This is a genomic window from Mycobacterium sp. PS03-16 (assembly GCF_004570325.1).
In the GTDB taxonomy this organism is placed as follows: domain Bacteria; phylum Actinomycetota; class Actinomycetes; order Mycobacteriales; family Mycobacteriaceae; genus Mycobacterium.
Genome location: NZ_SPQO01000008.1, coordinates 1 through 57,507, shown reverse-complemented (window position 1 = coordinate 57,507; position 57,507 = coordinate 1). Strand labels below are relative to the sequence as shown.

Below are 57,507 nucleotides of genomic sequence, written 5' to 3'. Positions count from 1 at the left end.
AGCCCCAGCACGAAGCGGTTGGGGAACAGCGCATTCAGCGTGCGGCCCCCGGTCTCGGCCGCCGAGGGCAGGCGGATGTGGATGTTGGCGATGCCGGTGCCGACCACCAGCCGGTCGGTCGCCGACAGGAACGCCGCCGACTGGGTCAGGCACTCCTTGCCGGTGACCTCGGGGATGAACAGCGAGCCGAAGCCGAGTGCTTCGATCTCGCGGGCGACGTCCTGCGCGTCGGTGATCGACCAGGTCTCGCTGGCCCACCAGACGCCGATGCGGGAAGGGAACTCGATTGCGGGCTTACCGGAATCAGTCACCCGACCAACCTACTTAACGGGTGTCGAGTCGGGCGATCGGGTGCGCGGCGAACCACTCGAGCAGCAGGCCGGCCAGCTCGTCGGGCTTCTCCTCGGGGATCCAGTGCGACACCCCGGGCATCACCTCGAAGCGGTACTCCCCCGACACGTAGTGCTCGGTGTTGTAGGCCGCCTTGTCCAGCAGCGCGGCGTCGCCGTCGCTCCACACGTACATCGTCGGCACGGACACCTTGCCGCCGGACTGCGCGAAGTTGGACAGCGGCAGCCCGCGGTACCAGTTGATGCCCGCGCGCAGCGCGCCCGGCTCGAGCATCGCCGCGACGTCACGGTCGGCGGCCTGGGGCGAGAGCCCGATGTCGGTCAGCGCCTTCTTGGCGATCGCGCCGCCACGGGCGGTCAGCGCGAACTCCGGCAGGAACGGCAGCTGGAAGAAGTACATGTACCAGGACGCGATGCCCTGGCGGCTGGTCGGAATCGCCCGCAGGAACGCTCCGGGGTGCGGCACCGACACCGGCGTCACGGTCGCCAACCGGTCGGGCATCTCGCTCGCGACCGCCCACGCGACCGCGGCGCCCCAGTCGTGGCCGACCAGGTGGACGCGCTCGGCGCCGCTCGCGTCGATCAGCGCGCCGATGTCGGCGACCAGTTCGCTCATCACGTAGTCGCGGCGCCGGGTCGGCCGGGCACCGGGCGAATACCCCCGCTGGTTGGGTGCCAGGCATCGGTACCCCTGGGCGGTGAGCCGGTCGATGACGGGTGCCCACATGCTGTTGCGCTGCGGGAAGCCGTGCAGCAGCACGACGACGGGCCCGTCCGCGGGGCCCGCGTCACGAACGTCGAACACCAGGTGGTCGCGGCGGTACTGTTCCATACCGCTCAGCATGGCACCTGCGGTCGACGCGCGGTACCGGTCGAGTCGTCAGAGTTCGGCGAGCGCGTCGAACAACTCTTGCAGCCCGGACAGGGAATGGGCCGGGAGCAGGCGGTCGCAGTACGGCAGCGCGGCGGCCATCGAGGCCGCCAGCGGCTGGAATCCGGGCAGGGCGGCCCGGGGGTTGAGCCACAGCAGCCGGTGCGCCCGGCGGCGCACCCGTGCCAGGGCATGGTCGAGCGTTTCGGGGCCGTCGCTGTCCCAGCCGTCGGAGGCGATCACGACGACCGCACCCCGCAGGGTGCCGCCGTGCGGTCCGGACACCAGGTCGGCGATGCTGCGGCCGACATGGGTGCCGCCGAACCGGTCCGCCACCGTCGCGTTGGCCCGCGCCAGCGCCACCTCCGCTGAGCGATGGGACAGCACCGGCGTGAGCCGGGTCAGCGATGTCGAGAATGCGAACACCTCGGGCCGCAGCGGACCGGGCCGCATCAGCACCGCGCGCATCAGGTGCAGGTACACCGTCGCGTAGGCCTGCATGGAGCGGCTGACGTCGCAGACGAGCACGATGCGGCGGGCGCGCCGGCGGCGCCGGGTACGGGTCAGCCGCACCGTCTCGAAACCGGTACTGCGCGAGGCGCGGATGGTGCGGCGCAGGTCGATCCGGTCGCCGTGGTGGTGTGGGTGACGACGCAGCGTTCGTCGGCGCGGCCACTGCGTGGCCGCCGTTGATAACCACTCGCCCAACTGGCGCAGGTCGTCGGGGTCGAAGCGGTCGAACGGTTCGTCGGCGCGGGCGGCGATGCGGCTCGGCAGCACGTCGGGCAGCGTGACCGTGGCATCCGCGCTCTCGGCGGCGGTCATCGATGCGGGTCGGGTGACCCATGGCAACCCGTTGGCCTCCAGTGGCGGTCCGTGGCCCACCGTGACGCCTGCCGCGGGCGCCACGGGTTCGGCGGCTCGCTGCCTGCGTGCCGGCGGATCGAGCCCCAGCACCGCGTCGCCGAAGACCACGTTGAACACGGCGTCGAAGGTCTCGAGGTCGTCGGCGCGATCGATCAGCGTCAACCGGGCCGCCCAGTACAGCTCCGTGCGGCCGCGGGGTCGCAGCCGCTGGATCGCCTGCACGAACTGCGTTGGGCCGCTGGCCGACACCTGCGCACCGGACCGGCGCAGGCGCGCGACCAGCGCGACGGCGAACGCCGCGAGGTCGACGCCGCGCAGCAGCAGCGGTGTGGTCATCCCCGCCGTCGGCACAGCAGAACCGCCAGCACCACCAGGAGCAGCAGCACCGCGGCCGCGGGCGGACCGTACTTCTTCACCGCGCCGCCGCCGGCGAGTTCGAGCAGGTCGATCGGTGGCGGCTCCGCCTGCGGCTGTGCCGCGACCGGTCCGGGCGGTTCGGCGGCCGCGGTGGTCGCGGTGGTCGCGGTGGCCGTGGTGGCCGTGGTGGCCGGGACCGGGCTCGGCTCGGCGATCGCCGCGCTCTCGCCCGCCAGCTTGGCCTCGAGTGATTCGACGAACTGGCCCAGTAGTTTCTCCGACACCTGCTGCAGCATCCCGCTGCCGAACTGCGCGAGTTTGCCGACGATCTTCAGGTCGGTGTCGACGGTGACGCGGGTGTGGTCGCCGGCGTCGTGCAGTTGAGCGGTGACGGTCGCGGCGGCGTTACCGGTGCCGCGGGCCTCCTTGCCGCGGCCGTCGATGACGGCGCGGTGTTCGGCGCGATTCTGCTCGACGAAGTGCACCTTGCCGCTGAATTCGCTGGTGACCGGGCCGACCTTGACCTTGACCTTGCCCAGCACGTCGTCGCCGTCGTGTCCGGTCATCGACGCGCCGGGCATCAGCGGGATCACCTGGTCGAGGTCGGTCAGCACGTCCCAGGCGCGCTCGATCGGCACGCTGACGGTGAATTCGTTGGCGATCTTCATCGGTCCCCTTCTGTCCTGTTCAACGTCATGTCCAACGTCATGTCCAACTGTGCTCGGCGAGGGCGTCGCGCAGCAGGTCGCGGTCGTCGGGTGTCTTGGCCAGCGTGCCCAGCCCGGCGAGCAGGCTCTCGCCCGCCGTCACGAGCTCGCCGACACCGAGCGCGACCAGCGCGGCCACCCAGTCGATCGTCTCGGCGACGCCCGGCGGTTTGTCGAGGTCCAAGTGGCGGACCGCCGCAACGAAGTGGGCGGCCTGTTCGATCAGCGGCGCGGTGGCTCCCGGTACGGTGCGGCGCAGGATCGCGACGGCGCGTTCGGGTTGCGGGTAGTCGATCCAGTGATACACGCAGCGCCGCCGCAGTGCGTCGTGCAGATCCCGGCTGCGGTTGGAGGTCAGCACCACGACCGGCGGTCGCCGGGCGGTGAACGTGCCGATCTCGGGCACGGTGACGCTCGACTCGCCGAGGAACTCCAGCAGGAGCGCCTCGAATTCGTCGTCGGCACGGTCGATCTCGTCGATCAGCAACACCGGCGGGTGGGGTCCGGGGTGGCGGACGCAGTGCAGGACGGGCCGGTCCACGAGATAGGCGTCGGTGTAGAGGTCGGCTTCGGTGATGTGGTCACCGTGCGCCTCGGCCAATCGGATGGCCAGCAATTGGCGCTGGTAGTTCCAGTCGTAGAGCGCCTCCCCCGCGGTCAGACCCTCATAGCACTGCAGCCGGACCAGCGGCGTACCCAGCACGGCGGCAAGGGTTTTGGCGGCGGTGGTCTTGCCGACGCCCGGTTCGCCCTCCAGCAGCAGCGGCCGCTCGAGCGTCGTGGCGAGGAACACCGCCGCGGCGGTGCCGGTGTCGAGGAGGTAGTCGTATCGGTCGAATCGCGTCACGACGTCGGCGACGTCGGCGAAGGCCGGCTCAGTGGCCATGCGCCGCGCAGTGGTGCTCGGGCGGTGCGGCGGTCACCGGCTGCGGCCGGTCCCCGGAGCGGATCGCCGCGATGATCTCCGCCATGATCGACACCGCGATCTCGCCCGGGGTCCGGGCGCCGATCGGCAACCCGACCGGGGTGTGCACCCGCGCCCGCTCCGCACCGGACAGACCGATCCCGTCGAGCACGGCGCCGCCGCGGACCCGGCTGGCGACCAGGCCGATGTAGCCGACGCCGGCATCGAGTGCGGCACGGATCATCTCGCCCTCCGGACCGCCGTGGCTCGCGATCACGACCGCGGCGGCATCGGTGAGCGGGCCCTCGCGGGTCACCTCGTAGCCGAGCAGGCCGCACAGGTCACCCAGCGCGGCGGCGATCGGCGTCGTCCCGCAGATCCGGATCAACGGTGCGGGCACCTGCGGCACCAGGAAGATCTCCAACGCGCCCCCGGACAGGCAGGGGTTGACGACCACACACGCACCGGGGGCCTCGGGAAAGTGGACGTCACCGTCCGGCAGCACCCGCAGCAGCACGCTCTCGCCCGCCTGCAGGGCACCGAGCGCCGCCTTGCGCACCGAGTTCTGCGCACACTCGCCGCCCACGAAACCCTCGATGGTGCCGTCGGACAACAGAATCGCCTCGTCGCCGGGGTGCGCCGACGTCGGCGGTTGCGCGCGGACCACCGTCGCGTGGACGAACGGGGTCCTGGCGCGCAGCAATTGCTGCGCCCGGTCCTGCATCGCGGTCGCCGAACTCATGTCAGATCGGCGGAGTCGGCCGGCCCTGCATGGCTTCCCACACCCGCGAGGGGGTCAACGGCATGTCGGCGTGCCGGACACCGAACGGCGCCAGCGCGTCGACGACGGCGTTGACCACCGCAGGCGGCGAGCCGACCGTGGCCGATTCGCCGATGCCCTTGGCGCCGATGGGATGGTGCGGGGACGGAGTGACGGTGAATCCGGTCTCCAGATCGGGTACCTCGACCGCGGTCGGGATCAGATAATCCATCAGCGAGCCGCCCAGGCAGTTGCCCTCCTCATCGAACGCGATCATCTCCATCAGCGCCATACCGATGCCGTCGACGATGCCGCCGTGGACCTGACCCTCGATGATCATCGGGTTGATCCGGGTCCCGCAGTCGTCGACGGCGAGGAACCGGCGCACCTTCACCACCGCGGTGCCGGGATCGACGTCGACGACGCAGAAATAGGCGCCGTACGGATACGTCAGGTTGGACGGGTTGTAGCAGACCTGCGCGTCCAGACCGCCTTCCAGGCCCTCGGGCAGGTCACCGGCGCCGTGGGCGCGCATCGCGATGTCCTGGATCGTCACCGATGCCGACGGGTCGCCCTTGACGTGGAACGACCCCTTGTCCCACTCCAGGTCGGCGACCGACGCCTCGAGCATGCCGGACGCGATGATCTGCGCCTTGTCGCGCACCTTGCGCGCCACCAGCGCGGCGGCCGCACCCGACACCGGTGTGGAGCGGCTGCCGTAGGTGCCCAGTCCGAACGGCGTCTGGTCGGTGTCGCCGTGCACGACGTCGATGTCGTCGGGTGGGATGCCGAGCTCCTCGGCGACGATCTGGGCGAACGTCGTCTCGTGGCCCTGCCCCTGGGTCTGCACCGACAGCCGAACCACGGCTTTCCCGGTGGGGTGGATACGCAGTTCGCAGCCGTCGGCCATGCCAAGGCCGAGGATGTCCATGTCTTTGCGCGGGCCGGCTCCGACCGCCTCGGTGAAGAAGGCCATCCCGATGCCCATCAGCTCTCCGCGGGCCCGCTTCTCCTTCTGTTCGGCGCGCAGCTCGTCGTAGCCGATCATGTCCATGGCCTTGCGCATGGTGGTCTCGTAGTCGCCCGAGTCGTACATCCAGCCGGTCTTCGACATGTAGGGGAACTGACTGGAGCGCAGCAGGTTTCGCAACCGCAGCTCGGCGGGGTCCATCTTCAGCTCGTGCGCCAGGCAGTCCACCAGCCGCTCCACGAAGTACACGGCTTCGGTGATCCGGAACGAGCAGGCGTACGCCACCCCGCCGGGTGCCTTGTTGGTGTACACCGCGGTCATGTGGCAATAGGCCGCCTCGATGTCGTAGCTGCCGGTGAACACGCCGTAGAAGCCGGCCGGGTACTTCGACGGCGCCGCGGTGCCGTTGAACGCACCATGGTCGGCCAGCACGTTGGAGCGGATGGCCAGGATTTTGCCGTCGCGGGTGGCCGCGATCTCCCCGACCATGATGTAGTCGCGGGCGAATCCGGTGCTGGTCAGGTTCTCGCTGCGGTCCTCCATCCATTTGACCGGCTTTCCGAGCAGCAGCGACCCGACGATCGCGCACACGTAACCGGGATAGATCGGCACCTTGTTGCCGAACCCTCCGCCGATGTCCGGGGAGATGACCCGGATCTTGTGCTCGGGCAGACCGGCGACGAGGGCGTAGAGGGTGCGGTGCGCGTGCGGCGCCTGCGTCGTCGACCAGAGCGTGAGCTTGCCGCTGACCGGGTCGAGGTCGGCGACCGCACCACAGGTCTCCATCGGCGCGGGATGCACACGGGGATAGACGATCTCCTGCTTGACGACGACGTCGGCGTGCGCGAACGCGGCCTCGGTGGCCGCGGCGTCGCCGGTCTCCCAGTCGAAGCAGTGGTTGTCGGTCTTGCCGTCGAGGTCGGTGCGGATCACCTCCGCGTCGGGCGCCAGGGCCCGGCGGACGTCGATGACGGGGTCCAGCGGTTCGTAGTCGACGTCGATGAGCTCGACACCGTCGCGCGCGGAGTAACGGTCCTCGGCGACGACGAACGCCACCTCCTGACCCTGGAAGCGCACCTTGTCGGTGGCCAGGACCGCCTGTACGTCGTTGGACAGGGTCGGCATCCATGCCAGGCCCTTCTCGGCCAGGTCGGCGCCGGTGACGACGGCCTTGACCTTGGGATGGGCCTGCGCGGCGGAGACGTCGATGCTGCTGATCCGGGCGTGCGCGTACGGCGACCGGAGGATCGCCAGGTGCAGCATGCCCGGCAGTTGCACGTCGTCGACGTAATTGCCGCGGCCGCGGATGAACCGGGGATCCTCCTTGCGGAGCATCCGGCCGTAGCCGCACGGCTTCTTGTCGTTGTCCTCGAGGGCTTCCGGGCGTTCGTCGACCGCGGTCATGATGCGCCTCCCGTCTCGACGAGGTGCTCGCCCGCAACCGGGCCGAGGGTGTCGTCGGTCTGCGCCTGCGGCGCGAAATCGTCAGCGTCCGGGCCCGGTTCGACGGTCCGGCCGCCATTGGCGTGTCTGGCGGCCCACTGCACCGACCGCACGATCGTGGTGTAGCCGGTGCACCGGCAGATCTGTCCGGAGATCGCCTCGCGGATCTCGGCTTCGGTGGGGTCGGGGTTGCGGTCCAGCAGGGCACGGGCGGTGATCATCATCCCCGGCGTGCAGAAGCCGCACTGCAGGCCGTGGCACTGCATGAACCCCTCCTGCACCGGGTCGAGCGTGCCGTCGACCTCGAGCCCCTCGACGGTGCGGACGCTGTGACCGCCCGCCATGACGGCCAGCATCGTGCACGATTTGACCGGCTCGCCGTCGACCTCCACGACGCAGGTACCGCAGTTGCTGGTGTCGCAGCCCCAGTGGGTTCCGGTGAGCCGCAACTGGTCTCGCAGGAAGTGCACGAGCAGCATACGGGGCTCGATGTCGGCGCTGACCGATTCGCCGTTGACGGACATGGTCACGTGCATGTGCTCAGGCTCCTTCTCGGACGCGCGCCACCGCGGTGCGCAGGGTGCGGACGGTCAGTTCCGACGCCAGGTGGCGCTTGTAGTCAGCGCTGCCGCGCATGTCGGAGACCGGGTCACAGGCCTCGGCGGCGCGGCGCCCCGCGTTGGCGAAGGTGTCCTCGGTGGCGGCCCGCCCGGTGAGCGCCGCGCCGACGGCGGCCAGCGCCTGGGCGTCGGGGTTGACGGCGGTGAGGCCGACGCGGGCGGCGACGATCGTGTCGCCGTCGAGGGTCACCGCCGCACCCGCCGCCGCGACCGCCCAGTCACCGACCCGCCGCTCGACCTTCGCGTAGGCGCTCGACGTCCGCGGGCGCACGGGGATGCGAACCTCGACGAGGATCTCGTTGTGCGCCAGTGACGTCTCGTACGGTCCCTCGAGGAAGTCGTCGATGGGTATCTCGCGCCGGCCCGACGGTCCGCGGGCCACGCAGACCGCGCCGAGCACGGTGCACACCGTGGTCAGGTCCTCGGCCGGGTCGGCCTGGCACAGCGACCCGCCCAGGGTGCCGCGGTTGCGGACCACCGGGTCGGCGATCACCCGTTCGGCGTCGGCGAAGATCGGGCATGTCGCGGCGAGGTCGGACGATTCGAGCACCGTGCGGTGGCGGGTCATCGCGCCGATCCGGATCTGCGTCGCGTCGCGCGCGATGTAGTCGAGGTCGGTCAGGTCGTTGATGTCGACCAGGTATTCGGGGTTGGCGATCCGCAGTTTCATCATCGGCAGCAGGCTGTGCCCGCCGGCGACGATCAGGGCGCCGTCGCCGAGGCGATCGAGGAGACCGATCGCGTGGTCGACACTGGTGGCGCGTTCGTATTCGAATGGCCCGGGAACCTGCATGTGATGGCCCTCACAATCGTCGAGGCCTCAGTGTCGGTCGTGCTGACAGCGCCGTCAATAGCGACTTAAGTGATCACTGAACTCGCTGCCGGCGCCCTGTTCGTGGTGGATGCGGCCATCCGTCTCGGACAGCCGGCGGCCGGTGCCGCCCCATCGCCCCGCGATGATCTCGGCGGCGATCGACACCGCGGTCTCCTCGGGGGTCCGCGCGCCGAGGTCCAGTCCGATCGGGCTTGACAGCCGCGCGAGTTCGTCGTCGGTGAGTCCCGCCTCGCGCAGCCGGGCCATGCGGTCGTCGTGGGTGCGGCGCGACCCCATCGCCCCGATGTAGCCGAGTGCGGGCAGTCGCAGCGCCACCTCGAGCAGCGGGACGTCGAACTTCGGGTCGTGGGTCAGCACGCAGACCACGGTGCGGGCGTCGAGCAGCCCGGCGTCGGCCTGGGCGGCCAGGTAGCGGTGCGGCCAGTCGACGACGACCTCGTCGGCGGTCGGGAACCGGGCCGGCGTCGCGAACACCGCACGCGCGTCGCACACGGTCACCCGGTAGCCGAGGAAGGAGCCCTGCTGGGCGACGGCGGCGGCGAAGTCGATCGCCCCGAACACCAGCATTCGTGGGCGCGGCGCGTAGGCCGCGACGAACACCTCCATCCCGACGCCGCGGCGCTGCCCGTCCGGCCCGAAGGTGAGCACCTCACTGCGGCCCGAGGCCAGCAGGCCCCGCGCGTCGTCGGTGACCGCGGCGTCCGCGCGCGGCGAGCCGAGGGTGCCGGCCACCGGCTCCGGGTGGTCGTCCGGGCGGACCACCAGCCGCCGCCCCAGCCACTGCGGGTCCGGATGTGCGATCACGGTCGCGAGCGCGACCGGACGGTGCTCGTCGATGTCGGCGGCGACGGCGGCGAGAGCGGGAAACGCCGTGCGGGATACCGGTTCGACGAAGACGTCGAGGATGCCGCCGCAGGTCAGCCCGACCGCGAAGGCGTCATCGTCGCTGACGCCGTAGCGCTGCAGCACCGGGCTGCCGGAGGCGACCACCTCGCCGGCCAGCTCGTAGACCGCACCCTCCACGCAGCCGCCCGACACCGATCCGCTGACCGTGCCGTCGGGGGCCACCACCATGGCGGCACCCGGCTGGCGCGGTGCCGAGCGGAAGGTGCGCACCACCGTCGCCAGGCCCGCGGTCCCGCCGGCGCGCCACACTGCCAACACGTCGCCCAGCACATCTCTCATGCCGCCCAATCTATGCCGCCCGCCGTAGGCTGCCCCCGTGACACCGGCTCAGCTTCGGGCCTACTCCGCGGTGGTGCGGCTGGGTTCCGTCCACGCCGCCGCGGAGGAACTCGGCATGTCCGATGCGGGCATCTCGATGCATGTCGCACAGCTCCGCAAAGAACTCGACGATCCGCTGTTCAGCCGCACCGCGGCGGGGTTGGCGTTCACGCCGGGCGGTCTGCGGCTGGCCAGCCGGGCCATCGAGATCCTGGGCCTGCAGCAGCAGACGGCGATCGAGGTGACCGAGGCCGCGCACGGCCGACGACTGCTGCGCATCGCCGCCTCCGCGTCGTTCGCCGAGCACGCGGCTCCCGGCCTGATCGAGCTGTTCTCGTCACGCGCCGACGACCTGTCGGTCGAGCTGTCGGTGCATCCGGCCAGCCGCTTCCGTGACCTGATCGAGTCCCGGGCGGTCGACATCACGCTCGGCCCGGCCCCCAACGACCCCGGTCCCGCGGTGGTGATCCGCCCCTTCCTCAAGTACCAGATCATCGCCGTCGCCGCTGCGGGACAGCGGATTCCGACCCCCGCGCAGCTGCGCGACGCACACTGGTTCCTGGGTCCGTCGGCGGGCAGCGCCGACGGCGAGGTCGCGACCATGCTGCGTGCGTTGCAGGTGCCGGAGACCCGGCAGCGGATCTTCCAGAGCGACGCGGCGGCGCTGGAAGAGGTGCAGCGCGCCGACGGTGTGACGCTGACCATCGGTTTCGCGGTCTCGAAGGACCTCGCGTCCGGGCGGCTGGTCCAGATCAAGGGACCGGGGCTGCAGGCCGACGGGGACTGGTACGCCTCGACACTGTCGCCGTCCGCGCGGCAACCGGCCGCCTCGGAGCTCGTCCGGTTCATCACCACGCCGCGCTGCACCCAGGCGATGATCCGGGGCACAGGCGTGGGCGTGACCCGGTTCAAGCCCAAAGTTCATGTCACGCTGTGGAGCTGACCCGGGTTCACTCCGGCCGTTGCGCCGGTCGCCCGGCTTCCAACGCGCGGATCAGGCTGGCCGCGTCCCACGGCCCCTTGTGCCGCTTTCCGTTGACGAAGAACGTCGGCGTGGAGTTCAGGTCCATCACCTCGGCGTCCTGCGCATCGTCCTGCACGCGGTGCAGCACCTTCGACGAGTGCACCCGGACGTCCTGGTCGAACCGCTCGATGTCCAGGCCGATCGCGACGGCGTAGCGGTACATGTCCGACCACTCCAAGTCATCCTGATGGCCGAAGAGCTCGCGGCCCATCTCGAAGAACTTGCCCTGCAAGGCGGCGCCCTCGCTGGCCCGGGCCGCGTCGAACGCCCGGGGATGGGCCCGCTCCAGCGGAAAATGCCGCCACACGTAACACAATTCGTCGCCGAAGTGGGCGCGCACCTCGTCGATCGCGCCGGTGGCGCGGCTGCAGAACGGGCATTCGAAGTCCCCGTACTCGACCAGCACCAGCGGCGCGTCCGGGTTGCCGCGGATGTGGTCGCGCTCCGGATCGACCGGGCGGACCAGTTTGAGCCCGATCGGTTCGGGCGGGCTGATCCAGTCCGTCACGCGGAACAGCGCCCAGCCCAGGGCGAAGGCCAGGATCGAGGCGATCAGCACGCCGACGCGGGCCTCGTCCTGCATCCGCGGGTCGGTGATGGCGAGGTCGACGATGAACAGCGAGATCGTGAACCCGATGCCCGACAGCGCCGCCCCGCCGGCCACCCGGCGCAGGGTCAGACCGGGCGCGAGCTGACCCCAGCCGGTGGCGCGCATCATCGCGGTCGCCGCGGTGATGCCGATGAACTTGCCCGCCACCAGGCCGGCGATGATGCCCCACGTCAGCGGCGAGGTCAGCGCGGCGGCGACGGTCTGTTCGTCGAGGCGAACCCCGGCGTTGGCCAGCGCGAAGACCGGCAGCACCACGAACGACACATACGGGCCGACCGCGGTCTGCAACCGTTCGTTGATCGAGATCGATTCGCGCAGGCCGCGGGTCACCGCGCGGGCGTAGTCGGGGTTGGGTGACTGCCGGAACGCCCGGATGAGGTCGACGGTCTGCTCGACCTGGCGCCGCTCCGGCGTGAACACGGGGATGCACAGGGCGACGGCCACCCCCGCCAGGGTCGGATGCACGTGTGCGACGTACAGCGCGACCCACAGCGCGGAACCGAGGACGGCGTAGGCGGGTCCGCGCAGCGGACCCGGCAGCCGGCGGGCGGACGCCAGCCCGGCGAGCAGCACCAACGCGACGGCGAGCGGGCCGAGCGCCAGGTCGTCGGTATAGAACAGCGCGATCGCGCCGAGTGCGCCGACGTCGTCGACCACGGCGAGGGTGAGCAGGAAGATCCGCAGCCGCGCCGGGAATTTCGGTTTGATCACCGCCAGCGCGCCGACCAGGAACGCGGTGTCGGTGGAGATCACCACACCCCACGCCTGCGCATTCTCCCCGGACGGGTTGAACGCCAAGAAGATCAGCGCGGGCACCACCAGGCCGGCGATCGCGGCGACCACCGGTACCGCCGCCCGGGACCGGTCGGTCAGCTCCCCGATCGCGAACTCGCCCTTGACCTCCAGCCCGACGATGAAGAAGAAGAACGCCATCAGGCCGTCGTTGACCAGGTGCTGCACCGACATCTCCGTGTGGTACTCACCGAAGCTGAGCCCGATGTCGGTGTGCCAGAACGCCGAATACGTCTCCGCCCACGGCGAGTTCGCCCACAGGATCGCCAGTGCGGTGAAGGTCAGCAGCAGCGCGGCGGCGCGGTTCTCGGTGGAGCGGGGTTTACTCGGGTCCCGGCTGAGATGGTTCGGCAGCGAGCGGATCTTCTGGGGCAGCGCCTCGGTCACGTGCCGGGGGTCTCCTGTTCGCTCACCGTGTGCGCCGCCTCCATGAGCATCCAGCCGGCCAGCTGCACCGACAGGTCGCGCTCGGGGATCTCGGACGCGTTGACCGCACCGCCGACGGATTCGGCCTCTTTTCCGGCCGCGGTCGGGATCACCGCGGTGCGGTCCCAGGACGCGCCGAACAGCGGGAGCCCATCGACGGTCTGCCGGTTGTCCCACGCCGCCTGTGCCGAGGTGAGCACCAGCCGCCGCGAGGTGTCGCGGGACTCGACGTCAGCCTCGGTGTCCCCGGGCAGTGCGGTGACCACCAGTGCCAGGTAGCGGGCCAGGATGCCGTTGAACAGGCCGCCGTCGCCGCCGCCTCCACCCTTGATGACGCCGTCGGGCGCCATGTGGTCGCGCACGGCGGCGACCAGGCGGTGCACCCGGGCGGCGTGCCGGTCGTCGGCGGTGCGCACCGCGAGCTCGGTCTCCAGGCCCAGCACCACGCCCTGGCAGTAGGTGTACTGCGCGCGCACCAGCGAACCGGCCTTGATGCCGTCGAACACCAGGTGCGTCTCGGGGTCGATGAGCACCTCGTCGATCCAGTCGGCCATCTGCTGCGCGCGGCGCAGCCGGTCGTCATAGCGGGCCAGGAAGATGCCGGCCGGGCCATTGGCCGGCGCGTTGAAGAACTGGTCCTGTTTGCGCCACGGGATGCCGCCGCCGTCCTCGGGCACCCACGCGTTGACGAGCTGGTCGCCGAGCCGGTGCAGGGCCTTGGGCTTGTGCACCCCGCACAGCCGGCCGGCCCGCTCGAGCGCCAGCGCCAGCCACGCCATGTCGTCGTAGTAGTCATTGACCCATCGCCCGAGATTGCGCAGGCGGTGCGCGCGGATCTGGGCCTCGATCCGGCGCTGCCGCTCCGCGTCCGCGGCCCGCACCTGCGCGTCGACCAGACAGTCCAGCAGGTGGGCCTGCCACCAGTAGTGCCAGGTGCCGAACCAGGTGTGCTTGCCCGACGCCGGCCAGGCCACCACCCCGAGCTGGGTGCCGGGCAACCCCCACAGCCGGCGCAGGTGCCGCCGGGTCACCGCCGTCTCCGCGCTGGCCGCCCGGTTCGCCCACAGCTGATCCATGGCGTCGATCCTGCCTCACGGCGCGCCGTCAGGGGAGGCGGTCCGCGCGACCGCATGAGACAAATTCGTCTCAATTGAGCTACCATCGTTTCATGGCCACGGATCGAGACCGGCTGCTGCGGGCAGCCGCGGACTTCCTCGGCCGCCGGCCCAATGCCACGCAGGATGAGATCGCGGCCGCGGCCGGGGTCAGCCGCGCGACCCTGCACCGGCATTTCGCCGGGAAACCCGCATTGATGGCGGCGCTGGACGAACTCGCCATCGCCGAAATGGGCGCGGCGGTGGAGTCGGCCCGCCTGCACCTGGGGTCCGCCGCCGATGCGGTCCGACGACTGGTGACCGCCTGCCGACCCGTCGCGCCATATCTGTCGCTGCTGTACAGCCAGAGCCAGGACGTCGACGCCGAACAGTCATTACAGGGCTGGGCGGACGTCGACGCCGAGATCACGCGGCTGTTCGAGCGCGGCCAGCGCGACGGCGAATTCCGTCCCGACCTCACCGCGGCGTGGCTGACCGAGGCGCTCTACAGCCTGGTCGCCGGGTACGGCTGGGCCACCCAGGTCGGCCGGGTCGCCGCCCGCGACTTCGACCGCATGATCACCGAACTGTTACTGAACGGAGTGAAGACCTCATGACCCGCCGCTGGCTCGCCCTCGGCGTACTGACCATGGCGGTGCTGCTGATCGGCATCGACGGCACGGTGCTCGCCCTGGCGACGCCGTTCATCAGCCGCGACCTCGCCACCACCGGCACCGAACTGCTCTGGATCGGCGACATCTACTCGTTCGTGCTCGCCAGCCTGCTCATCTCGATGGGCAGCCTCGGGGACCGGATCGGGCACCGCAAGCTGCTGCTCTGCGGCGCAACGGCGTTCGCCGCGGTGTCGGTGCTCACCGCCTATGCCCCGACCCCCGAACTGCTGATCGGCGCGCGGGCGCTGCTCGGCGTGGCGGGTGCGACGCTGGCGCCGGCCACGCTCGCGCTGATCCGCGGTATCTTCACCGACGCCCGGCAGCGCAGCATCGCCGTCGGCATCTGGGCCTCGGCGTTCTCCGCAGGCGCCGCGCTGGGTCCCGTGGTGGGCGGCGTTCTGCTCGAACACTTCTGGTGGGGTTCGGTGTTCCTGATCAACGTACCGGTGATGGTGGTGCTGCTGGTCGGTGGCCTCGCGCTGTTGCCCGAGCACCGCAACCCCGAGCCGGGGCCGTGGGATCTACCCAGTGTCGGGTTGTCGATGGCGGGCATCCTCGGCCTGGTGTACGCGATCAAGGAGATCGCCGCGCACGGCGTGGGGTTCGGCGTGGCCGTGTCGGCGGTGATCGGTGCCGCGGCGCTGACGCTGTTCGTGCGCAGGCAGCTGCGGTTGCCCAGCCCGCTGATCGACGTGCGGCTGTTCGCCAACCGCGCCTTCTCCGGGGTGGTGGGCGCGAATCTGCTGTCCGTGCTGGGGCTTTCGGGCCTGGTGTTCTTCCTGTCGCAGTTCTTCCAGCTGGTTCAGGGGTACAGCCCGCTGCGGGCGGGGCTGGCCGAACTCCCGGCCGCGCTGACCGCGACGGTGTTCGGTGTGCTGGCCGGCTTCGCGGTGCGCCGGTGGTCTCAGCGCGCCGTGCTGACCACCGGCCTGGTCTTCGTCGGTGTCGCGATGGCGGCGCTGACCACGATCCACCCGGGCACCGCCTACCTGCAGCTGGGCGTCGCGCTGTTCGTGGTCGGTGTCGGGCTCGGCTTGGCGTTCACCGTCGCCAGCGACGTGATCCTGGCCAGCGTGCCGCGGGAGCGGGCCGGTGCGGCGGCCGCGGTGTCCGAGACCGCCTACGAGCTGGGCATGGCGCTGGGTATCGCGACGCTGGGCTCGATCGTCACCGGCGTCTACCGCACCATGACCGTGCCGCAAGGTCTTTCGCCCGACGCCGTGACACATGCCGGTGACTCGCTGGCCGCGGCGACCCAGGTCGCCGGCGAGTTGCCGCCCGCCCAGGGCGACGCGCTGCTCGACGCCGCGGGCGCCGCGTTCACCGACGGGCTGGCGATCGCGTCCGGCGTGGGGGCGGCGCTGATGCTGACCTCGGCGGTGACGGTCTGGCTGCTGCTGCGCGGCGGGCTACCAGGCGAGACCGAGGTCGGCGTGCTGGGTGATCCAGGTGTGCATGGCGATCCCGGCGGCGACCGCTGCGTTGATGCTCCGTGTGGAGCCGAACTGCGCGATTGACACGGTCAGCGCGGCACCGTTTCTTGCATCACCGGTGATGCCGGGCCCTTCCTGCCCGAAGATCAGCAGGCAGTCACGCGGGAGCGCGGTGCCCTCGAGCGGGACCGCACCGGGCACGTTGTCCACCGCGACCACGGTGAGCCCCTCCGCCGCGGCGAAGTCCAGGAGCTCGGCCGTGGTGTCATGATGGCGCAGCCGCTGATAGCGGTCGGTCACCATGGCGCCACGGCGATTCCACCGCCGGCGTCCGACGATGTGAACGGTGTCGACGGCGAACGCGTTGGCGGTGCGCACCACCCCGCCGATGTTGGCGTCGTTGCCGAAGTTCTCGATCGCGATGTGCAGCGGGTGTCGGCGCCGGTCGATGTCGGCAACGATCGCCTCACGCGTCCAGTACCGGTAGGCGTCGACGACGTTGCGGGTGTCGCCGTCGCGCAACAGGTCCCGGTCGTAGCGCGGGTCGTCGGGAAGCGGGCCTTCCCACGGCCCGACACCCGGCCCGTCACCCCACTCGGTGGGGCCGGGCTGGTCAGTCACGGGTGGTCCACAGCGCGGCGTGGGTGCCGATCACCGAGACGGTCGGGTACAGCAGCGCCTCGTTGATGTCGCCCTGGGTGCACAGCGACACCCGCACCGACACCGCGTCCCGCGACGCGTCGGGCAGCACCAGCACCGACGCGCCGTAGGCCGCGCAGGCGTAGCTCAGCCCGGGCGGCGGGAGCGTCGGCGCCACCACGACCATCAGCGGGCCGCCGCGCCGCGCGGATTCCTCGCGGTACCGGGCGGCCACCCCGTCGATCTCCAGGCCCAGCAGCATGTAGCCGTTGCCGGTGAAGGCCTCCGGATCGCCCAGCGCGGTCGGCGCGAGTTGTCCGCCGTCGGCGCGGAACGCGTTCAGGCTGGAGGTTTTGAGCGTCAGGCCGGTGTCGTTCTCGTTGGTCGGCAGCACCCCGACCGGAAACGCCGCCGGATACGCGACCGTCGTCCCGGCGATCCGGTCCTGTGGCGAATAGGCATACACCCCGCGCACCTGGCTCTGGTCGCGCTGCGGTCCGAGGCAGACGGTGCCGCTGATCCGGTCCGGGCTCGGCGCGGCGGCCGGCGTCACGGTCAACGCGTCGACGTTGCGGCAGCCGCCCAGCGCGTTGGCCTCCAGCGGATGCGCCAGCGCCCCGTAGAGCCCGAACCGCAGCGACTCCGCGGGGACGGGGTCACCGGAGCCGGAATGCGAGGCGTCGACGTCGACCAGCACGTAGTCGGCCTCGAAACGCACGTTGGACACCGCGATGTTCCAGCCCGACACCGCCAGCGACTCCCCCACCTTCGCGGTCGCGGTGGCGTAGGTGTCAGGAGGCGCCTGCGAGTCCGAGCACCCCGTGACCGCGACGAGCAGCGCCGTCGCGAGGACGGCGATCAGTGACCGCACCGGCGCTCAGGTGCGCCCGCGGCCGCGGCCGACCGACCGGGTCAGCATGCGCACGAGGTTGCGGGGAACGAGCCGGCTGCCGACGGCGATCGCCTTGTACTGCACACCGGGAATGATCAGCACCTTGCCTTTGGCGACCTCGGCCAGGCAGTCGCGCACCACGTCGTCGACCTCGAGCCAGTAGAAGCCCGGCGTGCCGGACATCTCGATGCCGGCGCGCGCATGGAACTCGGTGCGCACGAAGCCCGGGCACAGCGCGTGCACGCCGACCCCGGTGGTACCCAGGCCGTTGGCCAGCCCCTCGGAGAACGAGATCACCCACGCCTTGGACGCCGAGTACGTCGACCCGCGCCCGGACAGCAGCCCGGCCACACTCGCGACGTTGATGACGGTGCCCTTGTTCGCGGCGAGCATCGGCGGCAACGCCGCGTGGGTCAGCTGCATGACCGCGGTGACGTTGACGTCGAGCTGCGACTGCAGCACCGACAGGTCGGCGGTCCAGAACTCGCCGGAGGTGCCGAACCCGGCGTTGTTGACGAGCACCTGAACTCCGGCGGTCAGCCGGTCGGCGACCTTCGCGCGGTCGGCGGCGTCGGCGAGGTCGGCGCGTAGGACCTCGACGTGTGCGCCGGCCTCGTCGTGCAGTTCGGCGGCGAGTGTGCGCAGCCGGCTCTCGTCACGGGCGACGAGCACGAGGTCGTATCCGTCCTGGGCGTATCGCCGGGCGAAACCCTCACCGAGCCCGGACGTCGGTCCGGTGATCAGGGCGACAGGGCGTGACATGCCCTCGAGGGTACTTAGCGCTGGAAGTTCGGTGACTGGCGGCCGTTACGTGCCTGCGGCGGCCTGCGCACCGGTTCGGGACGGGCCGCGGGCGGGCCGTCGGGCCGCGGGCCGTCGGGCCGCGGCGGGAACGGGCGGGCGGCCGGGGCCGCCATATCCGGTCGGCCGGCGTCGGCGCGGCCCGGGGCGAGCTCGGGCTGACGCAGCGGCGTCGGATGGATCGGGCGGCTCGGGGACCCGCTGCGGCGGGCGACGGCCTGACCGGAATCGCCCTGCGAGATCGGCGGCAGCACCCGCAGCAGGTCGTTGAACTGACGCACGGTGCGCAGCCCCTCGTCCCACTGCGCGCGGGTGCTGGTGACCGGCATCGAGACCAGCGTCCAGTTCTGCTCGTTCCACATGATCTCGGCGCAGTCGGGCGCGGTGTGGGCGAACGTGACCATACGGCGGTCACACGCGCGACGGGCGGCGTCGAGATTGGTGGAGTACACCATTCGCGGGCCGATCGCGCCGAGCAGCCAGATGTCGTTCTCGCGGGGCTCCTTGATGCCCTTGAGGCGCAGGTCGACGACGACGTTCGTCCCGACCTTGCGGTGCAGGGCGATCACCGTGGCGACGTCCTCGAGGTCGAAGATGAACACCGCCTCGCCGCGGATCTGGCCGAGCACCACGTTCTTGGCGTTCACGTCGCCGACGGTCGACATCACGCCGCGCTTCCAGCGCTTCACGATGTCGGCGGACTCGTGTTCGTAGTCGAAACCGTGCGACTTCGCCCAGGACTTGCGGCGGCGGCCGAGCCCGCGTCGACGGTCGATGTCGACGTACAGCAGCACGCCTGCACCCACGAAGCAGAGTGCAGACAGCGTGAACCAGAGCGGGACCATCGGCACAAGCCTACTTGCTGGTACCGGAATGTCCCGAACTCAAGTTGGTCACAACCCCGTCTCGGGCGGCCACGCTGGTCAGCAGGGCCTCATGCGTCACAGGAGTTAGCCGGCCGGCGCGGTCTTCCCTCGCCGAACGTGCACCCACTGCGAGAAATCGGCCGAAAAATCGCGGTGAGCGCACGTTCGGCGCGACGACAGCCCGGTCGGCCGGAGTCGACCAGAGCCGCACAGACGGGAAGACCCCGCCACGCCGGAGCGTGACGGGGTCTTCGCGCAGGCGCTCATCCCAGCACCAGGCTGTCCCCATCGGGGCTGACGTTGACCGGCACGATGTCGCCATCGTGGACGTCGCCGGCCAGCAGCATCTTGGCCAGCTGGTCGCCGATGGCCTGCTGCACCAGCCGGCGCAGCGGACGGGCGCCGTAGAGCGGATCGAACCCGCGCTCGGCCAGCCACTTCTTCGCCGGCAGCGACACCTCGAGCGTGAGCCGGCGCTGCGCGAGCCGCTTGGCCAGCTGCTGCAGCTGGATGTCCACGATCGACACCAGCTCCTCGGGGTTGAGCCCGTCGAAGATGATGACGTCGTCGAGCCGGTTGATGAACTCCGGCTTGAACGCCGAGCGCACCGCCGCCATCACCATCTCCTCGGTTCCGCCGGCGCCCAGGTTGGACGTCAGGATCAGGATGGTGTTGCGGAAGTCGACCGTACGGCCCTGGCCGTCGGTCAGCCGGCCCTCGTCGAGCACCTGCAGGAGCACGTCGAAAACGTCCGGGTGGGCCTTCTCGATCTCGTCGAACAGCACCACCGTGTACGGCCGGCGCCGCACCGCCTCGGTCAGCTGACCGCCTTGGTCGTAGCCGACGTAGCCGGGAGGCGCGCCGACCAGGCGGGCGACGGAGTGCTTCTCCCCGTACTCGCTCATGTCGATGCGCACCATCGCGCGCTCGTCATCGAACAGGAACTCCGCCAGCGCCTTGGCCAGCTCGGTCTTGCCGACACCGGTCGGGCCCAGGAACATGAACGAGCCCGTCGGTCGGTTCGGGTCCGCGACGCCGGCGCGCGAACGGCGCACCGCATCGGAGACCGCGACCACGGCCTTGCGCTGACCGACGACGCGCTTGCCCAGCTCGTCCTCCATGCGCAGCAGCTTGGCCGTCTCGCCCTCGAGCATGCGCCCGGCGGGGATACCGGTCCACGCGGACACCACCTCGGCGATGTCGTCGGGCCCGACCTCCTCCTTGAGCATCACGTCCTCGCGGGCCGCGGCCTGGGGTACCGCAGCGTCGAGCTTCTTCTCCACCTCCGGGATGCGGCCGTAGCGCAGCTCGGCGGCCTTGGCCAGGTCACCGTCGCGCTCGGCGCGGTCGGACTCCTGACGCAGCGCGTCGAGCTGTTCCTTGAGCTCACGCACGACGTCGATGGCGTTCTTCTCGTTCTGCCACCGCGTGGTGAGCTCCGCCAGCTTCTCCTTGTAATCGGCGAGCTCGGCGCGCAGCTTCTCCAGCCGCTCCTTCGACGCGTCATCGGATTCCTTGGCCAGCGCCATCTCCTCGATCTCGAGGCGACGGACCAGCCGCTCGACCTCGTCGATCTCGACGGGCCGCGAGTCGATCTCCATGCGCAGCCGGGACGCGGCCTCGTCGACCAGGTCGATGGCCTTGTCGGGGAGGAAGCGCGCGGTGATGTAGCGGTCCGACAGCGTGGCGGCCGACACCAGCGCGGAGTCGGTGATGCGCACGCCGTGGTGCACCTCGTACCGCTCCTTGAGCCCACGCAGGATGCCGACGGTGTCCTCCACCGACGGTTCCCCGACGTAGACCTGCTGGAAGCGGCGTTCCAGCGCCGCGTCCTTCTCGATGTACTTGCGGTACTCGTCGAGCGTGGTGGCGCCGACCAGCCGCAGCTCACCGCGGGCCAGCATGGGCTTGATCATGTTGCCCGCGTCCATCGAGGAGTCGCCGGTCGATCCGGCGCCCACGATGGTGTGCAGCTCGTCGATGAACGTGATGATCTGTCCCGCCGAGTTCTTGATGTCGTCGAGGACGGCCTTGAGCCTTTCCTCGAATTCACCGCGGTACTTGGAGCCGGCCACCATCGAGCCCAGGTCGAGCGAGATGACGGTCTTGTCGCGCAGGCTCTCCGGCACGTCGCCGGCGATGATGCGCTGGGCCAGGCCCTCGACGATCGCCGTCTTGCCGACGCCGGGTTCGCCGATCAGCACCGGGTTGTTCTTGGTGCGCCGGGACAGCACCTGCACGACGCGACGGATCTCGGTGTCCCGGCCGATCACCGGGTCGAGCTTGCCCTCGCGGGCGCGGGCGGTGAGGTCGGTGGAGTACTTCTCCAGCGCCTGGTAGCTGCCCTCGGGGTCGGGGCTGGTGACGCGGGCGCTGCCGCGGACCTTGGTGAACGCCTCGCGCAACGCCTGCGGAGAGGCGCCGTGGCCGGTCAGCACCTTGGCGACGTCCGAGTCGCCGGTGGCCAGCCCGACCAGCAGGTGCTCGGTGGAGACGTACTCGTCGTCCATCTCGGTCGCGAGATGCTGCGCCGCGGTGACGGCGGCCAGCGACTCACGGCTGAGCTGGGGTTGGCTGTTGGCGCCGCTGGCGCTGGGCAGCCGGTCGATGAGGCGCTGCGTCTCGGTGCGAATGGTCGCGGGGTCGACGCCGACGGCCTCCAGTAGGGGCGCGGCAATGCCATCGTTCTGCGTGAGCAGTGCCATCAGCAGGTGCGACGGGGCGATCTGCGGATTGCCTGCGGCGCTGGCCGCCTGCAACGCCGAGGTCAGCGCCGCCTGGGTCTTGGTCGTCGGGTTGAACGAGTCCACGACCACCTCCGTTTCGTCTAGCAGGAATGCTTGTCGCCTACTTCAACGCGGTCAATGTTGAGTCTGTTCCGCTCAACTTTAACTTTTTCGCCCGCGGACCACTAGAGGCGTTGGTCACCTGCCGTCACGGCCGCTGCGGCGGCCATCCCTGCCGTCCCGCCGACTGCGCCATCGCCCGGTGGACCGCGCCGAGCATGCCCTGGTACGCGGCGAGCCGGGTGTGCAGGTAGTGGTCCGGCCCCAGATGCGGTTTCCCGTACCGGGCGGGCCGAAGCGCGGCCCGGGTCAGGGTGATGAGCTGTTCGCACCGGTCGGCCTCCGCCTGCAATTCCGGGTAGGGCGCCGCCGCGAGCCGGTCACCCGGCCACCGTGCCCAGAACGCCGACGAATGCGTCATCAGCCGCGCCTGGTTGTCCACGGTGTGGTCGCCGAGAGCAGTGGCCAGCTTGGCCATCGCGAGGATCAGCACCACGACCACCGCGACGAACGGCAGGCCGACGCCGAGCATTCCCTCGAAGGTGGCCGCCCGGATCAGCTCGGTGCCGGCCGACGCCGCGGCGTGTTCGGCGAACGACTCCCCTCGCGTCACCGGGCTCCTCCGACGATTCGGTGCTCGCGTGCGGCGGCCGCGTTCAGCGGCCCGAGGACGGTGGTGATCCACGCCCGGACCGCCGTGAGCTGTGCCGCCATACCCGCGGCTGCGGGTCCGCGCATCTTGGCGAGCTCGGCCTCGAGCAGCAACACCAACTGCCAGCAGCGCCGCACTTCGGCCTCGAGTTCCCCGTACGGCGCGTGCCACAGCGCCGCGCCCGGCCACCGCGCCCGGAATGCCGCCGATTCGTGCGCCAGCCGGGCCCGGCCGGCCTCGGACTCCCTGCGGGCGCGTCGGATCAGCCACGGCACGAGCACGAGGAGCGCGGCGGCCAGGGCACCGAGGACGACGGCCGCGCCGAGCCACTCCTCCGCGGTGGTCGGCAGACCCCGCGCCGCAAGCACCCCGCGAGCAAACACCGCAGTCCCATCGCGCACGTGTCGAGCGTAATGGGCTGTCGCGACCGGGCCTGCGCCAAATTGGTGCATCGAGGGGGTCGCGCCCGCCCATACTCTGAGGGCAACGCGATGAAGGGAAGTCATGGGCGCAGGGCCACTCGACGTGATCGAAGGATTGTTCGCGGGCAAAGGCATCGTCGAGCACATCGTGGGTGCGGCAGACGGTGATCCATTCGCCATCCTCGGGCTTCGGGCCGACCTCCAAGGCGTCGGACAGACCGTGCTCGAGGAGGTCCTCAAGCGCAAGGCGCCGCAACATCTGGGCGCCATCGCCACGCCGATCATCAACGGTGGCCTGCTGGGAATCAATGCGATGCAGTTGCTGTGCGGGCTCACCTTCGAGTCGGACAAGGGCGAGAAGTTCGCGGCCGGTGGTCAATCGATGAGCCGGATCGGCCAGATGCTGCAGGACGCGACCCCCGACGGTGGCTGGTCCGGCAGCGGCTCAGAGGCCTACAGCCGCCTGAACGTTCGTCAGCAACAGCGCGCCCAGCAGATCGCCCGGACCGACGCGCAGGTCGCACGCATCATCGAAACCCAAGCCGGCCAGGTCAAGACCACCAAAGAGGTGCTCGACGTCTCGGCGACCGTCCTCACCGCGGCGATCCCGGTCGTGCTCGCCACCCGGCTCATCCCTCCGCCACCGATCGTCGGCATCCCCATGGCGACGGCGATGGAGATCGGCGCGGTCGCGGGCGCGCTGCTGCCCTGCACCGTGGCGATGCAGGCCCTCCAGGTGAACGCCCTGCAGAACTCCACCCTCCTCCAGGAAGCAATCGCGCAGTACCTGGAGGTGGCCGGGCAGGCCAAGCCGACCGGGGGCAAGGGCGGGAAGGCCGTGCCGAAGCACACCGACGCCCCGCCCGTGGACAACGACGAGGCACCCCCGTCGGCCGCGCCGCCGGTGCCGCCGGCGGTTCCGGCGTCCCCGGTTCCGGTGCCCCCGGTAGTGCCGTCCGGTGGTGGCGGCGCAGCCAGCGGCGGTGGCGGGCCGAGTGGTGGCGGCGCACCGACACCGTCGACGCCGATGGGGCCGCCGCCCGCGATGCCCCGCATGCCTGCCGTGTCTGGCGGCGGCTACCCGATGAGCGCCCCGTCCGGCGGCGGCATGCCGGGCGGCATGGCGGGCGGCGCCCCGGCTGCCCAGCCCGGCGGCGCGGCGGGCGGCGGGCTGGGCGGCCTGTTCGCCGCGATCGCCTCGATCGTGAACACGGCGGTGCAGGCGGGTCAGCAGCATGCGGCGCAACAGTCCGCCCAGCAGGAGGCGAAAGCCGACAAGGGCACCGACGCGGAGCCGGAACCTGAGGAACAGCCGGCCAATGCGGCTGCCGCGGAACCTGATTCGGCCGCCGCTGGGGCGCCGGGCGAGCGCGCACCGGTCGACGCCGCCCACGGTACCGAGCAGGAGGCGCCGCTCGACATCCCCACGACCCGCACCCTCTAGCGATCAGGAGTGATCATGACCGAACTACGCGTCTCCACCGAGCACGTGCACGAGCTCGCGAGCCGGCAAGGGCAGGCGGCGGCACGTCTGACCGGGGCATCGTCCGCGACCGACGGGGTGAGCGGCTCGATGTGGCTGAGCCACGGCGTCGTCTGCGCGTTGTCGAACGCCGCGGTGGCGGCCGCCGAGTCGGCCCGTAAGGCGGCGTGCGCCGGGATGGCGGTGGTCTCGACGGATCTACACGAGAAGCTCGGCGTCGCCGCGCACCGTTACGACGAGACCGACCGGGTCAGCAGCGGCACTCTCGCCGAGCGTATCCAACCCCGTTGACCATGGCGCTGGACCGCAACGGTGATGACGACGCGCAGGCCTCAGACGTCGAGGCGTTGCTCCTCTACCCCGACACCGCACACGACGAAGCCGAAGCCGAGCCGGGAGAACCCGATTTTCCGGTGATCTCGGCGACCAATCCTCCCGGCACGGTCACGGTCAGCACATATCTCAACGGCACGGTGTACCAGGTCCGGCTGAGCCCGCACGTCGGGGCGGTCACCGAATCGGAACTGGCGGAGGAGATCCGCTTGGTCGCGGATGTGGCCGCCAAGAAGGCGACCTCCGCGATGCACCTCTTCGGCCTCGAACTGCTCGCCGCCCAGGGCGTCGACCGTGCCTCCGCCGAAAGCCTGATGACCGAGCAGATGCCGTTCGCGACACCGGCGCAGGCGCGGGCCGCCGAAGCCGACCTCATCGCCCGGCACCGGCACGCCGAGAGGTGATCAGCGGCGGAAGACCACCCACCGCATCGCGCAGTACATGTACACCGCCTCGCAACCCCCGGCCAGGACCCGGGCGATCTGATACTCGACGCCCATCGCCGTCAGGAGCGTGGACACCCCGAGGATGAACGCCAGGTAGTTGATCACCACCACCACGACGTAGATCGTGAACTGCGGACCCACCGCGGCATGCGATCGGAAGTTGAAGTACCGATTGAGCGCATAGCTGAGCGCGAACGCGCACGCATACGCGACCGTGACCGCCACCGGCAGTGCCACACCGAGCAATCCGTGCAGAACGGTGAGCAACACCAGGTCGACGCCGAAGGTGAAGCTGTTGATCAGGCAGAAGCCGAGAAACGTCGGCGCCACCAGTCGTTTCAGACCGAACGGTAACCGCGCGACGACGCGCTCACACCACCGGTGGAACCGGTCGGGGGGCCGGAGCCGCGACTGCGCTTGCACCGACACGACGACACGATGCCATGTCGAGGTGTCCGTACCGTGAGCTGACGACGAACGCTCGGTGCGGTGTGCGCTTACCAGCGTCCGCGGTGCACGACCTCGTCGAACGGCCGGCGGTCCGGTTTCCGTATCGGAACCAGTGGCCGATCGGCAAGGGATCCGACATCTGGTGCAGCAACACATCCGCAGCAACGACGTGCGACTCTCAGTCGAACCGCAACTCGTGCAGAGAGTGAATGGTCCGGTAGGCGACCGGCGACCGTCCACGGGAACCGGACCGGTCGAGCAGCACCGCAGGCAGCCCCGCACCCAGCGCCCCCTCGATGTCGTTGACCAGCGAGTCACCCACCATGAGACAGCTTCTCGGCTCCACACCCAATGCATTACAGGCGAATTCGAAGGCACGCGGATCCGGCTTGGCGCTGGGCAGGTCCGACGAGGCGAACAGCGGCAGGTCCAACTCCGCGAGCGCCGTCATCTCGACCTTGCGTCGTTGATCCCGGGCGTCACCATTGGTCAGCACACCCACCCGCAGGCCCCGGTCGAGTGCTCGACGGACCGCGGCGACGGCGTCCGGGAAGGCGCGCCACGCCGAGCTGTACAGCTCCCAATACGTGCCGAACATGTCGTCGGCCTCATCGTCGGTAAGTTCCGCTGGATGCAGCGCCGCACGAATCCGCGCTCGGCGCTGCTCGAGCTTGGACAGCTCACCGCGCTGATACCTGTCGTAGTACTCACGCTCCAGGCGCAGCCACATCGCTGCCAGCTCCTCGGCGGCGACATCCAGCCCCGCGTGCACTGCCCAGGCGACGAGGGCGTCGTTGGCGGCGCCACGGTGGTCCAGCAATGTGTCGTCCAGGTCGAACAGCACCGCCGCACAGCCGCCGACATCCGTATGCACGCGCTCGACGCTAGCGCCACGAAGGGTGTGATCGCTCCCGGGGTCCGACCGGTGCCGGCGGGTCACCCGCGAACACCGGCATCCGCCCATTCGGCTTGCTAGGTTTACCCGGTGGCCGGTAGGTGGTCGTCGACCCTGCTCGAACTGATCCCGCTCGCACTGGTGATCGCGCTGTCGCCGCTGTCGATCATCCCCGCGGTGCTGGTGCTGCGCTCGCCGCGGCCGCGCCCGGCCGGGCTGGCGTTCCTCGCCGGCTGGCTACTCGGGCTGTTCGGCCTGACGGCGGTGTTCCTGTTGCTGGCCGGGTTGGTGGGCAACTTCGACAAACCGCCCAGCTGGGCGTCGTGGGTGCGCATCGTCGCCGGCATCGTGCTGATCGGGTTCGGGGTGTTCCGCTGGACGCGGCGGGGTCAGGGCCACACGCCGAAGTGGATGACCTCGCTGACCGAACTCGCCCCGGCCCGTGCGTTCGTCACGGCGCTGGTGCTGGTGGTCGTCAACCCGAAGGTGCTGTTCGTGTGCGCGGCGTCCGGGGTCGCGATCGGCACCAGCGGGCTCGGGGTGGCGGGAGCCTGGTCGGCCACGATCTATTTCATGCTCGTCGCCGGGTCGACGGTGCTCATCCCGATCGTCGGGTACGCGCTGTACACCCATCGACTCGACGGACTGCTCCGCCGGGTCGGCGACTGGATGGAGGAGCAGCACGCGGCGCTGGTGGCCGGCATCCTCGTCGTCATCGGTCTCCTGGTGCTGTACAAGGGAATCCACGGCGTCCTCTAGCCGGGCAGCCCCAGTTCATCGGCGCCGGCGGTGAGGTAGCGGGTCACCGTCGGCGCGAGCACCCGCACAAGCTCGTCGCCCGTGAGTGACGCCAGCGGCGGGATCTTCATCACGTAGCGCAGGATCGCGGTGCCGACCAGTGTGGTCGCCGACAGCATGGCGCGCAGCCGCGCCTGCTCGTCGCCACCGAACACTCCCGCCACCGCGGTGAGGACGTAGGTCTGCATGAAACTGCGGAACGCCTCGTGCGCATCGCTGTTCGACGTGGCCGACTGCAGCATCGCCACCATGCTGGGCCCGGTCTCCGGGGACTCCCAGATCTGCAGGTACGTCCGGACCAACCGGGTGCCGATGTCGCCGTCGCCGTCGGACAGCGCGGTGACCAGCACCTGCGGGTCGATGATCAGCCGCAGCGACTCACGGAACAGCTCGAGCTTCGAGCCGAACAGGTACAGCACCATCGACGGGTCCACGTGCGCGTCGTCGGCGATGGACCGCAGCGTGGTGCCTTCATAGCCCTGGCTGGCGAACCGCTGTTTCGCCGCGGCCAGCACCGCCTCTCGCGACACCGGCTCACCCTGGCGGCGACCCCGGCGTCGCACCGTCTTCGCAGGTGGCGCCATACGGCGACCTTATCATTTCAATCACTGTTGAATATTTTCCCACCCCGCGTTACGCTCGGCCCACGGAATTCAACCGTCAGTGAAAAAGGAGTGAGCCATGACAACGACGTCGGCCTCGCGCACCCACCACGCCGCCCAAACTCACGAATCACCGGCCGCCGCGCGGGCCACCGGCATCGTCGTGCTGCTGACCGCGGTGATCGCGCTCGTCGCGCTCGCATTCGCGCTGCCCGCCGCCCGGTCCGGTCCGCACGGCGTGCCGATCGGTGTGGCCGGACCCCAGGCTGCCAACGGCCAGGTGGCCGCCGCGCTCGACCAGCGCGCCCCCGGCGCGTTCGAGGTCACCTACTACCCGAGCCGGGACGCGCTGCGCGACGCCATCCGCGATCGGCAGGTCTACGGCGGTCTGGCCGTCGGCCCGGAGGGCCGCACCCTGCTCATCGCCACCGGCGCCAGCCCGATCATCGCGCAGACGCTCACCCAGCTCGGCGCCGGCCTCGCCCAGCAGACCCCTGCGCCGCCGGCCACCGAGGACGTCGCGCCGCTGCCCGCCCGCGACCCCCGCGGCGCGGGCCTGGCCGCCGCGGCGCTGCCGATCACACTGGCCGGAATCCTGCCCGCCGTCGCGCTGGTCTTCGCGTTTCGCCGCGAGGTGTGGACCCGGCTGGGCACCGCCGTGGTCTTCGGCGGCGTCGCAGCCGTGACGATCACCGCGCTGCTGTACTACGTCCTCGGCTCGATCGACCAGAACTTCTGGGGCGTGACGGCCGCCCTGACGGTCGGACTGCTCGGCTGCGGACTGCCGATCCTCGGGCTCGGCTCGCTGTTCGGCCGGGCCGGACTGGCTGCCGGCGCGGTGCTCGCGCTGCTCGTCGGCAACCCGCTGTCCGGGCTGAGCAGCGCCCCGGAGATGCTGCCCGACGGTTGGGGGCAGGTGGGACAGTGGCTGCCGCAGGGCGCCACCGCCACCCTGCTGCGCTCGGCCGCCTATTTCGACGGCGCGGGGGCGACGTCGGCGCTGGCGGTGCTGGCCTGCTGGGCGACCGCGGGTGCGGCGCTGGTGATCGTGGCCGCCGCGCGGCAGCGGAAGGTCTCAGCGAGCTGACTTACACTCGAACGACGTGGGACTCGACGACCGTGACGCGCTGGCCGTACTGCGCGCCGCGGTCGACCCGCGACGCGGCTCCGATCCGCTGATCGCCGACTTCTACACCCGCTGGTTCGCCGCCGATCTCTCGGTGCGCGACCTGTTCCCGCCCGATATGGCCCGGCAACGCGCCGCCTTCGCCCAGGCGCTGACCTGGCTGTTCGGCGAACTGATCGCCCAGCGCGCCGAGGAGCCGGTGGCCTTCCTCGCTCAGCTCGGCCGCGACCACCGCAAATACGGTGTCGCACAGGTTCACTACGACACCATGGGCGACGCCCTCTACACCGCGCTGCGCACGCATCTCGACGCCTCGTGGACCGGCCGGGTCGACGAGGCCGCCCGCGATGCCGTCGCGCTGATGACCGGGGTGATGCGCGGCGCCGCCGAGGCCGAGGACGGTCCACCGTACTGCGACGGCACGGTGATCGAGCACATGCGCGTCACGCGCGACGTGTCGGTGGTGCGGCTGCAGCTCGACCGGCCGCTGTTCTACCACCCCGGGCAGTACGTGACGGTGCAGGTGCCGCAGTGGCCGCGGCGCTGGCGCTATCTGAGCCCCGCCATCCCGGCCGACCGCGGCGGCGGTATCGAGTTCCACATCCGGTCGGTGCCGGGCGGCATGGTCAGCAACGCGGTCATCAACGAGACCCGCACGGGCGACCGGTGGCGGCTGTCCAATCCGCACGGCGGCCTCAACGTCGACCGCGACGGCGGCGACGTACTCATGGTGGCCGGCAGCACCGGTCTGGCCCCGCTGCGCACGTTGATCATGGACATGACCCGGTTCGGGGTGAACCCGCGGGTGCATCTGTTCTTCGGCGGGCGATACCCCTGCGACCTCTACGACCTGCAGACGCTGTGGCAGATCGCCTCGACCAACCCGTGGCTGTCGGTGACCCCGGTCTCGGAGTACAGCAGCAATCCGCCGTGGGCGGGCGACTACCCCGACCCCGCACCGCCGCGCGGACTGCACGTCCGCCAGACCGGGGTGCTGCACGAGGTGGTCACCCGGTACGGCAGCTGGGGCGACCGGCAGATCCTGATCTGCGGCGGACCACGGATGACCCAGGCCACCAAGGCCGCGCTGATCGCCAAAGGTGCACCACCGCAACGTATTCAGCATGACCCGCTGACGGACTGACCCGCGCGGTGCGGCGGCCGACGGGCCGTGCCACACTGGCCGGATGGCCGAGCCGCAATCTGTCATCCTGCGCGATCCGTCGTCGTCGCTGACCGCGACCTACGTGCCCGCCGCGGGCATGATCTGCACCTCGCTGGCCGACGACGGCACCGAGTACCTCGGACAGCGCCGCGGGCTGCAGGCCTACATCACCTCGGGCAAGACGATGGGCATCCCGGTCCTCTACCCGTGGGCGAACCGGCTGAGCTCGAGCAAGTACGGCATCGACGGCGCGGTGGTCACCCTCACCCCCGGCGTCGCGGGGGTGCGCACCGACGAGCACGGCGTCCCGATCCACGGTGTGCTGGCCGCGAACTCGGGCTGGCTGGTCACCGAACAGTCCGATGACCGGCTGGTCGCGGTGCTCGATTGGACCGGCAAACCGCGCCTGCTGGCGACGTTCCCTTTCCCGCACCTGCTGACCATGGCCGTGACGCTCGCCGACCGCACGCTGACCGTGGAGACCACCGTGCTGCCGTCGTCCGGCGCAGCGGTGCCGCTGTGCTACGGCTACCACCCCTATCTGCAGATCCCCGGTGTGCCGCGCGCCGAGTGGCGGCTGGCGACGCCCGCCATGCGCCATCTGCCGGTGGACGGCTGGGGCATCCCGACGGGCGCGACCGCCGACTGGGACGGCGGTACCGAGGAGCTCGGCGACACCGAACTCGACCACGGCTTCGATCAGGTCCCCGACGGCGCGCGGTTCGCGCTCGCCGGCGGTGACCACCGGCTCGACGTGACGTTCGAGACCGGATACCCGGCGGCGCAGCTGTTCGCGCCGGGCAGCGACGACGTGGTCGGCATCGAACCGATGGCCGCACCCACCGACGCACTGCGCCGGGGCAACCACCGCACGGCCTACCCCGGCGCGCCCGACGTGAGCCGATTCTCGATCCGCGTGGGCTGAACGCCCTCATCGGGCTATCCGGCGCTAACGGGCGGTGACGAGGTCGCGGCTTCGCTTCGTCTCCAACCGGCGCCAGGTCCACCAGAACAGCAGCGCCGAGGCGATCGAACCGGCAGCGGCCAGCCACTGCGACCCGAGGAAGAGGTCCCACTCGACGGGCCGGTCATCGAGGTGGGCGGCCGCCGCCTGCATCACCTGGATCGCCCCCCACGCCAGACTGCACAGTCCGACGACACCGACGATCACCACGAACACGGTGCGCAAGGTGTACCGCGCCGCGCTCGGTGACACCACCGCCCGGATCCGACCCGTGCGGGCCAGGAAAAGCGATGCCGCACAGGCGACCACGAGTGCCACCGCGTCGGCGGCCAACGTGTCCGACAGCCGGTGGGCGCCGATGATGACGGTGTAGGCCCCGATACCCACCGCCCAGGTGAGGGTGAACAGCATCGCGATGCCACGGAACCGGTACGGCATCACGATCAGCGTCGCGAACAACAGGGACATCGCCGCCGTCGTGTGTCCGCTCGGCAGCGTGTTCTCAGTCCATCCGTTGTGCACCACACCGAGATCCGGGCGCGCCAACACGTAGTACTTCAGCACCTGGGTGAGCGCCTGACCGACCAGGATCACCGAGACTCCGGCGATGGCCAGCCACAGCTGACGCCGCAGCAGGCCGATGACACCGACGATCAGCGCTGCGGCAAGCTGCGAGGTGACGGAGATGGTGTGGAACTGTTCGAGCGCCGCGCGACGCACCTCCGGGTCGACCTGACGGGCGCCGCGCAGGGCCGCGTTCTCCAGGGCCTGGCCCGTTCGCGTCTGGACCGCCAGCAGGTAGGTCACCACGCCGAACACGAGCGCGGCCATGAGCACGATCAGCCAGCGGCGTCGCGCGCTGGACAGCTCCCGGTCGCCGTTCAGAGCGCCTTGCACCTCGATGACTGTCACCGCGAATGCCTCCGCCGTTCGGTCCGGACACCGACCGGGAAGAACACCTGCGGCCGCCCCGAGCCGCCCACGATACCAACGCACCGGATGCCGCCGACGTGCTCTATTCGAGTGGGCTAGCGGCCGCGGCCCTTCCGCGGCTGCCAGACCACCAGCGCGGTGCTCTTGGCCGGCACCGCGACCTCACGCCGCTGCGTCGCCCGCAACTGCTCGACCTCAGCGACCAGCTCGGAGACCCGCGACTGCAGCGCCTCCACCTGGTTGGTCAGCTCGATGATGCGTTTGATGCCGGCCAGGTTGACGCCCTCGTCCTGCGAGAGCCGCTGTACCTCACGCAGCAGGTCGACATCGCGCTGTGAGTAACGCCGGCCGCCGCCCGAGCTGCGCTGCGGGCTGACCAGGCCGAGCCGGTCGTAGGTGCGCAGCGTCTGCGCGTGCATCCCGGCCAGCTCGGCGGCCACCGAGATCAAAAACGTCCGAGCGGCATCCTCTGAACGTTTGGACGCCATGTCACGCCCCCGCCCAGCCGGCCCGCGGATCGAAGCCGCTGGCCCGCTCCGCCTTCGCGTACGCCTCCAGCGCCTCGGCCGCCTCGCCCTCCAGTGCCGGCGGCACCGCGACCTTCACGGTGACCAGCAGATCGCCGTGGCCGCCGCCGCGCTTGGGCACACCGCGCCCACGCACCCGCAGGATCCGGCCGTCGGAGGTGCCCTTGGGCACCCGCACACCGACCTTGCCCTCGAGCGTCGGCACCGACAGCGTGGTGCCCAGCGCCAGCTCGTGGAAGCTGACCGGCACGCTGACCGTCAGATCGTCGCCGTCGCGGCCGAACACCTTGTCGGGGCGCACGTGCACGGTGACGTACAGGTCGCCCGACGGCGCGCCGCGCAGACCCGCCTCACCCTGACCGGCCAGCCGAATCCGCTGCCTGTCCTCCACGCCCGGTGGAATCCGCACGTTGATGGTGCGGGTCCTGGTGGTGACCCCGGTGCCTTTGCACTCGCTGCAGGGGTGCTCGATGATCGAGCCGCTGCCCTTGCATTCGGTGCACGGCTCGGAGAACCCGAACGCGCCCTGGTTGCGGTTGACGACGCCCGCGCCGTTGCAGTTCGGGCACACCTTCGGGCTGGTGCCCGGCCGCGCGCCACTGCCGTGGCAGTTGGTACAGGGCGCCGGGCTGGTCAGCCGCAGCGGCATCGCCACACCCTTGGTCGCCTCCAGGAACGACAGCTCGGTCTCGGTCTCGAGGTCGTTGCCGCGCCGCGGCCGGCTGGGCCGCGGCGAGGCACCCCGCCCGAACAGTCCCCCGAAGAGGTCACCGATGTTGGCGCCGCCGGTCTGACCGGCGGCGTCGAACAGGTCGTTGAGGTTGAACTCGACCCCTTCGGACCCACCGCCGAAGCCGCCCCCGAAGCCGCCGCCGCCGCCGTTGAAGCGGCCGCGCCCGAACCCACCGCCGGCGAACAACCGACGGGTCTCGTCGTACTCCTTGCGCTTGGCCGGGTCCGACAGGACGCTGTGCGCCTCGGAGACCGCCTTGAACCGTTCGGAGGCAGTGGGGTCGGGGTTGGTGTCGGGATGCAGATCACGGGCCAACTTGCGGTAGGCCTTCTTGATCTCGTCCGCGCTGGCGTCAGAGGAGACGCCGAGCTCCTTGTAGAAGTCCTTCTCGACCCATTCGCGTTGGGCCATGTCGCGTCACCTCCTCACCTTTCTCTCGTGTGTTGCTCTCTAGTTGTCTGATTCTGGACTTGATTCTGGGGCCAGGGAGGCCGGCGCGCTGTCGTTCTCGGCCGTGTCGGCCGGGACCGTGTCCACGACGCCGACGAGCGCGTGGCGCACCACCTGCTCGCCGACCCGGTAGCCGCGCCGCATCACGGTGCCGACCACCGGGTGGGTGCCGTCGCCCTCGTGCTGGACGGCCTCGTGCAGCGCGGGGTCGAACTCGTCGCCCTCCTCGCCGAACGCCGTCAGCCCGAGTTGCTCGAGTGCGGTGGCCAACTTGTCGGCCACCGACTTCAGCGGTCCGGATTCCAGATCGCCGTGGCTGCGCGCCCGGTCGAGGTCGTCGAGCACGCCGAGCAGCTGGCTGACCACCGACACCTTGGCGCGGTCGGCGATCATCTGCTGATCGCGCAGCGTGCGCTTGCGGTAGTTGTCGTACTCCGCCTTGACCCGCTGCAACGTGCCCTTGAGCTCGGCCACCTCATCGGTGTCACCGGCCGCGGCCTCGGCCTCCGGCGCCGGCCCACTGGGGGCCGGCCCGGTGGCCGGGGCCTCGCGCACCTGACCCGTCTCGGGGTCGATGCGGCGCTTGTCGGTCACGGTGATCGGTTCTGCCTCTTCCCTCACGCGTTCGGCGTCACTCACTTGCGCTCCTGGTCGTCCTCGACAACCTCGGCGTCGACCACGTCGTCGTTGGCGCTGGAGCCACCGGCGGAATCCCCACCGGCCGCCCCACCGGCGGCCTGCTCGGCCTGGGTGGCCTCGTAGATCGCCTGGCCGAGCGCCTGGCTCTCGGTGCCCAGCTTCTCCATCGCGGCCTTGATGGCCCCGATGTCGGTGCCGGCGAGCGCCGTCTTGGCCTCGGCGACGGCGGATTCGACCTTGCCCAGCGTCTCCTCCGGAACCTTGGACCCACCTTCGGCCTCGCGTTGTTCCTTGACGAACTTCTCCGTCTGGTAGACCAGCGTCTCGGCCTGGTTGCGGACGTCGGCCTCCTCGCGACGCTTGCGGTCCTCGTCGGCGTGCGCCTCGGCGTCCTTGATCATCCGGTCGATCTCCTCCTTGGACAGGCCGGAGCCCTCCTGGATGCGGATCGTGTTCTCCTTGCCGGTGCCCTTGTCCTTCGCGGTGACGTGCACGATGCCGTTGGCGTCGATGTCGAAGGTGACCTCGATCTGCGGCACGCCGCGCGGGGCCGGCGGGATACCGGTCAACTCGAAGCTGCCGAGCAGCTTGTTGTGCGAGGCGATCTCGCGCTCCCCCTGGAAGACCTGGATCTGCACCGACGGCTGGTTGTCGTCAGCGGTGGTGAAGGTCTCCGACCGCTTGGTCGGGATCGTGGTGTTGCGCTCGATCAGCTTGGTCATCACGCCGCCCTTGGTCTCGATACCGAGGCTCAGCGGGGTGACGTCGAGCAGCAGCACGTCCTTGACCTCGCCCTTGAGGACGCCGGCCTGCAGGGCCGCGCCGACGGCGACGACCTCATCCGGGTTCACGCCCTTGTTGGGCTCCTTACCGCCGGTCATCTCCTTGACCAGGTCGGACACCGCGGGCATCCGGGTGGAACCGCCGACCAACACGACGTGGTCGATGTCGGACACCGAGATGCCGGCGTCCTTGATCACCTGCTGGAACGGCTGCCGGGTGCGGTCGAGCAGATCCTGGGTGATGCGCTGGAATTCGGCGCGCGTGAGCTGCTCGTCGAGGAACAGCGGGTTCTTGTCGGCGTCGACGGTGATGTAGGGCAGGTTGATCGAGGTGCTCTGGCTGGAGCTGAGCTCGATCTTGGCCTTCTCGGCCGCCTCGCGCAGCCGCTGCATCGCCATCTTGTCCTTGGTCAGGTCGATGCCGCTGGTGCCCTTGAACTTCTCGACCAGCCAGTCGACGACGCGCTGGTCCCAGTCGTCACCACCGAGGTGGTTGTCACCGGAGGTGGCGCGCACCTCGACGACGCCTTCGCCGATCTCGAGCAGCGAGACGTCGAACGTGCCGCCACCGAGGTCGAAGACCAGGATGGTCTGTTCCTTCTCGCCCTTGTCGAGGCCGTAGGCCAGCGCCGCGGCGGTCGGTTCGTTGACGATGCGCAGCACGTTGAGGCCGGCGATCTGGCCGGCTTCCTTGGTGGCCTGACGCTGGGCGTCGTTGAAGTACGCGGGCACGGTGATGACCGCGTCGGTGATGTCCTCACCGAGGTAGCTCTCGGCATCGCGCTTGAGCTTCATCAGCGTGCGGGCGCTGATCTCCTGGGCGGTGTAGTTCTTGCCGTCGATCTCGACGGTCCAATCGGTGCCCATGTGCCGCTTGACCGACCGGATGGTCCGGTCGACGTTGGTGACGGCCTGGTTCTTGGCGGGCTGGCCGACCAGCACCTCGCCGTTGCGCGCGAACGCGACCACGGACGGCGTCGTGCGCGAGCCCTCGGAGTTGGCGACGACGACCGGGTCGCCACCCTCCAGCACTGCGACGACGGAGTTGGTGGTCCCGAGGTCGATTCCGACCGCACGAGCCATGGTGTGTCCTCCTTGTTGCAACTACTACGTTTGTGGGGTCTGAGCGGACCGGACTCAAGACTGCTCCAGTCGGCACTCTCGTGTCAACCCAGACTTGAGCGTGACTCACTCAACTTGTCGTATGGCTCAACGGGCCGCCGCGCGGATTTGTTCCCGCCGCATCGCCGAGTTCTGCACCCGGGTCGCTGCACCGGCGAAACCACGACCGTGGTGCAGAAATCGGCGCACCATCGGTTCATGGAGACCACCGTCGACGAGATCGCCACCGGGGTGTTCCGGCTGTCGACCTACGTTCCGGACATCACCGAACACGGCTTCACGTTCAACCAGTTCCTGCTGACCGGCGACGAGCCGTTCCTGTTCCACTGCGGCCACCGGCACCTGTTCCCACTGGTGTCGGCCGCCATCGGACGCATCCTGCCGCTCGAGCGCCTGCGCTGGATCTCGTTCGGGCACGTCGAGGCCGACGAATGCGGCGCGGTGAACCTGCTGCTGGCCGCCGCGCCACATGCGCAGGTGGTCCACGGCCCGCTGGCCTGCATGCTCACGCTCGACGACCTGTGCGACCGGCCACCGATGGCCGCCCCCGAGGAACCGCTCGACACCGGCGGCCACTCGCTGAGGTTCATCGCGACCCCGCACGTCCCGCACAACTGGGAGGCCGGCGTGTGGTTCGACGAGGCGACGGGGACATTGCTCGCCGGCGATCTGTTCACCCACGTCGGCCGCTGCCCGGCACTCACCGAGAGCGATTGCGTCGCACCGGCGCTCGAGGCGGAGCACGTCTTCCACGGCACCGGGCTCACCACCACCCTCACCCCCACCCTGACGGCGCTGGCCGATCTGCGGCCGACGACGCTGGCGATCATGCACGGGTCGTCGTACTCCGGCGACGGCGCGGCCCAGTTGCACGGGCTGGCCGACGGCTACACCGACATGATGCGCGCGTCACTTCAGTCACTTGCGCCACACTCACCGTAGGCTCGAGGTGTGCGGTCGAAGCTGGCGGTGGCAGGCGTCCTCGCCGCCGGCATGCTGCTGACCGGCTGCCAGAGCGACACCTCCGGAACCGCCGTGCGCAGCCCCGACACCGTCGAACCGACCGAACCGACCGTGCCGACACCGCGGCCGTCCCGCACCTCCACCCCGGCGCCGGCGCCGCCGCCGCGCACCATGGCCCCGGCCCCGCCGAGCGCCGCCCCGCCCGCGGCCGCCGAGGTGCTGGCACCCCAGAACGGCTACGTGTTCGTCGAGACCAAATCCGGCAAGACCCGCTGCCAGCTCAGCACCGCCGAGGTGGGCTGCGAATCGCAGTTCACCGACGCGCCGACCGTGGGCGGCCTGCCCGCCAACGGCGTCCGGCTCACCCCGGCCGGAGACATCGAGTGGGTGCTCGGCAACCTCGGCGACATTCCCGCCGTGCCGCTGGACTACCGCCGGTACTCGGCCGTCGGCTGGACCATCGAGGCGTCCAGCGAGGGCACCCGGTTCACCAACGACCGCACCGGCCACGGCATGTTCGTCGCGGTGGAACGCGTCGAGACTTTCTGACGAGTCGGTCACATCGGTTTAGCCCACCTAACGGTCCGGGCATGTCACGGGCGTGCCCCACCACGACCTGAGCGCCGGGCACCGGCCGCCGCCGCACGTGTTCGTGTTGTTCGGGGCGACGGGAGATCTGGCCAAACGCAAACTGTTCCCCGGCCTGTACCGGCTGGCCGCCGAATCACGCCTGCCCGCCGACTACGCGATCATCGGCTCCGGGCGGCACTCCCCGGGCAGCGACGACGAGTTCCGTGACACCGTGCGCGCCGGCCTGCGGGACTCGGTCGACGACCTCGACGAGGAGGTGCTGTCGAACCTCCTGCAACGGTTGAGCTTCCAGACGTCCGACGCCGACGACGGCAGTGACCTCGCGGCCGCGGTGCGCGCGGCGCGCGATGACCTCGGCGAGGACGCCCGCACGCTCATCTACCTGTCGGTGCCGCCGACGGCGATGCAGCCGATGATCGGCATGCTGGGCCGCGAGCAGCTCACCGACGGCGCCCGGGTGGTGGTGGAGAAGCCGTTCGGCACCGACCTGGCCTCGGCCCGTGACCTCGACGCCGCGCTCAAGGAGGTCGTCGACGAGGAGCAGGTGTACCGCATCGACCACTTCCTCGGGAAGGAGGCGGTGCAGAACATCCTGGCGCTGCGTTTCGCCAACGGCCTGCTCGAACCGGCGTGGAACCGCGACCACCTGGCGTCGGTGCAGATCGACATCCCCGAGGAGCTGACGATCGAGGGGCGCGGCAGCTTCTACGAATCCACCGGCTGTTTCCGCGACATGATCTCCACCCACCTGTGCCAGGTGCTCGGGTTCGTCGCGATGGAGCCGCCCGTGCACCTCGACGCGACCTCGCTGCGCAACGAGAAGGCCAAGGTGTTCGAGGCGATGCGCCCGCTGGACCCCGAGCGGGTGGTGTTCGGTCAGTACGACGGCTACCGCGACGAAGAAGGCGTCGCCGACGACTCCGAGGTGGAGACCCTCGTCGCGCTCGAGGCGTTCGTCGACACCGAACGCTGGCAGGGAGTGCCGTTCTACCTGCGCACCGGCAAGGCGATGTCGGCCACCCGGCGCACGGTCACGCTGACCTTCCGCACCCCGCCGATGGGCCGGTTCGGGGGCGGTGACCAGCCCGCCAACCAACTGGTCCTCGAACTGCGTGACTCCCCCACCGTCGCGGTCGCGATGCTGGCCAAACGTCCGGGACCGAACCTCGAGCTGATGCCGGTCGACGTGCTCCTCGACGTCGGCGCCGAGGACCCCGAGGACACGCCGCTGGAGGCCTACGAACGGCTGCTGCTCGACGTGATGCGCGGCGACCAGACCCTGTTCACCCGGTCCGACGAGGTGGACCGGCTGTGGCAGGTGTGCCAGCCGGTGCTCGACGCGCCGCCGCGGGTGCGGCCCTACCCGCAGGGGTCCTGGGGGCCCGACGAGGCGGTGGCGCTGCCCGGGCCGCCGGGGTGGCGGCTGGGGTGAGCGACAACCCCCTGGAGATCGCCGACCACGGGCTCATCGGCGATCTGCGCACCTGCGCCCTGGTGGGCACCGACGGCACCATCGACTGGTTCTGCGCGCCGCGTTTCGACTCGCCCAGCGTGTTCGGCGCCATCCTCGACGGCGACCGCGGCGGCAGCTGGGAGCTGGCGCCGACCGTGCCGGTCACCCGCACCCAGCAGTTCTACTATCCCGACACCGCGGTGCTGATCACCCGCTTCCTCACCTCGGACGGCGTCGTCGAGGTGCACGACTTCATGCCGGTGCTCACGCGCGACGATCCACACCACCGTCAGCGGTTGGTGCGGCGGGTCAGCGGGGTGCGCGGCACGCTGCGGATGCGGATGCGCCTCGACGCCCGTCCCGACTACGGGCGCGAATCCTGCGGGGCCCGGCGCACCGGCGACAGCGTGCTGATCACCGGAGACGGGGTGCGGATGGGTCTGATCGCGTCGACCGATCTGCACGTCGACGGCGGCGTCGTGCAGGCCGAGGTCGAACTGTCCACCGGTGACACCGCGCTGTTCGTCCTCGAGATGCTCGGCGAGGACGACGAGGTCACCGCCGACGCCGTCGACATGACCGACGCCCTGCTGGACGCCACCACGGCGTTCTGGCGGAACTGGCTGTCGCAGTCCACCTACACCGGGCGCTGGCGCGAGACCGTGCACCGCTCGGCGATCACGCTCAAACTGCTCACCCACGAACCCAGTGGCGCGATACTCGCCGCCCCCACCACCAGCCTGCCCGCGCCCATCGGCGGCGGCCGCAACTGGGACTACCGGTATGTGTGGGTCCGCGACGCCGGCTTCAGCCTCTACGCGTTGCTACGGCTCGGATTCCTCAGCGAGGCACGGGAGTTCATCCGCTGGCTGTCCGAACGGATGGGCCGGACCGACGGTGGGGACGACGGTGGCCTCGGTCCGCTGCGGGTGCTCTACGACATCGACGGCAACCTGCCCGAGGAGACCGAACTCGACCACCTGTCCGGCTACCGCGACTCGGCGCCGGTCCGCATCGGCAACGCCGCCACCGAACAGCTGCAGCTCGACATCTACGGCGAGATCATCGACTCGGTGTACCTGTTCGACAAGTACGGGCCGGGCATCAGCCACGACGGCTGGACCGATCTGACCGCGGTCGTCGACTGGGTGGTCGCCAACTGGGACCGGCCGGACGCCGGCATGTGGGAGGTGCGCGACGACGCCGAGGCCTACACCACCTCCCGGCTCATGTGCTGGGTGGCGATCGAACGCACCATCCGCATCGCCCGCACCCGCGGCCTGCCCGGTGACGTGGTGGCCTGGTCGAGAGCCCGCGACGAGATCTACGACCGGATCATGACGAAGTCGTGGAATCCCGATCTGAAGGCCTTCACCCGCGTCGAGGGCGGTACGGCGCTCGACGCCGGGGTACTGCTGATGCCGATGCTGAAGTTCCTCTCGCCGGCGGATCCGCGGTTCCTGTCCACGCTGGACGCCGTGGAACGCCACCTCGTCACCGACAGCCTGGTGTTCCGGTACGAACCGGGCACCGACGGGCTCGACGGTGACGAGGGCACGTTCTCGATCTGCTCGTTCTGGTACGTCGAGGCGCTGACCCGGGCGGGCCGGCTACAGGACGCCTCGCTGGCGCTGGAGAAGATGTTCACCTACGCCAACCACCTCGGCCTCTACGCCGAACAGGTCAGCGCCAACGGCGATCAGGTCGGCAACTTCCCGCAGGCGTTCACCCACCTGGCCCTGATCAGCGCCGCCATCAACCTCGACCGCGCCCTGGACGGATGACAGCCCACGCGCCCCACGGGAGGATGACTTTATGACCGCAGCCCAGCGCGAACGCGCCGCCCTCGTCGAGGCGATGCGCGCCGTCGGCCCCGAGGAACCCACCCTGTGCGAAGGGTGGAAGACGCGGGATCTGGCCGCCCACCTCTACATCCGTGAGAGACGGCTGGACGCCACCGCGGGCATCGCCGTCCCCGGCCTGTCGTCCTACACCGAGAAGGTGCAGAACCAGGTGGCCGACGGCATCGACTGGGACGAGATGCTGGACAAGATCGCCGCCGGGCCGCCGGTGTACTCACCGTTCAAGCTGCTCGACCCGGTGGCCAACCTCGCCGAGATGTTCATCCACCACGAGGACGTCCGCCGCGCGCAACCGAACTGGGAGCCGCGGCCGCTCGACGACGCGACGGTCAAGGGGCTCACCCGCACGCTGTCACTGATGGCGCGGCTGACGCTGGCCAAGGCGCCGGTGCGGGTGGCGTTACGCACACCGGAGGGCAAGACGCTGCTCACCGCGGGTAAGGGCGACCCCGTCATCGTCACCGGGAAACCCGAGGAACTGCTGCTGTTCGCCGTCGGCCGGGAAGCCCGCGTCGACTTCGACGGCGACGTGGCCGCCGTGCAGGCGCTGCGCGACGCGCCCAAGGGTCTGTAGGTTGGCCGCCGTGGATTTCCGTGTTTTCGTCGAACCCCAGCAGGGCGCGCGCTACGCCGATCAACTGGCCGTCGCCAGCGCCGCCGAACAACTCGGCTACTCCGCCTTCTTCCGCTCCGACCACTACCTCGCGATGAGCGGGGACGGCCTCCCGGGCCCCACCGACTCGTGGGTCACGCTGGCCGGCCTGGCCCGCGAGACCTCGACGATCCGGCTGGGCACGATGGTCACCTCGGCCACGTTCCGCCATCCCGGCCCGCTGGCCATCGCCGTCGCGCAGGTCGACGAGATGAGCGGCGGCCGGGTGGAGCTCGGCCTCGGCGCGGGCTGGTTCGAGGCCGAGCACCAGGCGTACGCGATCCCGTTCCCACCGCTGGGCGAACGGTTCGACCGACTCTCCGAACAGCTCGACATCCTCACCGGCCTGTGGGCCACACCCGTCGGTGAGACGTTCGACTACACCGGAACCCACTACTCGGTCGTCGACTCCCCCGCCCTGCCCAAACCGGCGCAGGCCGTGCCGCCGATCATCATCGGCGGACAGGGCGCCAAACGCACCCCTGCCCTGGCCGCTCGGTTCGCCGGCGAGTTCAACGTCCCGTTCGTCCCGCTGGACACGCTCACCACCCAGTTCGAGCGGGTCGCGGCCGCGGTCGCCGACGCCGGGCGCGAACCGGACTCGATGACGTATTCCGCGGCGTTCGTGCTGTGCGCCGGCGCCGACGACGCCGAGATCGCCCGCCGCGCCGGGGCGATCGGCCGGGAGGTCGACGAGTTGCGCAGCAACTCCCCGATGGTGGGCACGCCCGCCGAGATGGTCGACAAGCTGGCCCCGTTCGTCGAGGCCGGAGTACAGCGGGTGTACCTGCAGATGCTGGACATGTCCGACCTCGATCACCTCGCGCTGGTGGCCGGCGAGGTGATCCCCCAGCTGCGATGACCCGGCACCGGGCCGCCGGTGGTGGATAGGATCGGTGCCCGTGACGGACGCCCACGACGAGGACGACCACTCCGGCGCAGAGCCGGATGCGGCGTCGTGGCACAACTCGACGCCCAAGCTGCTCGCGGCCAGCGTCGCGGGGCTGGCCGCGATCGGGCTGGCCGTCACCGGCGTGACCGTCCTGGCCCGCGACGCCGACGAGCCGCCGCAGGCGCCCTCGACCTTCGTCGACACGGACACCACGGCCAGGACGCAGACCACCTCGGTCTCCGAGGCGGCGAGCCCCACGCTGACCACCCGCATCAACCCGCCGCAGACCACCGACATCGACCTGCCCCCGTCCGAGCTGCCGCCGCCCCCGCACCCGACCGAGTCGACCAGCGGTGAGCCGCCGCGGACCACCGACGAGGACGCCGCAGAGGACGAGCGCGACGAGGAGTCGACGCCGCGCACCACCCGCAACCGGCCGCGACTCAACGAGACGCGCACGCTTTACCCGCGAAACTGAGCGGACGCCCTACTATCGAGATCCGTGGCGCGACCCCCTGAAGAACCGGAATACCCGGACAGCGAACCGACGCAGTACTCCAACGCCTACAGCAGCGAGCCGACGCAGTACTCGAACGCCTACAGCGAATACGACCAGGGCTACGACACCGGCGGCTACGACCAGCCGCCCCCGGACGAGCCGACCCCCTGGTACCGCAAGCCGGGTGCGCTGATCGCGCTCGGTGCGGTGGCCGCGCTGCTGATCGCGGTGATCGTGTGGCTGATCGTCCAGCTCGCCTCGGGTGAGGACACCCCGTCGGACAGCACCACCACGACCACCACGACGTCCGAGGAGGCGACGACGTCGGCTCCCGCGGTGGCGCCGACCGAGACGGTGACGCAGTCGCCGACGGAGACCACCGCGCCGCCGACCGAGACCACGACCACCACGGCGCCGACGACGACCACCACGACGGCGCCCACCACCACGACCACCACCACGCCGCCGCCGACCACGTCGACGACCGTGGAGACGAGTACGAGCACCAGCACGGTGACGGTCACGGTGCCTGAGGAGGCTCCGCCGGAGGCGCCGCCGGGCGGCTGACACGCACGCGGTAGCGCGGGCGCGGCGGGCGCGCCCGCGCGTTGGACAATGGCCTCGTGGTCACCCTGGACCGGCTGGTCAACGTGCTCGGCGGATACGGCGTGCATCTGCGGGCCTGCCCGGTCCCCAGGTCGACCGAACTGCGCAGCGTCGTGATGCACGAGGACCGCGATGTCGTCGGTGACGTGCTGCTGGCGGCGGGAGCCGACTCCGTCGAGGACGCGCTGGACTGGGCGCGGGCCGCCCACGCCGTCGCGGTGCTGATGCGCGCCGACGGCGGCCTCGCCGACCCGCCCGGGGAGGTCGCGGTGCTGACCGTCGACCCCGAGGTGTCCTGGAGCGAGATCGCGGCGGTGGTCTACGGGTTGGTGCTCGAGGGCCGCGAAACCGAATCCGGGCGCGGGCCCACCGATCTGTTCGCGCTGGCCGACAGCCTGGCCGACGCGATCGGGGCCGCGGTCACGATCGAGGACCGCCACGCCCGCGTGCTCGCGTACTCCCGCCTGCAGCAGCACGCGGACCCGGCCCGGGCCGCGACGATCCTGAGCCGGCAGGCGCCCGAGTCGCTGCGCGCGCTGTTCGAGGAGCGCGGTGTCCCTCAGCACCTGGCCACCTCCGACGCGCCGATGGAGTTGGCGCCGGCGGCCGAACACGGCCTGTCGAGCCGCACGGTCGTGGCCGCCCGGGTGGGCCGCGAGTTGCTCGGATCGGTGTGGGTGGCGAGCGCCGACCTGCCCGAGGCGCGACGCCGCGCGCTGGTCGACGGCGCCCGGGTGGTCGCGCTGCACCTGCTGCGCTCGCGGGCCAGCGCGGACCTCGAACGCCAGGTCGAGTCCGAGTTGGTGATCGGACTGCTCGACGGCACCGCCGACGCGCCGACCGTCGTCAGCAAGCTGGCCCTGCCGACGTCGGGTCTGCGGGTGATCGCCCTGCGGGCCCGGTCCGGACAGGAGCGGCACGCACCGCTGCTGCTCGCCTTCGAACGGGCCACCACCGGTTTCGGGTGGTCGCGGCCGGGACGGACCGCGTTGACCGGCACCACCGTCCACACCATCCTGCCCAGCGATTCGGCGGCAACCGCGCGGCGCTGGGTCGACGACCTGCGCGCCGCATTGCCGGGGCACGTCGACGTCCACGCCGGGATCAGCAGCGCCGCAACAGTTCTGGAACTTCCCTCGGCACGCGACGAGGCGGAGGAGTGCCTCGGGCTGCACGAGCTGAAGCCGCAGTTGGACCAGGTGCCCACCTACGACGAGGTGTGGGGGGACATCCTGTTGCAGCGGTTGCGGCTCGCCGCCCGCGCGGGCCGCACCCCGCAGCGTGGGCCCATCGCCGATCTGCGCCGCCACGATGAGCGGCACGCCACCCGCTACATCGACACGCTGCGCGCCTGGCTGGCGAGCCAGGGCGATCTCCGCGCGGCGGGCGAGATGCTCGGGGTGCACGAGAACACCGTCCGCTACCGCCTGCGCCGGATGACGGAGGCGACGGAGATCGGTCTCGACGACCCGCGCGCGCGCCTGGCGATGACCGTGGAACTCGCCGCGATCGACGACGGCCCGCTGCTGTCGGAAGGCGACAAAGAGCACTAGCCGGATTGTCCGGACAGCGCAAACCACCGTCCATGATCAGCCGCCACCATCGAGGTGACCGATGGAACCCTGGTGGAGGTGATGTGATGTCCGGCGTCGAGCAGTTCGACGGTGGGCCGCGCTCGGTGATCGTGGTGGGCGCCGGCATAGTCGGCCTGTCCACCGCCTGGTTCCTCCAGGAACGAGGGGTCGAGGTCACGGTCGTCGACCGCACCGGCGTCGCGGCAGGGGCCTCGTGGGGAAACGCCGGGTGGGTCGCCCCCGCGCTGACCATCCCGCTCAACCAGGGCCCGACGGTCGCCTACGGTGTGCGTTCCCTGCTGAATCCCGATGCGCCGCTGCATATTCCCGCCCGGTTCGATACCGCGCTCTGGGGATTCCTCGCGCGGTTCGCGCTGAATTCGCGGCGCTCCGCATGGGACCGCGCGATCCGCGCGAACGTGCCGTTCAACGACGAGTGCCTCGAGGCATTCGACGTCCTCACCAGCAACGGGGTCGACGTGCCCAGCACCGACGGACCCATCACCGCGCTGTTCACCGACGACCACCACGCCGCTCATCTGATCGCCGAACTCCAGCGCCTCGAGCAGGCCGGCCAGCCGGTGTCGTACCGGCGACTGCCCGCCGACGAACTGGCCGACCAGGTGCCGCTCGCCTCACCGGCCGTCCACGTCGGCATCAGCGTCGAGGGACAACGCTTCGTCGACCCCGGCCGCTTCACCACGGCCCTGGCCCGTGCCGTGGTCGACCGCGGCGCCACGATCCGCATCGACGACGTCGATGAGGTGCGCCCGGAATCGCGCGGTGTGCGCATCGTCCCGCGTGACAGCGCGCCACTGTCCGCGGACGCCACCGTCATCGCGACCGGCGCCTGGCTGAATCGCCTGGCCGCGCCGTGGGTCCGCACCCCGGTGCACGCGGGTCGCGGCTACTCGTTCACGGTGCCCGTCGACCGCCCGGTCCCGGGACCCGTCTACCTGCCCGAGGTGCGGGTGGCCTGCACGCCGTACCAGGGCCGGCTGCGCGTCGCAGGCACCATGGAGTTCCGCGGCCCCGACGAGCCGGCGGTCCCGGCCCGCATCGAGGCGATCGTCCGCTCCGCGATCCCCCTGCTGCGCGGCGCCCGCTGGACCGAGCGCACCGACGAGTGGGTCGGTCCGCGCCCCGTGAGCGCCGACGGCCGGCCGCTGATCGGCGCCGTCGCCCCGGGTGTCTACGTCGCCGGCGGCCACGGGATGTGGGGACTGGCACACGGCCCGATCACCGGGCGGCTCCTGGCCGAGCAGATCACCACCGGCAAGCAACCCTCCGCGCTGCGCGACGTCGACCCGCTGCGCTGAACCACGAGCCCGCATCCAGTCGTCAGGGGCGGCGTCATCGACCCGCCCCTGACGACGATCCTTCCGAAGAGAGCCGAGAATGACCGCTGCACAACGCTGTTGGATGACCCCGCAGGCCTACGACCGGCTGCAGTCCGAACTGGCGACGCTGCGCGCGCTGCTCGCCGGGGAGAGCACCGACGACGGCGAGGAGAACGCCGTCGCCGTCCAGCGCGCCCGCCGCGCCCGCATCCAGCAGATCCACGACGTGCTCATGCACGCCGTCGTCGGTGAGGATCCGGCCGACGACGGGATCGCCGAACCGGGCATGGTGCTGACGGTGCGCTTCGACGAGACCGGCGAGACCGAGACGTTCCTGCTCGGAGTCCGCGGTGCGGAGTACGGCGACCTCGAGGTGTTCTCGGTCGACTCCCCGCTCGGCGGCGCCCTGATCGGCGCGCGGCCCGGCGAACAGCGCCGCTATGCGGTGCCCAGCGGATCGCTGATCCTGGTCACGTTGGTCAAAGCCGTGCCGTACGGGCTGCACCAGTCCGCCGGCTAGCCCGACTCGGGTACGCGTGCCGTTTCACCCGCGACACGCCGGGCGAAGCGGACCACACCGCACACGCGATGTGGTGTGCGAGCTAGCAGACCGTCTCGGTGGTCGGCACGCACTCCTCCGGCGCCGGCTCGGCGGCCGTGGGTTCGGGCGCGACGGTGGGCTCCGGGTCCGCGGTCGGCTGCGGCTCCGGCGCGACCGTCGGCTCGGGCTGCGGCGCAACGGTCGGCTCCGGCTCCGGCGCGACGGTCGGCTCCGGCTCGGGCGCGACGGTCGGCTCGGGCTCGGGCTGGGGCGACGGCTCGGGCTGCGGCGACGGCTCAGGTGACGGCGACGGCTGCGGCGACGGCTGAGGCTGCGGTGACGGCGACGGCGACGGCGACGGCTGCGGTGACGGCGACGGCTGAGGCTTGGGCGGCGACAGCGGCGGCAGCACGATCGTCGGCATCGGGATCCGCGGCAACCCGATCCCCGGCGCCGGCGCAGGTGCCGGAGCGGGCGCCGCCGGAGCGGGCGCGGACGCCACCCGCCGCGGCGCCGACTTCGGCGGCGCAACCCGACGAGGCGCCGACGCAGAGGCGTTCTCGCGCACGAGTTTCGGCGGACTCTGCGCCGCCCTCGGCGCCGGGGCGGCGACCACCGCGGTCTCGGCGACGGTCGCCCGCCCGGCGGGCGCCTCGGCCACGGGCGCTGCGGCACTGTCGGGCGCGTTTTCCACCGGCTTGGTCGCGACGGGCTGGCTGATGCCCATCGCATCGGACGACACCGCGCCCCCGATGTCGGAGGTCAGCACCAGCCCACCGGCCGTCACGGCGGCGAAACAGGCAGCGCCGGCGAACAGCGCCACCGGGCGGCGGTACCACGCGGGGCCGGCGTCGGTGTCCGTGGTGTCCCGCTGATCGAAGTGCACGTCCGGACGGGCCTGCGCGCTGTCGTAGACGGGTTGCACGTAGTCGGTCGCAACGTCGGCTTCGGGCTGCTCAGCCGACCAGGCCAGCGACAGCGCCGACACCGTCTCGGCGTCCCCGGAGACCGCACCGGCCGGGACGGCCCAAACCCCGGGCGCCGCCACCACCGCGGTCGCCGGGTCGGGCTGCGCGGCGCGCTGGGCCAGCAGTTCGGCACCGGCCGCGGCCGCCACCAGGGCACCCGGGGTGGTGACCACCGGACGCTGCAGCGCCTGCGAAAGACGTTGGGTGACAAGCGGCATCCGCGCGCCACCGCCGACCGTCGCAATCGCCGCCAGCTGTGCGGGTGCGATGCCGGCGCGCTGCAGCGTGTCCATGAGCACTGCGACGACTCCGTCGAGCGGACCGTCGACCAGCGCCTCGAGTTCCTGGCGGGTCACCCGCACCGTGGTGTGCGCCCCGGCCAGGCCGGTGGCCGTCGCCACCGACAGCCGCTCCTTGGCGGCCCGGCACTCGTCGCGCAGACCGGACAGCGAGGCCACCGCCGAGGTGCCCGACGGGTCGACGTCCAGGCCGGCCAGCGCGTGCCGCAGCACCGCCGCGTCGATCAGGTCCCCGGAGAAGTCGTCGTAGCGCACCGGATCGGTCACCGCGCGGAACCCGTCCCCGGCATCGGCCAGCGTGATCGTGGTGCCGGTGGCACCGAAGTCGCAGAGCGCGACGACGCCCTGTGCGGGGAGCCCGGGGGCGGTCTGCAGCGCCGTGAGCGCCGCGGCCGCGTCGGACACCAGACGCACGTACGGCACCAGCGCGCGCAGGGCCGCCACCGCCTGCGGCGACCAGTGCGCGGGCACGGCCACCGCGACGTCGTCGGGCCGGCGCTGCGGGCAGGCCTGCCGGGTGAGCGACTCGATGGCGGCCGCGGTCAGTTGCCCGCCGTAGTGCGCCGAGCCGTCGGGAGCCACCAGCGGCACCGGATCCCCGACGCGGTCGACGAACCCGGTGATGCCTGCGCTCGCCAGTTCGGGCGGACGGTGCGGGAGAAGCGTGAGTACAGCCGGACGGGTGGTCAGGCGACCGCCGGTGACAGCGGTCAGATTGGCCGAGCCCAGCGATACGCCGAGAGAGATGCGCATACCTGTTATTCGTCGCAGCGGGGCGAAACGTTAGGCGGGTCCGCGACCCTTTGCGGCGTACTCCGCGACCAGCGCCTCGGCGCTGCGCACCGCCGCCCGGCACGCCCTGGTGGTGAACGGATCGTTGAGCGGATGCTCGGCCCTGCGCCGCCACCTCTGCGCCGCGGCGAACGCCGCCCGCGGCCCGTCGTAGGGGGCGTCGGGCTGCAGTCCGAGCCGGCTGGCCGCGTCGGTGCCGGACCCGCCGATCAGCCGGCGCAGCGACGCCATCTCGTCGTCGTTGAGCGTCGTCGGCCGGGATCGCAGCGCGCTGAGCAGCCGTAGCTCTTCGAACGCGTGCGTGTCGGCCAGCAGCGGGTCGATGTCGGCGACGATGTAGGGCGTCGCGTAGATCGGGTTGCGCTGCACGAACCGCCGCAACGACAGCAGCGCGGTGTGCGCCTTGAGCAGGTCGGAGCGCTGTGCGAACTGCTGGTCGATGACGTCGCGCAGAGCCACCAGCCCGCTGCGCTCGAGCAGTTCGTCGGCCAGTGCCACCGAATCGCTCACCCCGGCGTGCAGCGCGGCGATCGCGATGCGGATGCCGAACATGCCGAACCGGTCCAGCAGCGCCGCGCGGGTCGCGGCGTCCAGCGGCAGCGGGCTGTCCTCCCGGACGAACCGGTCGACCGACAGCATCGCCTTGGCCAATTCGGCCGCGTCGACGCCGGCGAGCTTCTCCAGCGCCACGTATTCGCTCTGCCGCAGCGTGCGCGCGGTCAGCGCGAGCAGCCCCGACACCGGCACGACGGCCTGGCAGATGCCGGTGCGGTCCATCTCCTCGGTGAAGCGTTTGGCGACGTCGCCGGCCGACAGCATCGCATCGATGCGCCCGGCGCCGATCTCGTCGGCGCGCGAGGCCACGCCGATCACGCCGAGCGCGCCCGACGAACCGCCGACCAGTTCGCCGATCTGCTTGAGCAGCGCGATGTCGGCGGCGTTGAGCGTGCGCAGCAGGAACACCACCGCGTCGACCCGCGGCACCCCGTCGTCGGGCACCAGCAGCCGCAGCGTGCGCGCCGAGACGTCCTGCGACAGCGACGACGTGCCGGGCGTGTCGATGATGGTCGCGTCGATCAGTTCGGCGGCCGGCCATTCCACGTCGAGGTCCAGCACGTCGTCGGGATCGAGCCGGGCGAAGTCGAAGGTCAGCGCGCGGTCCTGCGGATCGCGGGCGATCGGCACGTTGGACCGGCGGCCGCCGCGGTGATTGGCCGTCACCTTCGGTGTCGGCCCGTGCCGGAACCAGGTGACGATCCGGGTGGCCTCGGTGGCATCGGTGGGCGCGATGTCCTCCCCGACCAGCGCGTTGACCAGCGTCGACTTACCGGCCTTGAGGGTGCCGGCCAGCGCGATGCGGATCGGCTGGTTCAGCCGGCCGCCGATCCGCTCGAGCTCGTTGAGCACGTCGGGCCGCTGGCGGTATGCGGGGTCGGCCCGGTAGGCCGCGATGGTGCCACCGAGGATCGCCCGCACACGGTCACTTGTGCTCAGAGTTTCGCCCAGTCCCGTCTGACGTGGAAAGTACTAACCCCTCGAGCTTAATGACGGCACCGGCGCGGCCGCGCTCAGCTTCTGCGCATGGTCGAGCACCTGGCGCAGGATGTTGAGCTGCCGGTCGAGTTCCTTGAGCCGGGCGGTGCGCTCGGTCTCCTCCACCTTGGCCGCGGCGAGGGTGGCCTGCAGCGACTCGTTGAGCGAGCGGGTGGTCTGGTTGGCGATCTCCCGGTAGTGGTCGCGCAGCTGGCGCTGGATGCCCTTGAGCCGGTCGCGGGATTCCTTGCCCACCTCGAAGGCGACGTCGTCGACGAAGCGGCGCACGTTCGTCTTCGCGTCGTTGCGCACGCGCAGCATCCGGTTCTCCATGTCCTCCTTGTAGGCCTTGCGGCCCAACACGAATCCCGCGCCCAGCGACAGCGGGTTGAACATGCCCAGACCGGCGAAGGAGGTCAGCATGCCGAACATCAGCACGCCACCGTAGGACCCGCGCATCCCGGTGACCACCTTGTGGCCGAGTTTGAGGGGGCTGTGCTCGAGATCGGCCAGCGACTTGAACTGCCCGAACTCGGCGCCCATCTCCCGTGCGTCGAGCGCGGGCATCCGGACCGCGTCCAACCCGGCCTCGCGGAACGTACGGGCGACGTCGGAGGCCAGGGCCTCGGCGCGCTGGTAGGCCCAGACGAAATTGTCGCCGACGGCGGTGGCGACCTGCTCTTCGAGTTCGGCCCCGATCTCGGCCCAGTGCAGCGTCGGATCGGAGGTGTCGATCACCCGCTCGGTGTGGAACGTGATGTTGCGGAAGCGTTGCCGCAGATCGTGATCGACGTCGGCGGTGAGGTCGGCGATGCCGTCGTTGAGCACCTGCTGCCACAGCGCGGTCTGCTGCAGCGCGTCCTGGGCCTCCTGCTTGCGCCGCTCGAGGTCGGCAGTGAGGTGTTCACGGGCCTGCGGATCGTCGAGCGCCTGCCGCTCGGACTCCAGCGCGAGCCGGAGATGTTCTGCCGCGGCACGGATCTCGCCGACCACCTGATCGCGCACCCGGTCGTTCTCCCGGGACAGGACCTTCTCGGACAGGAACTTCACGATCGCGGGGAAGTTCGACTCCTCGTTGAGTTCCTTGTCGTTGAGCGCGACGGCGTGGCTGCGCAGGGTCGACGACGCCGGGATCATCGGCGTGGTGATCCCCGCGCGCTCGAGGTGGGCGGCGTTGGCGCCGACCACCTGACGCCAGTGCGGGTAGAGGTCGGTCTTGGTCGCGACGATCACCGCGACCGGGCAGATCTCGGTGGCCTGTCGGATGAACGTCAGCTCCGGTTCGGTGAACTCCTGGCTGGTGTCGCTGATCATCAGCATCGCGTCGGCGTCGGGCAGCAGCCCGAGCGTGGCCGAAAGGTGCGGCTGACCGTGCCCGCCCACCCCGGGGGTGTCGACGAACGCGAGCCCGCCCTTGAGCAGCGGGCTGGGCACGCTGACCTCGACCCGCAGCACGTCGCGGCCGCCGGCCTGCGGCGCGCGGCGCAGGTCCTTGGTCAGGTCGGTGGTCGGGATCTCGACGAGTTCGGGTTCTTCGCCGTCGGGCCGGGCCACCACGAGCCGCGCCGAGGCCTGCTCCCCGTACGACACCACAGTGGCCAGCACCGTCGACTCGTCGTCACCCACGCGGGCCACCGGCATGTTGAGCAGTGAGTTGAGCAGTAGGCTCTTGCCCTGCTTGAGCTGACCGGCGATCACCACCCGGATCTGCGGATCGGTGATGCGGGCCTTGGCGCGCGCCAGCCGGGCGGCCAGATCGCCGCGATCCTGGGCGGCCGCGATCGCGGTGGTGTGGTCGATGAGCTCGACGATCACCTTCACCTTGCGGGGGTCGTTCGGTTGCGTCATGGCGCCCTTCCGTGCCGGTGGCTCTCACCGTAAGCGCGCGAACTGGCGGGGACCATCGCGGTCCCCGCCAGTTGCGCTATCCGGTTGTGTCGATCAGAACGCGTCGAGATCGGTGTTCGTCGCGGTGTCGTTGTTCGAGGCGATGTCGGTGTTCGTCGCGAACCCGGTGTCGTTGCCCGAGAACAGGTCGGTGTTGACCCCGGTGTCGTTGCCCGAGAACAGGTCCGTGTTCGTCTCGTTGCCGGAGCCGATCGCGGTCTCGTTGCCCGAGCCGATGTTGGACTCGAAGTTCGAGGAGTTGTCCTCGATCGAGCTCTCGGTCGACGTGGAGGTGTTGGTCTCCACCGAGGTGTTGACCGAGTTGTCCTCGGTGTTGTCGCTGCCGTAGTCGCCGTCGATCTGGGTGCCGGCGTTGACGTCGTTGTCGGTGATGATGATCCCGCCACCGTTGCCGCCGTCGCCACCGACCGCGTTGCCGCCGCCGATGCCGATCAGGCTGCCGCCGCCGTCGGCGCCGCCGCCGTTGCCACCGGAGGTGTCGACGTCGTTGAGCACCGGCGCATCGTTGTCGGCGATCAGGTCGCCACCCGCGGTCTGCGAGTTGTCCTCGACCTCGTTGTCCTTGCCGACGACCACGTTGGAACCGGACCCGGCGAGGATGTCGCCGTTGTTCATCGTGTTGCCGTCGCCGAGCGCGGCGCCGTCACCGCTGACGATGTCGCCGTCGTTGTCGCCGCCGACCACCACGCCGCCGTTGGTGGCGGTGTTGCTGGTCTTGTCGCCCAGGGTGATGTCACCGAAGCCCAGGTTGAACGCGCCGTTCTGGGCGTTCGCGCCGGCGGCCTGGTCGGGGCTGGCGATCGGGACGTTGTTGCCGCTGAGCAGGTCGGTGTCGTTGCGGCTGGCGAGCTCTGTCGTCGGCGCGAACGAGGTCTGCGGCGAGAACGGCGAGGCGAAGTTCGACGCCAGCTGGTGGTGGTCGGCCACCGCGCGCTGCAGACCCACGATCGGGTCGCCGCCGCCGAGGGCATAGCCGGCCGGGGCGGCCGTGGCGGCCACCGACGCGAGCTGGGCGGCGGTCACGTTGGGCAGCCCCGCGTCACGCAGCGCGCCGTCCGGATCCATGATGAACGACGCGGCCGAGCCGGGGCTGCGGAACAGGTCGAGGATGAAGTCAATGAGGTTCATGTGACTGCCTTTCGTGTCTTCCCAGTGTTCCCGGGGAGGTTGTCTCGCCGGCTCTCCGGCGATCTGGAGACCAATCTATGGACGCCGGGACCCCGCGGAAACGGGGTACGCACCCATCCCTCATCGGGGACGTTGAGGGATACGGGGATCGCCCCGTTAGGGGGTTAGGGGATACCCCGGGGCGCGGCGGTGGGGTCGACATCCGGCCTGCTCAGACACCAAAAAGCCCGCGCGGATCGGGTGATCCGCGCGGGCTCGTCGGTGCGCAGGGGGTCTAGTCGAACAGGTCGAACCCAGCGCTGTGGTCGACCGGTTGTGGAGCGCTGACCGGAACGTTCCAGTCGTCGAGCGGTTCGGCGACGACGGGCGTCGACTCCTCGACCAGCGGGGCGTCGAACTGCAGCGATACGGGTTCGGCCGAGGTGAGCGCGTCGACACCGGAGTCGACCGGCTCCGGCGCATCCACCACCACGGGGACGTCGGCGTCGATGACCGCCGTATCGGGCACCAGGTCGTCGAACGCGTCGAACGCGGCCGTCGCGGCGCCGCTCGCCCACACATTGCCCGCCGCTTCCGCGCCGAAGGCGTCGAAGCCCGCCGACGACGGCGCGGCCATCGACATGGACTCCGACACCACCGGGATGAGGTTGTTGACGTCAGCGCTGGTCACGTCGGTCAGATGCGCATCGGCGATGGCCCCGGCCGGATCGGCCGCGTAGCGGGCCGCGGCGTCGGGATCCCGCACCAGCGACATCACGAAGTCGAGTAGCGAGTTTGCCATCACACACCTTCTCCAGAGCCGACCGTGCGACACGGTCGAGCCGGGGCCAGTCCCCCGACTGCTTGTCACGATGCTATCGACGCCGGTCGGTCCCCGGATCGGTGCGCGGCCCACCCCTTCACCGCAGCCGTTAGGGGATCGGCCGTTAGGGGGTCGACGCCACTAGGGGGAAATCCGAGGCCGACGGGGGTGCAGTCGCTATGGTGGTGACCGGCCCAGACAGGAGTGACGCCACCATGACAGAACCGTTGGGGTTGTCGATCGGGATGACCAACCTGGTGGCCGCCCGCGTCGGTCAGCCGCCGGTGCTGCGGCGAGCCATCCTCACCTTCTTCCCGGACCGCGCGCCCGAGGTGGGCGTGCCCACCGCGCCCGGGTTGGTGCTCAGCGGTTTCGTCGACCGGGTCGGCGACCCGGTCCCGCTGGTGGCGTCCGACGGCTCGGCCCACCGCGGCGAGCAGGTGCTGGCCGAGGCGCTCGACGCGATGGCCCGCAGCGTGGGCGGTGGCGCGCCGATCGCGATCGCCGTGCCCGCGCACTGGGGGCCCGGCACCGTCGGCGCCCTGCGCGGCGCGCTGCGCACGAAGCCGAACCTGGCCCCGGGCGGGGTGCCCGCCGCGCTGATCCCCGATTCCTCGGCGGCGCTGGCCGCACTGCAGGCCGCCCCGGGCCTCCCCGCGCACGGTGTGGTGGCGCTGGTCGACCTCGGCGGCAGCGGCACCAGCATCACGCTCGCCGACGCGGGCGCCAACCTCGACGCGGTCGGACAGACCGTGCGTTATCCGGAGTTCTCCGGTGATGCGATCGATCAGGCGCTGCTCAGCCACGTGCTCGCCGGCATCGCCGACGCGAACAACCCCGATCCGGCCGGCACCGCCGAATTCGGTCTGCTGGCCCGGCTGCGCGACGAGTGCCGCCAGGCCAAGGAGCGGCTGTCCGCCGACACCGCGACCGTCGTATCCGCCGCCCTGCCCGGGTTCGAGTCCGACATCCGGGTGACCCGCCCCGAGCTCGAACAGCTGATGGCCGGCCCGCTCGACGGGCTGCTCGCCGCGATCGAGGACACGTTGCAGCGCAACAATATTGGGCCGGCCGACGTCTCGGCGGTGGCGACCGTCACCATCGGACCGGACGGACAGGCCACCACCACGGTGACCCAGCCGCCTCCGCCGCCTCCGCCGCCGAGCACCACGACGGCAGGAACGACGACGACCACGGCGCCGACGAGCACGACGACCACCACCACGACTCAGCCGACCACGACGTCGACCACCACGACCAGGACCACGACCACCCGGACGACGACCCCGCCGCCGACCACCACCCCACCGCCCCCGACCACGACGGTCCAGCCGCCGCCGACCACGGTGGACCCGCCCGATCCGATCACGACGACGGTCATCGTTCCGGACGACGGCGGCGCCTGACCCGCCGATGACCAACCCGGCGTCGTCGCGGCACTCCGAGCTCCCGCCGGCCTCGCGTGCAGCCGTCGCGGAGCTCGAGGCCGATCCCGCCGCGGCCGTGAAGCTCCTGGTCACCGGCGGGATCGGGACGGGTAAGTCGACGGTGCTGGCCGCGGTGCGGTCCGCACTGCGCGCCGCGGACCGCCCGGTGCTGTCGCGTCCGCCCCGCCCGGAGGACCCGGCCGGCGCGGCGGTGGTGGTCGACGAGGCGCATCTGCTCGACGGCGGCGAACTCGACCAGCTCACCGAGCTGGTCGCCGACCCGGCCGCGACGGTGGTGATCGCCGCGCAGCCGCTGGTCCACCATCCCTCGCTGCGGGGGCTGACCATTGCGCTGGAACGCGAACACCCGGCGCTCACCCTGGGTCCGCTGCCGCCCGGCGAGGTGGCCCGACTCGCCGGGGCACGCGCCGGTACGCCGCCACCGCCGGAGCTCGTGCGGCTGCTCGTCGCCGCCACCGCCGGCCTGCCGTTCCTGCTCGCCCCCGCGATCACCGCCGCCGCGGACGGCGGGGCCGCGGTCCGGCAGGCAGCACGGATCGCGCTGATCGAACGGTTGCGTCGCCTCGACGAACCGCTGCTCGACACGCTGCTGGTGTCGTCGCTGAGCCTGGACCTCGGCCCCGACGACGTGGCGGCCACACTGCACATGGCCTCGCAGACGGCACTGGCCACCGTGGACCGGGCGCGGGCGAGCGGGCTGATCGAGCCGTCGCACCATCCCACCTTCCTGCGCGCGGTCCACGACGGCATCGCGCAGATCAGCGGCGCCGCCCGGCACCACGACATCGAGGTGGCGCTGCTGTGCGCGCAACTCGACTCCGGCACGCTCACGGCCGAACTGGCGCTGCGGATGGCCGAGCACGGCCTGCGCGACGACCGGCTGGCCACCGCGCTGGCCGATCTGGCCGGGCGCACCCGGGGGCATCCCGCCCGGGCGGCCCGCCTCTACCGGGCCGCCGCGGACGCCGGCGCCACCGCCCTGAGCGCCCAGCTCGCCGATGCGCTGGCGCTGACCGGCGACTGCGTGACCGCGGCACGGCTGACCGACGAACTCTTCACCTCTGCCGACGCCGCCGAGCGGGCGGCGGCCGTGCGCATCGCCGCCAGCATCGCCCTGCACGACGGCAGTGCCGCGCAGGCCAACGATCTGTTCGGCTGGCTCGGTCCGGCCCCGGACGCGGCGCTGGGT

The 57,507-nt window shown here is 70.9% G+C and carries 54 protein-coding genes and 2 pseudogenes (1 of these 56 only partly in view); 23 read left to right on the top strand and 33 right to left on the bottom strand.

The window, feature by feature from the left end:
- The 10 genes in view from E4P42_RS09200 to E4P42_RS09155 are tightly spaced (at most 54 nt apart) and all read right to left on the bottom strand, a layout consistent with a single transcriptional unit that may run on beyond the window.
- On the bottom strand, positions 1-311 hold the start of the coding sequence (locus tag E4P42_RS09200) for an LLM class F420-dependent oxidoreductase (RefSeq protein ID WP_135125379.1). Its footprint begins 598 nt before the window's first position; the window shows 311 of its 909 coding nt (coding positions 1-311); the start codon lies at positions 309-311; its stop codon lies off the left edge, out of view.
- Positions 312-324: 13 nt separating this feature from the next.
- Positions 325-1,182 (bottom strand): alpha/beta fold hydrolase, encoded by an 858-nt coding sequence (locus E4P42_RS09195; RefSeq protein ID WP_167759420.1) that lies wholly within the window; start codon positions 1,180-1,182, stop codon positions 325-327.
- A gap of 48 nt (positions 1,183-1,230) precedes the next feature.
- Positions 1,231-2,424 carry a VWA domain-containing protein gene (locus tag E4P42_RS09190; protein ID WP_135125373.1) on the bottom strand — a complete coding sequence of 398 codons (1,194 nt, stop codon included), beginning with the start codon at positions 2,422-2,424 and terminating at the stop codon, positions 1,231-1,233.
- Positions 2,421-3,113, bottom strand: a complete 693-nt coding sequence (locus tag E4P42_RS09185) for an SRPBCC family protein (RefSeq protein ID WP_135125371.1) — start codon at positions 3,111-3,113, stop codon at positions 2,421-2,423. The genes E4P42_RS09190 and E4P42_RS09185 overlap by 4 nt, the downstream gene beginning before the upstream one ends.
- A gap of 37 nt (positions 3,114-3,150) precedes the next feature.
- Positions 3,151-4,038: a MoxR family ATPase gene (locus tag E4P42_RS09180; RefSeq protein WP_135125369.1), complete on the bottom strand. Its 888-nt coding sequence runs from the start codon at positions 4,036-4,038 to the stop codon at positions 3,151-3,153.
- A complete protein-coding gene (locus E4P42_RS09175; protein WP_135125367.1) occupies positions 4,028-4,798 on the bottom strand; it encodes an XdhC family protein in 771 nt (256 codons plus the stop codon). The genes E4P42_RS09180 and E4P42_RS09175 overlap by 11 nt, the downstream gene beginning before the upstream one ends.
- Before the next feature lies 1 nt (position 4,799).
- Positions 4,800-7,190, bottom strand: coding sequence for an aerobic carbon-monoxide dehydrogenase large subunit (locus E4P42_RS09170; protein WP_135125365.1), 2,391 nt, complete (start codon positions 7,188-7,190; stop codon positions 4,800-4,802).
- Complete coding sequence (locus tag E4P42_RS09165) at positions 7,187-7,765, bottom strand: (2Fe-2S)-binding protein (RefSeq protein WP_135125363.1); 579 nt, start codon at positions 7,763-7,765, stop codon at positions 7,187-7,189. Before E4P42_RS09165 ends, E4P42_RS09170 begins: the two co-directional genes overlap by 4 nt.
- A gap of 4 nt (positions 7,766-7,769) precedes the next feature.
- Positions 7,770-8,642, bottom strand: a complete 873-nt coding sequence (locus tag E4P42_RS09160) for a xanthine dehydrogenase family protein subunit M (protein WP_135125360.1) — start codon at positions 8,640-8,642, stop codon at positions 7,770-7,772.
- Between the two features lie 54 nt (positions 8,643-8,696).
- Positions 8,697-9,869, bottom strand: coding sequence for an XdhC family protein (locus E4P42_RS09155; RefSeq protein ID WP_135125358.1), 1,173 nt, complete (start codon positions 9,867-9,869; stop codon positions 8,697-8,699).
- Positions 9,870-9,906: 37 nt separating this feature from the next.
- Here E4P42_RS09155 and E4P42_RS09150 point away from each other — a divergent pair, with 37 nt between their 5' ends.
- Entirely contained in the window at positions 9,907-10,851 is a 945-nt protein-coding gene (locus E4P42_RS09150) for a LysR family transcriptional regulator (RefSeq protein ID WP_135125356.1), read from the top strand.
- Positions 10,852-10,858: 7 nt separating this feature from the next.
- Here E4P42_RS09150 and nhaA read toward each other — a convergent pair whose 3' ends face one another.
- On the bottom strand, positions 10,859-12,721 hold the full coding sequence (gene nhaA / locus E4P42_RS09145; protein ID WP_135125354.1) for a Na+/H+ antiporter NhaA: 1,863 nt from the start codon (positions 12,719-12,721) through the stop codon (positions 10,859-10,861).
- Positions 12,718-13,836: a glycoside hydrolase family 76 protein gene (locus E4P42_RS09140; protein WP_135125352.1), complete on the bottom strand. Its 1,119-nt coding sequence runs from the start codon at positions 13,834-13,836 to the stop codon at positions 12,718-12,720. The genes nhaA and E4P42_RS09140 overlap by 4 nt, the downstream gene beginning before the upstream one ends.
- Before the next feature lie 92 nt (positions 13,837-13,928).
- On the opposite strand from E4P42_RS09140, the gene E4P42_RS09135 reads away from it, so the two are divergent.
- Both E4P42_RS09135 and E4P42_RS09130 read left to right on the top strand, forming a co-directional pair.
- The gene (locus tag E4P42_RS09135) at positions 13,929-14,471 is read left to right on the top strand and encodes a TetR/AcrR family transcriptional regulator (RefSeq protein WP_135125350.1); all 543 of its coding nucleotides are present in this window, start codon (positions 13,929-13,931) and stop codon (positions 14,469-14,471) included.
- Positions 14,468-16,045: an MFS transporter gene (locus tag E4P42_RS09130; RefSeq protein ID WP_135125348.1), complete on the top strand. Its 1,578-nt coding sequence runs from the start codon at positions 14,468-14,470 to the stop codon at positions 16,043-16,045. Before E4P42_RS09135 ends, E4P42_RS09130 begins: the two co-directional genes overlap by 4 nt.
- Here E4P42_RS09130 and E4P42_RS09125 read toward each other — a convergent pair.
- From E4P42_RS09125 to E4P42_RS09095, 7 genes are all read right to left on the bottom strand, one after another.
- Positions 15,938-16,582: an RNA methyltransferase gene (locus tag E4P42_RS09125; protein WP_135125346.1), complete on the bottom strand. Its 645-nt coding sequence runs from the start codon at positions 16,580-16,582 to the stop codon at positions 15,938-15,940. The genes E4P42_RS09130 and E4P42_RS09125 overlap by 108 nt on opposite strands.
- A complete protein-coding gene (locus E4P42_RS09120; protein ID WP_135125344.1) occupies positions 16,575-17,471 on the bottom strand; it encodes a hypothetical protein in 897 nt (298 codons plus the stop codon). Before E4P42_RS09120 ends, E4P42_RS09125 begins: the two co-directional genes overlap by 8 nt.
- 6 nt (positions 17,472-17,477) lie before the next feature.
- Positions 17,478-18,254 carry an SDR family oxidoreductase gene (locus E4P42_RS09115; RefSeq protein WP_135125342.1) on the bottom strand — a complete coding sequence of 259 codons (777 nt, stop codon included), beginning with the start codon at positions 18,252-18,254 and terminating at the stop codon, positions 17,478-17,480.
- 14 nt (positions 18,255-18,268) lie between these two features.
- Complete coding sequence (ttfA, locus tag E4P42_RS09110) at positions 18,269-19,138, bottom strand: trehalose monomycolate transport factor TtfA (RefSeq protein ID WP_135125340.1); 870 nt, start codon at positions 19,136-19,138, stop codon at positions 18,269-18,271.
- A gap of 284 nt (positions 19,139-19,422) precedes the next feature.
- Positions 19,423-21,969 carry an ATP-dependent chaperone ClpB gene (gene clpB, locus E4P42_RS09105; RefSeq protein ID WP_135125338.1) on the bottom strand — a complete coding sequence of 849 codons (2,547 nt, stop codon included), beginning with the start codon at positions 21,967-21,969 and terminating at the stop codon, positions 19,423-19,425.
- A 124-nt stretch (positions 21,970-22,093) separates the two neighbouring features.
- Positions 22,094-22,558 (bottom strand): hypothetical protein, encoded by a 465-nt coding sequence (locus E4P42_RS09100; RefSeq protein WP_135125336.1) that lies wholly within the window; start codon positions 22,556-22,558, stop codon positions 22,094-22,096.
- On the bottom strand, positions 22,555-22,998 hold the full coding sequence (locus E4P42_RS09095) for a hypothetical protein (RefSeq protein ID WP_135125334.1): 444 nt from the start codon (positions 22,996-22,998) through the stop codon (positions 22,555-22,557). Before E4P42_RS09095 ends, E4P42_RS09100 begins: the two co-directional genes overlap by 4 nt.
- Before the next feature lie 124 nt (positions 22,999-23,122).
- Between E4P42_RS09095 and E4P42_RS09090 the strand changes: the two genes are divergently transcribed.
- From E4P42_RS09090 to E4P42_RS09080, 3 genes are read left to right on the top strand one after another with little or no spacing between them, the layout of a single operon-like run.
- Positions 23,123-24,463: an EspA/EspE family type VII secretion system effector gene (locus E4P42_RS09090; protein ID WP_135125332.1), complete on the top strand. Its 1,341-nt coding sequence runs from the start codon at positions 23,123-23,125 to the stop codon at positions 24,461-24,463.
- Between the two features lie 15 nt (positions 24,464-24,478).
- Entirely contained in the window at positions 24,479-24,793 is a 315-nt protein-coding gene (locus E4P42_RS09085) for an ESX-1 secretion-associated protein (RefSeq protein WP_135125330.1), read from the top strand.
- Positions 24,790-25,239 (top strand): hypothetical protein, encoded by a 450-nt coding sequence (locus tag E4P42_RS09080; protein WP_135125328.1) that lies wholly within the window; start codon positions 24,790-24,792, stop codon positions 25,237-25,239. The genes E4P42_RS09085 and E4P42_RS09080 overlap by 4 nt, the downstream gene beginning before the upstream one ends.
- On the opposite strand, the gene E4P42_RS09075 is transcribed toward E4P42_RS09080, so the two are convergent.
- The 3 genes and pseudogenes from E4P42_RS09075 to E4P42_RS09070 form a co-directional block, all read right to left on the bottom strand.
- Positions 25,240-25,710 (bottom strand): GtrA family protein, encoded by a 471-nt coding sequence (locus E4P42_RS09075; protein ID WP_167759417.1) that lies wholly within the window; start codon positions 25,708-25,710, stop codon positions 25,240-25,242.
- A 68-nt stretch (positions 25,711-25,778) separates the two neighbouring features.
- Positions 25,779-25,868, bottom strand: a pseudogene (locus E4P42_RS26950) (nitroreductase); the annotation flags it as partial.
- A 41-nt stretch (positions 25,869-25,909) separates the two neighbouring features.
- Positions 25,910-26,605, bottom strand: coding sequence for an HAD family hydrolase (locus E4P42_RS09070; RefSeq protein WP_209305734.1), 696 nt, complete (start codon positions 26,603-26,605; stop codon positions 25,910-25,912).
- A gap of 111 nt (positions 26,606-26,716) precedes the next feature.
- Here E4P42_RS09070 and E4P42_RS09065 point away from each other — a divergent pair, with 111 nt between their 5' ends.
- Positions 26,717-27,385 carry a GAP family protein gene (locus E4P42_RS09065; protein WP_135125324.1) on the top strand — a complete coding sequence of 223 codons (669 nt, stop codon included), beginning with the start codon at positions 26,717-26,719 and terminating at the stop codon, positions 27,383-27,385.
- Here the strand turns inward: E4P42_RS09065 and E4P42_RS09060 are convergent.
- Positions 27,382-28,008, bottom strand: coding sequence for a TetR family transcriptional regulator (locus E4P42_RS09060; RefSeq protein WP_167759419.1), 627 nt, complete (start codon positions 28,006-28,008; stop codon positions 27,382-27,384). The two genes, E4P42_RS09065 and E4P42_RS09060, sit on opposite strands and share 4 nt — an antisense overlap.
- A 97-nt stretch (positions 28,009-28,105) precedes the next feature.
- On the opposite strand from E4P42_RS09060, the gene E4P42_RS09055 reads away from it, so the two are divergent.
- Genes E4P42_RS09055 through E4P42_RS09045 form a run of 3 tightly spaced genes read left to right on the top strand, consistent with a single transcriptional unit; the run spans position 28,106 to position 31,242 of the window.
- Positions 28,106-29,113 carry an ABC transporter permease gene (locus E4P42_RS09055; protein WP_135125322.1) on the top strand — a complete coding sequence of 336 codons (1,008 nt, stop codon included), beginning with the start codon at positions 28,106-28,108 and terminating at the stop codon, positions 29,111-29,113.
- Positions 29,114-29,129: 16 nt separating this feature from the next.
- On the top strand, positions 29,130-30,296 hold the full coding sequence (locus E4P42_RS09050; RefSeq protein WP_135125320.1) for an FAD-binding oxidoreductase: 1,167 nt from the start codon (positions 29,130-29,132) through the stop codon (positions 30,294-30,296).
- Between the two features lie 43 nt (positions 30,297-30,339).
- On the top strand, positions 30,340-31,242 hold the full coding sequence (locus tag E4P42_RS09045; RefSeq protein ID WP_135125318.1) for an aldose 1-epimerase: 903 nt from the start codon (positions 30,340-30,342) through the stop codon (positions 31,240-31,242).
- Between the two features lie 24 nt (positions 31,243-31,266).
- Here the strand turns inward: E4P42_RS09045 and E4P42_RS09040 are convergent, their stop codons facing one another.
- From E4P42_RS09040 to dnaK, 5 genes are all read right to left on the bottom strand, one after another.
- A complete protein-coding gene (locus tag E4P42_RS09040; RefSeq protein WP_245233956.1) occupies positions 31,267-32,178 on the bottom strand; it encodes a phosphatase PAP2 family protein in 912 nt (303 codons plus the stop codon).
- 131 nt (positions 32,179-32,309) lie between these two features.
- Positions 32,310-32,702 carry a heat shock protein transcriptional repressor HspR gene (locus E4P42_RS09035; RefSeq protein WP_135125316.1) on the bottom strand — a complete coding sequence of 131 codons (393 nt, stop codon included), beginning with the start codon at positions 32,700-32,702 and terminating at the stop codon, positions 32,310-32,312.
- 1 nt (position 32,703) lies between these two features.
- Positions 32,704-33,885 carry a molecular chaperone DnaJ gene (dnaJ, locus tag E4P42_RS09030; RefSeq protein ID WP_135125314.1) on the bottom strand — a complete coding sequence of 394 codons (1,182 nt, stop codon included), beginning with the start codon at positions 33,883-33,885 and terminating at the stop codon, positions 32,704-32,706.
- Positions 33,886-33,924: 39 nt separating this feature from the next.
- A complete protein-coding gene (grpE, locus tag E4P42_RS09025) occupies positions 33,925-34,563 on the bottom strand; it encodes a nucleotide exchange factor GrpE (protein WP_245233955.1) in 639 nt (212 codons plus the stop codon).
- Positions 34,560-36,428 (bottom strand): molecular chaperone DnaK, encoded by a 1,869-nt coding sequence (dnaK, locus tag E4P42_RS09020; protein ID WP_135125312.1) that lies wholly within the window; start codon positions 36,426-36,428, stop codon positions 34,560-34,562. Before dnaK ends, grpE begins: the two co-directional genes overlap by 4 nt.
- A gap of 237 nt (positions 36,429-36,665) precedes the next feature.
- On the opposite strand from dnaK, the gene E4P42_RS09015 reads away from it, so the two are divergent.
- The 11 genes from E4P42_RS09015 (at position 36,666) to E4P42_RS08965 (ending at position 47,419) form a co-directional block, all read left to right on the top strand.
- On the top strand, positions 36,666-37,409 hold the full coding sequence (locus E4P42_RS09015; protein WP_135125310.1) for an MBL fold metallo-hydrolase: 744 nt from the start codon (positions 36,666-36,668) through the stop codon (positions 37,407-37,409).
- A 9-nt stretch (positions 37,410-37,418) separates the two neighbouring features.
- On the top strand, positions 37,419-37,979 hold the full coding sequence (locus E4P42_RS09010) for a hypothetical protein (protein WP_135125308.1): 561 nt from the start codon (positions 37,419-37,421) through the stop codon (positions 37,977-37,979).
- A 52-nt stretch (positions 37,980-38,031) separates the two neighbouring features.
- Entirely contained in the window at positions 38,032-39,453 is a 1,422-nt protein-coding gene (gene zwf, locus E4P42_RS09005) for a glucose-6-phosphate dehydrogenase (RefSeq protein ID WP_245233954.1), read from the top strand.
- Complete coding sequence (locus tag E4P42_RS09000; RefSeq protein WP_135125306.1) at positions 39,450-41,258, top strand: glycoside hydrolase family 15 protein; 1,809 nt, start codon at positions 39,450-39,452, stop codon at positions 41,256-41,258. Before zwf ends, E4P42_RS09000 begins: the two co-directional genes overlap by 4 nt.
- Positions 41,259-41,289: 31 nt before the next feature.
- The gene (locus E4P42_RS08995; RefSeq protein ID WP_135125304.1) at positions 41,290-41,910 is read left to right on the top strand and encodes a TIGR03085 family metal-binding protein; all 621 of its coding nucleotides are present in this window, start codon (positions 41,290-41,292) and stop codon (positions 41,908-41,910) included.
- 10 nt (positions 41,911-41,920) lie between these two features.
- Positions 41,921-42,850, top strand: a complete 930-nt coding sequence (locus E4P42_RS08990) for an LLM class F420-dependent oxidoreductase (RefSeq protein ID WP_135125302.1) — start codon at positions 41,921-41,923, stop codon at positions 42,848-42,850.
- 40 nt (positions 42,851-42,890) lie between these two features.
- A complete protein-coding gene (locus E4P42_RS08985) occupies positions 42,891-43,358 on the top strand; it encodes a hypothetical protein (protein ID WP_135125300.1) in 468 nt (155 codons plus the stop codon).
- Between the two features lie 24 nt (positions 43,359-43,382).
- Complete coding sequence (locus E4P42_RS08980) at positions 43,383-43,946, top strand: hypothetical protein (protein ID WP_135125298.1); 564 nt, start codon at positions 43,383-43,385, stop codon at positions 43,944-43,946.
- Positions 43,947-44,002: 56 nt separating this feature from the next.
- Complete coding sequence (locus E4P42_RS08975) at positions 44,003-45,538, top strand: CdaR family transcriptional regulator (RefSeq protein ID WP_135125296.1); 1,536 nt, start codon at positions 44,003-44,005, stop codon at positions 45,536-45,538.
- An 86-nt stretch (positions 45,539-45,624) separates the two neighbouring features.
- Entirely contained in the window at positions 45,625-46,878 is a 1,254-nt protein-coding gene (locus E4P42_RS08970) for an FAD-binding oxidoreductase (protein ID WP_135125294.1), read from the top strand.
- Between the two features lie 79 nt (positions 46,879-46,957).
- Positions 46,958-47,419 carry a GreA/GreB family elongation factor gene (locus E4P42_RS08965; RefSeq protein WP_135125292.1) on the top strand — a complete coding sequence of 154 codons (462 nt, stop codon included), beginning with the start codon at positions 46,958-46,960 and terminating at the stop codon, positions 47,417-47,419.
- A gap of 82 nt (positions 47,420-47,501) precedes the next feature.
- Here E4P42_RS08965 and E4P42_RS08960 read toward each other — a convergent pair whose 3' ends face one another.
- The 5 genes from E4P42_RS08960 to E4P42_RS08940 all read right to left on the bottom strand — a co-directional run bounded on the left by E4P42_RS08960 (position 47,502) and on the right by E4P42_RS08940 (position 54,849).
- Positions 47,502-49,460 carry an Hsp70 family protein gene (locus E4P42_RS08960; RefSeq protein WP_135125290.1) on the bottom strand — a complete coding sequence of 653 codons (1,959 nt, stop codon included), beginning with the start codon at positions 49,458-49,460 and terminating at the stop codon, positions 47,502-47,504.
- Between the two features lie 30 nt (positions 49,461-49,490).
- Positions 49,491-50,993, bottom strand: coding sequence for a dynamin-like GTPase family protein (locus E4P42_RS08955; protein ID WP_135125288.1), 1,503 nt, complete (start codon positions 50,991-50,993; stop codon positions 49,491-49,493).
- Positions 50,994-51,026: 33 nt separating this feature from the next.
- Positions 51,027-52,880 carry an isoniazid-induced dynamin-like GTPase IniA gene (gene iniA, locus E4P42_RS08950; protein ID WP_167759418.1) on the bottom strand — a complete coding sequence of 618 codons (1,854 nt, stop codon included), beginning with the start codon at positions 52,878-52,880 and terminating at the stop codon, positions 51,027-51,029.
- Positions 52,881-52,973: 93 nt separating this feature from the next.
- A complete protein-coding gene (locus E4P42_RS08945) occupies positions 52,974-54,068 on the bottom strand; it encodes an IniB N-terminal domain-containing protein (RefSeq protein WP_135125286.1) in 1,095 nt (364 codons plus the stop codon).
- Between the two features lie 274 nt (positions 54,069-54,342).
- On the bottom strand, positions 54,343-54,849 hold the full coding sequence (locus E4P42_RS08940; RefSeq protein ID WP_135125284.1) for an IniB N-terminal domain-containing protein: 507 nt from the start codon (positions 54,847-54,849) through the stop codon (positions 54,343-54,345).
- 236 nt (positions 54,850-55,085) lie between these two features.
- On the opposite strand from E4P42_RS08940, the gene E4P42_RS08935 reads away from it, so the two are divergent.
- Both E4P42_RS08935 and E4P42_RS08930 read left to right on the top strand, forming a co-directional pair.
- Positions 55,086-56,276, top strand: coding sequence for an Hsp70 family protein (locus E4P42_RS08935; RefSeq protein WP_135125282.1), 1,191 nt, complete (start codon positions 55,086-55,088; stop codon positions 56,274-56,276).
- A 7-nt stretch (positions 56,277-56,283) separates the two neighbouring features.
- Positions 56,284-57,507 (top strand): annotated as a pseudogene (locus E4P42_RS08930) (LuxR family transcriptional regulator); the annotation flags it as partial.

Coding starts and splice junctions, on each gene's coding strand:
- E4P42_RS09085 (WP_135125330.1), top strand. CDS start 24,479: ATGACCGAACTACGCGTCTCCACCGAGCACGTGCACGAGCTCGCGAGC.
- dnaK (WP_135125312.1), bottom strand. CDS start 36,428: ATGGCTCGTGCGGTCGGAATCGACCTCGGGACCACCAACTCCGTCGTC.
- E4P42_RS09130 (WP_135125348.1), top strand. CDS start 14,468: ATGACCCGCCGCTGGCTCGCCCTCGGCGTACTGACCATGGCGGTGCTG.
- E4P42_RS08960 (WP_135125290.1), bottom strand. CDS start 49,460: ATGCGCATCTCTCTCGGCGTATCGCTGGGCTCGGCCAATCTGACCGCT.
- E4P42_RS08970 (WP_135125294.1), top strand. CDS start 45,625: ATGTCCGGCGTCGAGCAGTTCGACGGTGGGCCGCGCTCGGTGATCGTG.
- dnaJ (WP_135125314.1), bottom strand. CDS start 33,885: ATGGCCCAACGCGAATGGGTCGAGAAGGACTTCTACAAGGAGCTCGGC.
- ttfA (WP_135125340.1), bottom strand. CDS start 19,138: ATGGTCCCGCTCTGGTTCACGCTGTCTGCACTCTGCTTCGTGGGTGCA.
- E4P42_RS09045 (WP_135125318.1), top strand. CDS start 30,340: ATGGCCGAGCCGCAATCTGTCATCCTGCGCGATCCGTCGTCGTCGCTG.
- E4P42_RS09195 (WP_167759420.1), bottom strand. CDS start 1,182: ATGGAACAGTACCGCCGCGACCACCTGGTGTTCGACGTTCGTGACGCG.
- E4P42_RS09035 (WP_135125316.1), bottom strand. CDS start 32,702: ATGGCGTCCAAACGTTCAGAGGATGCCGCTCGGACGTTTTTGATCTCG.
- E4P42_RS08965 (WP_135125292.1), top strand. CDS start 46,958: ATGACCGCTGCACAACGCTGTTGGATGACCCCGCAGGCCTACGACCGG.
- E4P42_RS09160 (WP_135125360.1), bottom strand. CDS start 8,642: ATGCAGGTTCCCGGGCCATTCGAATACGAACGCGCCACCAGTGTCGAC.
- E4P42_RS08995 (WP_135125304.1), top strand. CDS start 41,290: ATGACCGCAGCCCAGCGCGAACGCGCCGCCCTCGTCGAGGCGATGCGC.
- E4P42_RS09185 (WP_135125371.1), bottom strand. CDS start 3,113: ATGAAGATCGCCAACGAATTCACCGTCAGCGTGCCGATCGAGCGCGCC.
- iniA (WP_167759418.1), bottom strand. CDS start 52,880: ATGACGCAACCGAACGACCCCCGCAAGGTGAAGGTGATCGTCGAGCTC.
- E4P42_RS09165 (WP_135125363.1), bottom strand. CDS start 7,765: ATGCACGTGACCATGTCCGTCAACGGCGAATCGGTCAGCGCCGACATC.
- E4P42_RS09115 (WP_135125342.1), bottom strand. CDS start 18,254: ATGTCACGCCCTGTCGCCCTGATCACCGGACCGACGTCCGGGCTCGGT.
- E4P42_RS09175 (WP_135125367.1), bottom strand. CDS start 4,798: ATGAGTTCGGCGACCGCGATGCAGGACCGGGCGCAGCAATTGCTGCGC.
- E4P42_RS08935 (WP_135125282.1), top strand. CDS start 55,086: ATGACAGAACCGTTGGGGTTGTCGATCGGGATGACCAACCTGGTGGCC.
- E4P42_RS09170 (WP_135125365.1), bottom strand. CDS start 7,190: ATGACCGCGGTCGACGAACGCCCGGAAGCCCTCGAGGACAACGACAAG.
- E4P42_RS09015 (WP_135125310.1), top strand. CDS start 36,666: ATGGAGACCACCGTCGACGAGATCGCCACCGGGGTGTTCCGGCTGTCG.
- E4P42_RS09190 (WP_135125373.1), bottom strand. CDS start 2,424: ATGACCACACCGCTGCTGCTGCGCGGCGTCGACCTCGCGGCGTTCGCC.
- E4P42_RS08945 (WP_135125286.1), bottom strand. CDS start 54,068: ATGAACCTCATTGACTTCATCCTCGACCTGTTCCGCAGCCCCGGCTCG.
- E4P42_RS08940 (WP_135125284.1), bottom strand. CDS start 54,849: ATGGCAAACTCGCTACTCGACTTCGTGATGTCGCTGGTGCGGGATCCC.
- E4P42_RS09060 (WP_167759419.1), bottom strand. CDS start 28,008: ATGGCGCCACCTGCGAAGACGGTGCGACGCCGGGGTCGCCGCCAGGGT.
- E4P42_RS09155 (WP_135125358.1), bottom strand. CDS start 9,869: ATGAGAGATGTGCTGGGCGACGTGTTGGCAGTGTGGCGCGCCGGCGGG.
- E4P42_RS09140 (WP_135125352.1), bottom strand. CDS start 13,836: ATGGATCAGCTGTGGGCGAACCGGGCGGCCAGCGCGGAGACGGCGGTG.
- E4P42_RS09180 (WP_135125369.1), bottom strand. CDS start 4,038: ATGGCCACTGAGCCGGCCTTCGCCGACGTCGCCGACGTCGTGACGCGA.
- E4P42_RS09055 (WP_135125322.1), top strand. CDS start 28,106: ATGACAACGACGTCGGCCTCGCGCACCCACCACGCCGCCCAAACTCAC.
- E4P42_RS09135 (WP_135125350.1), top strand. CDS start 13,929: ATGGCCACGGATCGAGACCGGCTGCTGCGGGCAGCCGCGGACTTCCTC.